Below are 56681 nucleotides of genomic sequence, written 5' to 3' on the forward strand. Positions count from 1 at the left end.
GCCCCCCCCCGCCCCCCCCCCCCCCCCCGCGCCCGCCCGCCCCCCCCCCCCCCCCCGGGGGCGCCCCCCCCCCCCCCCCCCGCCCCCCCCCCCCGCCCCGCCCGGGGGGGGGCCCCCGGCAGCCGGCGTTGCGCCGGCTGCTTGATCAATGCCGATTGCGCTTCTCGCGCTTGCATTCGAGGCTGCTGAGGATGTTCCCGGAAGGATCGACCGTGTCCAGATGGACATCGAAGCCCCACAGGCGCGCCACGTGCTTGAGCACTTCCTGGGCGTGCTGGTTGAGCGGACGGCGCTGGAACTGGGTGTGGCGCAGGGTCAAGGCGCGGTCGTCGCGCGTGTTCACTTGCCAGACCTGGATGTTCGGTTCGCGGTTGCCCAGGTTGTACTGTTCGGCCAGCTGCTGGCGCACGTAGCGGTAGCCGCGCTCGTCGTGGATGGCCGAGATGGTCAGCTTCTCGTTCTTGTCGTCGTCGAGCACGGCGAAGAAGTGGAAGTCGCGGATCAGTTTCGGCGAGAGGTATTGAGCAATGAAACTTTCGTCCTTGAAGTTTCGCATCGCAAAGTCGAGCGCCACCCGCCAGTCGGTGCCGGCGATCGCGGGAAACCAGTCGCGGTCTTCCTGGGTCGGGTTCTCGCAGATGCGGCGGATGTCGCTCATCATGGCGAAGCCCAGCGCGTACGGATTGATGCCGCTGTAATACTGGCTGGTGGCGGGCGGTTGATAGACGACGTTGGTATGGCTTTGCAAAAACTCCATCATGAAGCCATCGCCGACGATGCCCTCTTTATATAGTTCCTGCAAAATCGTGTAGTGCCAGAAGGTAGCCCAGCCTTCGTTCATCACCTGGGTCTGGCGCTGCGGATAAAAGTACTGGGAAATCTTGCGCGTGATCCGCACCATTTCGCGCTGCCATGGTTCGAGCAGGGGCGCATACTTTTCGATGAAATACAGCAGGTTTTCTTCGGGCTCGGGCGGAAAGCGCGGAATGGCCACGTCGGCCGCTTCTTCGTCGCGCCGCGGCACCGTGCGCCACAGGGCGTTGACCTGGGACTGGGCATATTCTTCGCGTTCTTTCTGGCGCGCATTCTCTTGCGCCAGGGACAGCTTGGCCGGGCGCTTGTAGCGGTCCACGCCATAGTTCTGCAGCGCATGGCAGGAATCGAGCAGCAGCTCGACCGCGTCGATGCCGTGCCGCAGTTCGCACTCGGCAATGTAGTTCTTGGCGAACACCATATAGTCGACGATGGCGTCGGCGTCGGTCCAGGTGCGGAACAGGTAATTGCCTTTGAAGAATGAATTGTGCCCGTAGGCAGCGTGGGCGATGACCAGCGCCTGCATGGTCAGGCTGTTCTCTTCCATCAGGTAGGCGATGCAGGGGTTCGAGTTGATGACGATCTCGTACGCCAGGCCCATCTGGCCGCGCTTGTAGCTCTTTTCGGTGGACAGGAAATGCTTGCCGAAGGACCAGTGGTTATACGATACCGGCATGCCGACCGAGGTGTAGGCATCCATCATCTGCTCGGCGGTGATGATTTCGAGCTGGTTGGGGTAAGTGTCGAGGCCGAAGCTTTTGGCGACACGGCGGATTTCTTCATGCGCGTGCTCGATCAGGTCGAAAGTCCATTCCGACTGTTCGGGCAGGGCGCGCGGATGTTTGGGGTCTCTTGGCATGGCTGGGTTCTCCTGGTGCCGACGAGTTGGCTATTTCGCTTGCTTCTTGAACAGTTCACGGAAGACCGGATAGATATCGGCCGGTGTGACAATTTTTTGCATCGCAAAGTTCGGATGGTGGTCCGACACTTCGGCGTACTGCTCCCACAGGTTCTGCGGCGGGCCGTCGGTGATTTCCACATACGTGTAGTACTGGACCGCCGGCATGATGGTGTTGATCAGCAACTGCTTGCACAGCACCGAGTCGTTGTCCCAGTTGTCGCCGTCCGAGGCTTGCGCGACATAGCTGTTCCACTCGCCACTACCGTAGCGCTCGCCGATGACCTTGGTCAGCAGGTGCAGCGCCGACGACACCACGGTGCCGCCCGACTCGCGCGAATGGAAGAATTCTTCCTCGTCCACTTCGGAGGCGGCCGTGTGGTGGCGGATGAACACCACCTCGATCTTGTCGTAGGCGCGCTTGAGGAACAGGTACAGCAGGATGAAAAAGCGCTTGGCGGTATCTTTGCGGCTCTCGTCCATCGAGCCCGACACGTCCATGATGCAGAACATCACGGCCTGGGTCATGGGCTTGGGCACCTTGATGCGGTTGCTGTAGCGCAGGTCGAACGGATCGATAAAGGGAATCGCCAGCAGCTTGGTGTGCAGGTGATGGATCAGGCGCTTGAGCTCGACCACGCGGGGGTGGTCCAGCGGCGCGCCTTCTTCCAGCAGCGCGACCAGCTCGTTCTCGGCTTCCAGCACCGCCTTGCGCGAGCTGCCGCCCACCGCGATCCGGCGTCCCAGCGCCCCGCGCAGCGAGCGCAGCACGTGAATGTTGGACGGCGTGCCCGACATATTGTAGCCGGCGCGCTGGTTCTTGAATTCGGTGGTGGCGGTCAGCTGGGTCTTGACCATGTTCGGCAATTCCAGGTCTTCGAAGAAGTAATTCATGAATTCTTCGCGCGAAAGCTCGAAGATGAAATCGTCTTCCGATTGCTGGTCGCTGTTGCCGGCCTTGCCGCGCCCGGCGCCGCCGCCGCCCTTGGGCCGGCTGAACTGATCGCCTTTCTGGTATTCCTTGTTGCCGGGATTGATGGTTTCCCACACGCCGCCGTGGGCGTGGCCGAAATTCGGCTCGTTCACATCCTTGACGGGAATCGATACCTTCTCGCCATTCTCGATATCGGTGATCGAGCGGCCCTTGATGGCCCGCCCGACAGCGTCCTTGATCTGGCTTTTATATCGCCGGAGGAAGCGCTCTCGGTTGATCGCGGACTTGTTCTTGCCTTGCAAGCGTCGGTCGATGAGGTAAGTCAAAACGGGCCTCCTGCTTCAAATCCTGTTTGCGCCTGGCAAGCGCCGTGGCGCGCGCCGGGCGGACCACGACGGCCCGCTATCCCGGCCGCCTTACGACGACTTGCGCACGCGCAGATACCATTCGCACAGCAGGCGCACCTGCTTGGCGGTGTAACCTTTTTCCACCATGCGCGCCACGAAATCGGCGTGCTTGTTCGCGTCCTCGGCACTGGCCTTGGCGTTGAACGAAATGACCGGTAAAAGTTCCTCGGTATTCGAGAACATTTTCTTCTCGATCACGGTGCGGAACTTTTCATAGCTGGTCCAGGCCGGATTCTTGCCGCCGTTGGTGGCCCGTGCGCGCAAGCCGAAGTTGACGATCTCGTTGCGGAAATCCTTGGGATTGCTGATACCGGCCGGTTTTTCGATCTTTTCCAGTTCGTTGTTGAGCGAATCGCGGTCGAAACTCTCGCCCGTGTCGGGATCGCGGAATTCCTGGTCCTGGATCCAGAAGTCGGCGAACGTCACGTAGCGGTCGAAAATGTTCTGGCCGTATTCGGAATAGCTTTCCAGGTAGGCGGTCTGGATTTCCTTGCCGATGAATTCGACATAGCGCTGCGCCAGGTGCTCTTTAATATACGAGAAGTAGCGCTGCTCGGTTTCGGGCGGGAACTGCTCGCGCTCGATCTGCTGCTCCAGCACATACAGCAGGTGCACCGGATTGGCCGCCACTTCGGTATTATCGAAGTTAAAGACCTTCGACAAAATCTTGAACGCGAAGCGGGTCGACAGCCCGTTCATGCCTTCGTCCACCCCGGCGTAATCGACATACTCGTGCATCGACTTGGCCTTGGGATCGGTATCCTTCAGGTTTTCGCCATCGTAGACCAGCATTTTGGAGAAAACACTCGAATTTTCCGGGTCCTTCAGGCGCGACAGGATCGCAAACTGCGCCATCATCTTCATGGTGCCCGGCGCGCACGGGGCCTGTTCCAGCGAGGAATTGCGGATCAGCTTGTCGTAAATCTTGATCTCGTCGGACACGCGCAGGCAATACGGCACCTTGACGATATAGATCCGGTCCAGGAACGCTTCGTTGTTGCGGTTATTGCGGAAGGTCTTCCACTCCGACTCGTTCGAGTGCGCCAGGATGATGCCGTCGAAGGGAATCGCGCCGAAGCCCTCGGTGCCCTTGTAATTGCCTTCCTGGGTGGCCGTCAGCAGCGGATGGAGCACCTTGATCGGCGCCTTGAACATCTCGACGAATTCCATCAGCCCCTGGTTGGCCAGGCACAGGCCACCCGAGTAGCTGTAGGCGTCCGGATCGTCCTGGGCATAATCTTCGAGCTTGCGGATATCGACCTTGCCGACCAGCGAAGAAATATCCTGGTTATTCTCGTCGCCCGGTTCGGTCTTGGAAATGGCGATCTGCTTGAGCACCGAAGGATAGCGCTTGACCACGCGGAACTGGTTGATATCGCCATTGAATTCGTGCAGGCGCTTGACCGCCCACGGGCTCGGAATGGTGCGCAGGTAGCGCCGTGGAATGCCGTAATCTTCTTCCAGGATGACGCCGTCTTCTTCCTCGTTGAACAGGCCGAGCGGCGATTCGTTCACCGGCGAGCCTTTCAGCGCGTAAAAGGGCACCTGTTCCATCAGGACCTTGAGTTTTTCGGCGATCGACGACTTGCCGCCGCCGACCGGGCCGAGCAGATACAGGATCTGCTTGCGTTCTTCCAGTCCCTGCGCGGCATGGCGGAAGTACGACACCACCTGCTCGATGACTTCTTCGGTGCCGTAGAAATCGCGGAAGGCCGGATAAATCTTGATGACTTTATTGGCGAAGATGCGCGACAGGCGCGTGTCGTTGCGCGTGTCCACCAGGGTCGGCTCGCCGATCGCGGCCAGCATGCGTTCGGGCGCGCTGGCGTAGGTCAGCTTGTCCTTTTTGCACAGTGCCAGATACTCAGAGAGGGAGTACTCCTCTTCGCGGGTACGCTCATAGCGAGCTGCGTAGTTGTCAAAAATGGTCATTTGAATGTCCTTTAATGTGCTGTCACTACTTCACTGTCACTGGCAGTCGTACCGTCAGCGTGCTGTCCAGCCCTGAGGGGCCTCGAAAAACCTGCCGGGCAACGCGATTTTCGTCCTGCGATGCTCACCGTACCTTCGTACGGCTACGCTTCCCTGACGAAACTTGCGCCGCCCGCTACGGTTTTTCGAGGCCCCCTCTGTTCGTTGGGGTACTCCATTTGAACCGTCGCCGGCTTTCCTGTTCCAGCAATTCTGAAACAAAAAACGGCTAACGATATTTATTGTTTTTACCGGTATCGCCCGGTTACTTTGCGTGTATCGACAAGCTCTTCTTACGCCTGTGAAATTTATTATGTGCCTAATGGTTGCGGAAGTCAAAGTAATGTAGAGTAAGCTGATGTAACCGTGTTAAGTAACTGATTTGCAAAGAAAAAATTGATTTTGGCGAGAGATTTTACTGTCTCATTTTTGCCTTGGATGTTCGTTATGCATGTCGTCTTGATCAAGGTTTCCTGCACTAATGAAAGAACGACATCGCGACCATCTTGGTTGATTGGATAGTGCACGAACTCTGCGACCGATGGCGCACGAAAATCACCGTGCGTGTCACACATTTTCCAAGCTGAACTTTGCCGGTGGCCGCTTGCGTCCCGCGCTTGCGCCGCGCGCTTGCGTCCCGCGCTTGCGCTACACTGCTGCCTGACGACACACCTATTACCGACGGAGAAATACTATGCTGAACGACCAGATGAGAAATATTGTGCAACAGATGCCGAAGGCCGAATTGCACATCCACATCGAAGGGTCGCTCGAACCGGAGCTGATCTTTGCGCTGGCGCAAAGAAATGGTGTTTCCCTGGCCTATGCCTCGGTGGAAGAGCTGCGCGCGGCCTATGCCTTCAGCGACCTGCAATCCTTTCTCGACATCTATTACGCCGGCGCCAGTGTCTTGCTCAAGGAGCAGGACTTCTATGATATGACCATGGCTTACCTGGTGCGTTCCCACGCCGACAACGTGCGCCATGCCGAAATCTTTTTTGATCCGCAAACCCACACCGCGCGCGGCGTGCCCTTCGACACCATGATCAACGGCATCTGGCGCGCCTGCCAGGACGGTCCCATCAGCGCGACCCTGATCATGTGCTTCCTGCGTCACCTGAGCGAAGACGACGCCATTGCCACCCTGGAAGAAGCCTTGCCGTTCCGCGACAAGATCATCGGCGTCGGACTCGACTCGTCCGAGCGCGGCCATCCGCCCGAAAAATTCGCGCGCGTGTTCGAGCGCTGCCGCCAGCTCGGCCTGCGCCTGGTGGCCCATGCCGGGGAAGAAGGCCCGCCGGCCTACATCGAAACCGCGCTCGACGTGCTCAATGTCGAGCGCATCGACCACGGCGTGCGCTGCCTGGAAGACTCGGAACTGACCGCGCGCCTGGCACGCGAACAGATCGCGCTGACCGTCTGCCCGCTGTCGAACGTCAAGCTGCGCGTGTTCGGCGAGATGGAAGAACACAACCTCGTGACCTTGCTCGAGGCCGGCCTGGTCGCCACCGTCAACTCGGACGACCCGGCCTACTTCGGCGGCTACATGAACGATAACTTCGTGGCCGTGTTCGACGCCTTGCCCCTGACCGTCGCCCACGCGCGCCAGCTGGCCCGCAACAGCTTCACGGCGGCCTTCCTGGAGCCGGAAGCCAAGCGCGCCTTCCTCGCCGAAGTCGACCAGTTCTTTGCCGGCGCGAGCGCCAGTCCCGGCGTCGCCATTTAAGTCACCATTTAATACATCACCGGCCCCGCCATGCTGATTCAATCGCTTCGAATGACCGCGCGCGACTGGCGCGCCGGTGAACTGCGCTTCTTGCTGATCTCCCTGATCATCGCCGTCTCGGCGCTGTCGGCGGTGGGTTTTTTCATCGACCGCATGCGCAACGGCCTCAATCGCGATGCGCACCAGTTGCTCGGCGCCGACCTGCTGGTCAATGCCGACCAGCCGCTCGATCCGGCCTGGCGCGCCGAAGCCGTCAAGCGCGGCCTGGTGCTGGCCGATACGGTGACGTTTCCGAGCATGGCGCAGGCGGGCGAGGGCGAACAATCGGTGTCGCAACTGGCCGCCATCAAGGCCGTCTCGCCCGGCTACCCGCTGCGCGGCCAGCTGCGCATCAGCACCAGTATCGAGCAGGCCAGCGCCGCGCTGGGCGAGAAGACCGACGCCACGCCTGCGGCGGGCACGGTATGGGTCGACCCCAACATCCTGACCGCCTTGAAAGTAAACGTCGGCAGCCGTATTCGCGTGGGCGACAAGGCATTCACGATCGCCCAGCTGATCGCCTCGGAGCCGGACCGCGGTCCCTCGTTCGCCAATTTTTCGCCGCGCGTGATGCTGCCGCTGGCCGATCTCGCTGCCACGGGCCTGGTCGACAACGGCTCGCGCGTGACGTACCGCCTGCAGGTGAGCGCCGCGTCCAGCAACGACAGCAAAGCCGTCAAGGCCTTCGAAGAATGGATCAGCGCCCGCATCGAGGCTGGCAAGGTGCGCGGCGTGCGCGTCGAATCGCTCGAAAACGGCCGTCCCGAAATGCGTTCCACGCTCGACCGCGCCGACCGCTTCCTGTCGCTGGTCGGGCTGCTCTCGGCCATGCTGGCGGCGGTCGCCGTGGCCATGGCCGCGCGCCGCTTCATGCTGCGCCACCTGGACGCCTGCGCCATGCTGCGCTGCCTCGGCCTGACCCAGAACCAGGTCACCATGCTGTACCTGATCGAGTTTGCGCTCATTGGCCTGGTCGGCAGCGCGCTCGGGGTGCTGGTCGGCTTCGGCGGCCACTATGTATTGATGCAGCTGATCGGCTCCATGCTCAGCACCGACCTGCCGCCGGTCTCGTTCCTGCCGGCCGTGCAGGGCGTCGCCACCGGCATGCTGCTGCTGGTCGGCTTTGCGCTGCCGCCGGTGCTCCAGCTGCGCAACGTGCCGCACAACCGCGTGATCCGGCGCGAACAGGCCGCACCCAAGCCGATGGCGCTGGCCACCTATGGCCTGGGCCTGGTGGTGTTCGTCGGCCTGCTGCTGTGGCAGGCGGGCGACGTCAAGCTGGCGCTGTCGACCGCGGCCGGCTTCCTGGGCGGCTTTGCCTTCTTCGCGCTGGTGGCGTGGGGCGGCCTGGCGGCCCTCAAGACGCTGCGCGGCGCCATCGACAACCAGAGCTGGCGCTTTGCCGTCACCTCGCTGCAGCGCCGTCCGGGCGCCACCATCGTGCAGGTGGTCTCGCTGGCGCTCGGCCTCATGGCCCTGCTGCTGCTGACCGTGGTGCGCGGCGACCTGATGACCGCCTGGCGCAGCGCCACTCCGCCGGACGCGCCGAACCGCTTCATCATCAACATCCTGCCCGAGCAGAAGGATGATGTGGCCAGGCGCATCGCCGCCGCCAACGTCAAGGAAGCGCAGCTGTTCCCGATGATCCGCGGACGCCTGGCCGCCGTCAATGGCCAGCCGGTCAGCGCCGCCACGTACGCCGATGACGACAACGCGCAGCGCCTGGCCGACCGCGAATTCAACCTCTCGACCACCCTCGACATGCCGGCCTCGAACGAGATCGTGGCGGGCCAGTGGTACAAGGATGGGCCGGGCGTGGCCGAAGCCTCGGTCGAGCAGGGCATCGCCAAGACCTTGCGCCTGAAACTGGGCGACACCTTGCGCTTCGATGTCGGCGGCACGCTGGTCGACGCCAAAGTGACCAGCCTGCGCAAGCTGGAATGGGGCTCGATGCGCGCGAACTTTTTCGTGATCATTAACCCGGCCGCGATGGAAAAGACCTCGCAAACCTTCATGACGGCTTTCCACCTGCCGCCGGCGCAGAGCACCTTCACCAACAGCCTGACGCGCGATTTCCCGAACCTGACCGTGATCGATGTCAGCGGCATCATCCGCCAGTTGCAGGAAGTGCTGGACCAGGTGGTGACGGCGGTCGAATTCCTGTTCATGTTCACCCTGGCCTCGGGCGTGCTGGTGCTGTACGCGGCGCTGATGGGTTCCCAGGACGAGCGCACCCGGGAATCGGGCCTGCTGCGGGCCCTTGGCGCGACGCGCAAGCAGCTCGCGCGCGCGCAGTGGATCGAATTTTCGCTGGTGGGCGGCCTGGCCGGCCTGCTGGCCGCGTCGGGCGCGGCGGCGCTGGGCTGGGCGCTGGCGACCTACCAGTTCAAGTTCCCATGGACCTTCAGCCCGATGGTATGGCTGGCCGGCCTGGTGGTGGGCGCGCTGTGCGCCATCATCGGCGGCTGGCTCGGACTGCGCAACGTGCTGCGCCAGCCGCCGTTGCAGACCTTGCGCGGTACGTAAAACCGCCAACTTCACAGCGTGCTCTCGCGCTCGCTCAAGAAGCTCGAGAACGGGTGGGCCGGTTGCTCCAGCTCACCGGGCGCCAGCGGGAACAGCGCCCAGTAGTAGTTCTGGGCGCCGCGGCAGCGCTGGGCCGGCGCGGTCCAGCGATGCCAGTTTTTGGCAAAATCGCGCGCATACATGCCGTCGCCCTCGCGAAAATACGGCACGATGCAGCGCTCGTGCACCGCCTGCAAAAACGACTGCGGCGCATCGTTGTCGCAGCCGACTTCATAGTGCGCATTCATCCCCGCCTCGGTCTCGACCACCATCAGCTGCGCGCGGCCGCGCGCGTCGTAGAGCAAAATGCCGGCCGGATTCGGATACAGGTAGTGCTCCACGATCCCGTGCTGCTCGACCACCATGCGCACCACCGCACTGAACGCCGGGTCGCTCAAAAAACTGTGGTTGTGCAGCTTGAGCAGGTCGCGCAAGGGGTCGGAGCGGGCCGCGAAATACTCGGCCTGCAGCGCCACGATTTCGGCTTCGAGCTTGTCGAGCGCACCGTCGTCGCTCTTTTTGATGTAACGGTCGATCAGGCCGCGGTTAAAGGCGTCGACCGCCACCTTCTCGTCGGCCACGCCGGTAAACAGGATTTTCTTGCAGGGCAGGTGGCGCAGCGCCTCGCATAATTCGAGGCCATCCATCTGCGGCATCGAGTAATCGACCACCACCACCGACGGCGTCATGAAGCGCTGCGGCTCGAAGCTGATGCGATGGATCTGGTCGATATCGAAGGCCACGTTGCAGCGCTCTTTTGAATCGGGATAGGTATCGTGGCTGGCCGCCAGCCGGCCCGGCTCGCGCTCGCCGTGGGCGCCGATCCAGGCCAGCGCGCTGCTGGTATCGGCAAAGCATTTGCTGGCCAGCGCGGGGTCGAGCTGGAAGGCGACGCTTTTCAGGAAGCTGTCGCTGTCGTCGATCAGGACGGTCAGGCTTGGATGGCTGTAGATCGGCAGGGGCATGCTGGGTCTTTCATAAGAGGTCAATGCGGCTCCGGCGCCACGGCCACGCGCGGGAACTCGAGCACGAACATGGTGTAGCCAAGTTCGCGCGAGACGCAGCGGATGCTGGCCTGCCAGGCATCGATGATGTCCTTGCACAAGGCCAGGCCGATGCCGGCGCCGGAACTGGGAGGGTAGGAATAGAAGCGCTGGAAGATCATCGGCAACTGGCGCGCGGCGATGCCGCAGCCGGTGTCGATCACCAGCAGGCGCGGTTGTTCGGGACGGCCGTCGACGACGATGCGGATGCGGCCCTTGCCGGCCCGGTGCAGCGCCTTGAGCGCGTTGCGCAGCAGGTTGAGCAAAATGACCACCGACAGCTCGTACTTGCCGGCGAAGCGGAAGTCGGTGCGGATATCGACGCTGACCGCGTCGCGCTGCGACTGCGCCGCGAACGGATAGCGCCGGATCACCGAGTCGACCACCTGGCGCATCGACACCACCTCGGTCGCTTCGAGGCGCTGCTCGACCGCGCTGGCCGACAGCAGGAACAGGTCGATCATGTGGTTCATGTGGCGCACCTCGTACTGGATGCGCGTCATCGCCTCGCTCATCGCCTGCCAGTCGGCCTCGCTGGCCCTGGCCGGCGGCGTGATGCGGCGGCAGATGCCGCGCACATTGGCCTCCACGCTGACCAGCGGCGTGCGCAGTTCGTGCGACACGCTGGCCAGGGCGTGCGCCATGCCGGCCAGCTTTTCGCCCGCCAGCGCCCCGCGCCCGGCCTTGGCCACCGACACGGCGATCATCGTAAACGCATAGATCGGCAGCTGTTCCAGCACCGTGGGACTGAGCATGAAGGCGGCTTCGCCGACCAGCGCAAACAGGGCGCAGGCCAGGGCGCTGCCGATAGCGCAGGCGGCTAGCGCCCAGCGCGTGCGAAAGTGGAACAGCACCGTCAGCGCAATGAGCATCGACTGGCTCCACACGGCCGAGCCGTGGTTCATCAGGTACATGAAGGTGAACTGGAACGGCAGCACGTAGGTGAGCGCGACGAACAGGTAGGCGTTGACGAAGCGCCCGCGCAGCAGGCGGCCGGGCGCCAGCGCGGGCAGGCACAGGGCGGCGCCGAGCAGGCGCAAGGCGAGGCTTTCGAACTCCTGCGGGAACCAGTAGGTCCAGATCGTATAGTAGGCCGGCATGCCCAGGAAACCGATCCACGCCAGCAGGATGAAGCGGCTGGTCGCATGCGCGTGGTGGCGCTCGTGCTTGACGAACCACTGCAGCAAGGAGCGGCGCAGGCGGTCGGCGGAAAACGGAGCGGTGGCGCTGGCAAAGGTCATGGAAAGGTTTCCTGGCTCGCAAGGGTAGGCGAGAAAGGACAATCTTGACCTATGTTGATATTTTGCAATTTGATATATGTCAAGGTCTATCGATGTTGCAGGATTGTCAAGGAAGGGCGGCACAAAATAGATGCTTTTTCCAAGGAGAATTCATGTCTTTTGCTGTCGATCAAGTTTCGCCTGCCTTGCGCGCGCACCCGGACATGCCATCGTTTGTTACCGGCCGCATGGACGAGCACTACGTCACGCGGGTGGCGCAGTTGCTGGGCGGCGAACACCTGCATGTGTGGACAGCACCCCAGCCCGGCGCGATCATGTTGGCCAGCAACGATTACCTGTGCATTTCCGGCGAAGTGGCCTTGCGGGGCGCGCAGGCACGCTGCCTGGTGCGCAACCAGGGCGGCATGCTGATGTCGTCGGTGTTCCTGCAGCAGGGCAGCGCCCAGCACCGCCTGGAAGCGAAGCTGGCCGCCTTCATGGGGGCGCAGGACGGGGTGCTGACCCAGTCCGGCTGGGCCGCCAACGTCGGCCTGCTGCAAACCATCGCCGGGCCTGGTGTGCCGGTCTATCTCGACATGATGGCGCACGCCTCGCTGTGGGAAGGGGTGCAGTCGGCGCAGGCCACGGCGCTGCCGTTCCTGCACAACGATGCGGCGCATCTGGAGCGCCAGGTGCGCAAGCACGGTCCCGGCGTGATCGTGGTCGACGCGCTGTACAGCACTAACGGCAGCGTCGCGCCGTTGATCGACATTGCGCGCATCGCCACCGACAGCGGCAGCATTTTGGTGGTCGACGAGTCGCATTCGCTCGGCACGCACGGCCCGCGCGGGGCCGGGCTGGTGGCGCAACTGGGCCTGGCTGGCCAGGTGCATTTTCGCACCGCTTCGCTGGCCAAGAGCTTTGCCGGGCGCGCCGGCTTCATTACCTGTTCCAGCCACTTCAAGGGCTACTTCCTGTCGGCCTCGCGTCCGGCGATTTTCAGCTCCTGCCTGCTCGAACACGAGCTGGCGTGGTTCGACGCCGCGCTCGACTTCATCGCCGGGGCCGATGGGCGGCGCGCCGCGCTGGCGCGCGTCACGCGCACGGTGCGCGACGGCCTGCGCGCCTTGGGCTACAACGTCGACGACGGCAGCGAACAAATCATCGCGCTCGAAGCCGGACCGGAACCGCGCACGCTGGCGCTGCGCAAGGCGTTGGAAAAGCGCGGGATCTACGGCGCCGTGTTCTGCGCCCCGGCCACCGCCAAGAACCGCTCGCTGGTGCGCCTCACGCTCAATAGCGCTTTGACCGATGCGCAGTGCGCGCGCCTGCTCGCGGCCTGCGCCGACATGCGCCTGGAGGTCGGGATGGACAGCTGGCCGTCGACACGGCGCCCGCGCCGCCTCACACTGGTCTGACAGCGTCGCGCATGCTGCGCTATCATGGCGGCATGAGTGAACCACAAACCCTGTATGACGTCATCGGTGGCGAAGCGCGCGTGCGCGAGATGGTCGACCGCTTCTACGACCTGATGGAACTCGAACCCGAGTTCGCCGGCATCCGCGCGCTGCATCCGCCGTCCATGGAAGGCTCGCGCGACAAGCTGTTCATGTTCCTGAGCGGCTGGCTGGGCGGGCCCGACCTGTTTGTCGAACAGTACGGCCACCCGCGCCTGCGTGCGCGCCACCTGCCGTTTGCCATCGGCAGCAGCGAACGCGATCAATGGCTGCGAGCGATGGCGTGGGCGATGGAAGATATCGGCATCGACGAAGCATTGCGCCTGCGCCTGATGGAGTCGTTCTACCAGACCGCCGACTGGATGCGCAACCAGCCAGGTTGATGTCCGATTGATCCCATGAACCAGACCGAATTCCTGATCCTGGCCGCGCTGGCGGTCGTCATCATCATTTTGCAGGCGCTCATGCTGCTGCGCGCGCGCGGCAATGGTGACGCCGGCGCGCAATCGGACAAGCTGCAGTTAGAGCGGCTGGAACGCGAGCTGCGCCTGGAACTGCAGGCCGGGGCGCAAGGCACGCGCCAGGACATCGGCGCCAGCCTCGCGCAATATCACGGTGCCACCGTGCAGCAGCTCGACAGCATGCGCCAGCAGATTCACCTGGCCAGCATCAGCGGGCGCGAAGAGCAGTCGGCCACGCTCAAGCGTTTTGCCGACACCATGCACCAGACCTTGTCGGCGCTGACCGAGTCGAACGCGCAGCGCATGCTGGAAGTGCGCTCGACCCTGGAAGCGAAGATCCGCGACCTGCAGAACGATAACGGCGCGCGCCTGGAAGAAATGCGCAAGACGGTCGACGAGAAGCTGCATGCGACGCTCGAGACGCGCCTGTCCGAATCGTTCCGCCAGGTCTCCGAGCGCCTGGAGCGGGTGCACCAGGGGCTGGGCGAGATGCAGCAGCTGGCCATTGGCGTGGGCGACCTGAAACGGGTGCTCACCAATGTCAAGACGCGCGGTACCTGGGGCGAAGTGCAGCTTGAAATGCTGCTCGAACAGGTGCTGACGGTGGACCAGTATGCGAAGAACGTCGAGACCATTCCCGGCACCGGGGCGCGGGTCGAGTTTGCGATCAAGCTGCCCGGTCATGTCGATGGCGGCGTGCCGGTGTGGATGCCGATCGACGCCAAGTTCCCCAAGGAGCAGTACGAACGGCTGCTCGATGCGGCCGACCGGGCCGACGCCGATGGCGTGGCGCTGGCCGGGCGCGAGCTCGAACGGGCGGTGCGGCTGGAAGCGAAGACCATCTGCGACAAATACGTGTCGCCGCCGTTGACGACCGATTTTGCGATTTTGTTCCTGCCGACCGAGGGGCTGTATGCGGAGGTGATGCGCCGGCCGGGCTTGGCCGACGATTTGCAACGCACCTTGCGCGTGTCGATCGCGGGGCCGTCGACCTTGTCGGCGATCCTGAACAGTTTGCAGATGGGATTCCGTACGCTGGCGCTGGAAAAGCGCTCGTCGGAAGTGTGGCAGGTGCTGGGGGCGGTGAAGACCGAATTTACCAAGTTCGGCGATGTGCTCACGCAGACCAAGCTGACCTTGGAAAAGGCGGCCAAGAATATCGAGAGCGCCGAAGTGCGCAGTCGCCAGATGGCGCGCAAGCTGAAATCGGTGGAGGCGCTGCCGAGCGAGGCGGCGCAGTTGATGCTGGGGCCGGATCTGGATAGCGAGGCGTAGAACGTAGCGCGTATCCCTCAGCGCTAACCTCCAAACCGTCTTTCCCGCCTGCGCGGGAAAGACGGCTTGGAGGTTAGCGGGTGCGCAAACGGCGCCTGGCGGCACTCATCACCGCCACCAACCCCAGTCCCATCATCATCGACTGTCCCGGTTCGGGCACCGGCACCGCCGGCACGTTGGTCTCGGGAACCGGCGTGAGGTCGATGCCAGTCGTCGGCCCGTCCCTGAACGGCGGCCCGAACCCACCGGTGCCGATCGGCGTCACGGGAATTTCGCCCTGATAGGCGATCGAGCCCGGCGGCGTGGCTGGCGCCCGCTCCGGCACCACCGGCTTGGTCGTGGCGCTGCCGCCGCGCGGCGCGATGTCCAGTTCGCTTTCGGGCGGCGCCGGCTCGTCGGCCAAGGAGGTCGACGAGCCCGGCCCACCGGTTCCAGGGCGACCCCGGGACGGCCCGCTGGTGCCCAGGCGGTGAATGCGGCTCACGTTGCGGCACACGGTCGGCACCAGGATGCAGTGATCGCCTTCGCAGTACACCAATCCGGCCTGCCTGGTGCGCGCGCTCCAGCCGGCGCGCGAGACGTTGCCGCACACCGTGCCGGCGCCGAAATGCATGTCGCGGATCTTGGGGTCGTAGTAGTTCTGGCCCTTGATCGAATCGCGTCCGATGGTGACGAATTCGTCGAAATTACGGTCGGCCATGCGCTCCTTGAGGCGCGCGCGCACCAGCGGCGGAATGTCGCGGTAACGGTCCACCGCCGCTACCACGTCGCCCATGAACGGGTTCACGCCGGGACGGTCCCAGTCGCACTTGGCGACGCGGCTCGCGGCGGCCGCCTGGGATGGTGCGGCCGTCAGCATCAGCGCCGCTCCCAGCATCAACACGCAGGCCGACATAGGCCCCGCGACCTTGTAACTTGCGACGGTAATGCTGCTTGCGCGCTTCATGATCTCTGACCCGATGGGTTTGCCTGAAGATCAATACTAACAAGCGTTTTTCAAAAAAACGGTGCAATTTCAATAACAATAAAACGCCATTAATGATGTTGGTAAGTCATTTCCCTATGAAAACGCCCCAGATGACACGGCAATATAAATACAAGCTATGACAAAATAGGGTGACTCGAAAACAACATAATTATCAGAAATGCCACTAAATTACACGTAAAATAATGCTTTCTGCCAATCAATTTCCGCTAAGATAAATTTAAGTTGCAAATATTGCATCGATATAGTCATCGACTATGTGGCATTCGTTAAATCAAACCCTCGAACAGCATGACATCGACCAGATCGCCTGGCTCGACGTTTCCTTGTTCATCATGCAAGATCACCATGCAGTTGGCCTCGCTCATGGAACGCAGGATGCCGGAGCCTTGCGAGCCGGTGATGCGCACCGTTTGCGCGCCATCCTCGGCGCGCGCGAGGATGGCGCGCTGGTACTCGGTGCGCCCCGGTTTTTTGCGGATGGCGCAGGCCGAACGCACCTTCAACAGCGGCAGCGGCGCGTCGGCGCCCATCATGCGCAGCAGTGCGTCGCGGGCGAAAAAGTAGAACGACACCATCACCGCCACCGGATTGCCGGGCAGGCCAAAGAGGAAGGCGGTATGGCCGTGCGAGGCGATGCGTCCGAACGCGAGCGGACGGCCCGGGCGCATGCCGATCTTCCAGAAGCTCACGTCGCCCAGTTTGGCCATGATCTCGCGCGTGTAGTCGGCCGCGCCGACCGACACGCCGCCCGAGGTGACGATGGCGTCCACGTTCTCGCAGGCGTGGCGCAACGCGTCTTCCAGCGCTTGCGGATCGTCGCGCACGATGCCCATGTCGACGATCTCGCAGCCCAGGCGCGTGAGCATGCCGTGCAGCGTATAGCGGTTGCTGTCGTAGACGCAGCCGGGGTCGAGCGGCTGGCCGATCGAACGCAGTTCGTCGCCGGTGGAAAAGAACGCCACGCGCAGGCGCCGCGCCACCGGCACCGTGGCAATGCCCAGGGAGGCCAGCAGCCCCAGGTCGGCCGGGCGGATGACTTTACCCTTGCGCAGGGCGGCGCTGCCGGCCATCAGGTCTTCGCCGGCGAAACGGCGGTTGTCGCCGCTGCGGATCACATTCGGGGCGATGGTGATGCTGTCGGTGCCGATGGTGGCGACCAGCTCCTGCGGAATGACGCTGTCGCAGCCGGCCGGCATGACGCCGCCGGTCATGATGCGCACGCATTGCCCGCTGGCCGGAAGCGCGGCCGACGGACGGCCCGCGAACACGGTGCCCACCACCGCCAGCGTGAGCGGCCCGGTCGCGCACAGGTCGGCCCCGCGCAGCGCATAGCCGTCCATGGCCGAATTGTCGTGCGCCGGCACGCTGATCGGCGAGATGATGTCGGCCGCCAGGACCCGGTCCAGCGCCGCCAGCAGCGGCACTTGCTCGATTGCGCCGACCGGTTCGATGAAGTCGCGGATGATGCGCTCGGCGTCGCGCACGGGCAGGGCGTCGGGATCGTAGGCGGACAGGCAGCTGGTAACGTCGTTCAAGGTGGGCAGGGTCATGGTGTGCGCAGGTAGGGGGATTATTCTGGTTCGCACTGGCGCAGTTCGTCCAGCGTGTTGATGTTGCGGAAGGCGCCGGCATCGTCGAAGCGCACGCGCGCCACCGTGATGCCGGCGTACCAGCCATCCATGCGCCGGCCGCCGCCGGCAAGGTAGGCTTCGAGCCGGGACAGGGCGGCCGTGCGCACCAGGGCGAACACGGGTTGCGGCTGGATGCGCGGCGCGCCATCGGGGCCGGGTTCCACGGTTTCGGCCAGCGCCAGGTCGGCGCCCTCGGCCGTCAACGCCTGGTACAGGCGCGCCACCAGGTCGGGCGGCAGGAACGGCGAGTCGCACGGCGCGGTGACCAGTAGCGGCGTGGCGCAGCGGGCCATGCCGGTGGCCAGCCCGGCCAGCGGGCCTTCGAAACCGGTCAGGCGGTCGGGCCACACCGGTACGCCGAATCCGGCGTAGGTCGTCAGGTTTTGATTGGCGTTGATCGCCAGCGCACCCACCTGCGGCGCCAGGCGGCGCATCACATGCTGCGCCATGCTGGCGCCACGGAAGGCTTGCAGGCCTTTGTCGACGTGGCCCATGCGGGTGCCGCGTCCGCCGGCCAGCACCAAGCCGGTGATATCGTCAAGTGGTGTCATTTAGCCGCCGATGTACGACATTTCGACGCGTTTTTCTCGATGTTCATCAATGCCGCTCGTGTTGATGGTACGGGTTTCGGAATAGCGGTCGGCGCGCACGTTCCACAGGGCGCCGACGGCGGCCGAGATTTCGGCGTCGCCGCGGCCGTCGCGCAGAAGGGCGCGCAGGTCGTGACCACGGCTGGCGAACAGGCAGGTGTACAGCTTGCCCTCGGTCGACAGGCGCGCGCGCGAGCAATCCTTGCAGAACGCTTGCGTTACGCTCGAGATGAGGCCGATCTCGCCGCCGCCGTCGGCATAGCGCCAGCGCGCGGCGGTTTCGCCGTTGTAGTTCGCCTGCAGCGGCGCCAAAGGCATCTCGGCCGAGATGCGGCGCGCCACTTCGGCCGACGGGATCACTTCGGCCAGGTTCCAGCCGTTCGACGCGCCCACGTCCATGTATTCGATGAAGCGCAGGATGTACGGGCCGCCCTTGAAGTGGCGCGCCATGGGCACGATTTCCTGGTCGTTCATGCCGGCCTTGACCACCATGTTGATCTTGATCGGCCCCAGGCCCACGGCGTGGGCGCAATCGATCCCGGCCAGCACGTCGGCCACCGCGAAGTCGACATCGTTCATGCGCTTGAAGGTTGTATCGTCGAGCGAGTCGAGCGACACGGTGACCCGGTTCAGGCCCGCGTCTTTCAGCGACTGGGCTTTTTTCGCCAGCAGCGAGCCGTTGGTGGTGAGGGTGATGTCGAGCGCGCGCCCGCTCGGCGTGCGCAAGCTGCTTAGCATGCCGACCAGGCGTTCGAGGTTCTTGCGCAGCAGCGGTTCGCCTCCGGTCAGGCGCAGCTTTTCGACGCCGTGGGCGACGAACACGGTGGCGAGGCGGGTGATTTCCTCGAACGAGAGCAGCGAGGAATGCGGCAGGTAGGCGTAGTCCTTGTCGAACACTTCTTTCGGCATGCAGTAGACGCAGCGGAAATTGCAGCGGTCGGTGACCGAAATACGCAGGTCGTGCAGGGGCCGCCCGAGCGCATCGGCCAACAGGCCGGTGGGCGCGTCGAGCCGCGCGGGGATTGCCGGCGGCGGCGCGCGGCCGTCGCTGAGCATGATAATTTTTTCAGCCATGCCGATACGATAGCACGAGGCCCGCGACGGCACAGGCGGCGAGCAGTTTGATGGTGCCGGCCTTGAAGCGGAACAGGGCCACGCAGGCGCCCGCGCTGATGACGATGGCGGCAATGTCGATCTGCCCGGCGCGCACGAACACGTGCTGCCCGAAGAACAGCGCCAGGCTGACGATCACGCCCACCACCGCCGCCGAAATGGCGGTCAGCGGCGCCGTCATGCGCACATTGTCGCGCGTCGCTTCGATCAGCGGGGCGCCGGCCAGGATGAACATGAACGAGGGCAGGAAGGTGAAAAAGGTGGCCACGCAGGCGCCGGCCACGCCGGCCAGCAGCACGCTGCCGGCGCCGAAAATGGCGTGGCTCCAGGCGCCCACGAAGCCCACGAACGCGACGATCATGATCAAGGGGCCGGGCGTGGTTTCGCCGAGCGCCAGGCCGTCGATCATCTGGGGCGCGCTGAGCCACTGGTAGTGCTCCACACCACCCTGGTACACGTAGGGCAGCACGGCGTAGGCGCCGCCGAACGTCATCAAGGCGGCCTTGGTGAAGAACCAGCCCATCTGCGCCAGTGCGCCGGCGGCGCCGTAGCGCCATGCCAGCAGCAGCCACACGCCGCCGCCCAGCGCCAGCCCGCCCAGAACCACCCTGGCCAGGCGCGGCCAGGTAAAGCGCGCGTGGGCCGGCGTGGGGGTGTCGTCGTCGATCAGGGCCACGCCGTACGACGCGCGGCTGTCCGGGTGCTTGCCGCCGACCTGGAAGTGGGCTGGGAGCAGCCGTCCACCGAGCATGCCGATGGCCCCCGCCGCCAGCACGATCAGCGGGAACGGCACCTCGGCCACGGCGATGGCGAGGAAAGCGGCGACGGCGATCGCCAGCAGGGTGCGGTTTTTCAGGGTGCGCGAGCCGATGCGCCAGGCCGCCGCCAGCACCACGGCCACCACCGCCGGCTTGATGCCGTACAGGATGCCGGCCACCACCGGCAGGGAGCCGTAGGCCATATAGATCCACGACAGCACGATCAGGATCAGCAGCGAGGGCAGGAAGAACAGCAGCCCGGCCAGCATGCCGCCGCGCGTTTTGTGCATCAGCCAGCCGATGTAGATGGCGAGCTGGGTCGCTTCGGGGCCGGGCAGCAGCATGCAGTAGTTGAGCGCGTGCAGGAAGCGCTGTTCGGAGATCCAGCGGCGCCGCTCGACCAGTTCGGTGTGCATCAGCGCGATCTGGCCGGCCGGGCCGCCAAAGCTGATGAAGCCGAGTTTGAGCCAGTACCAGAAGGCGACGCGCAAGGTGACGGAATCGGGACGGGTGTCGGCGGGCAGGGTCATTATTTGTCTCGCTACGTGACGTTACGGCATAAAAAAGGGAAGCCGAAGCTTCCCTTTTTTATGTGACCGCGTGATTACTGGCGGCTGGTGTCCACCTGGACCAGCGGCTCATCGACTTGCGGCGGCAGCGGCTTGCGCTCGCGTGGCACGCGCACCGGTGGCGCTGCGCTGGCGGCCGCTTCCCGGGCTGCGCGCAGCTTTTCAGGATCGGTCGCTGCCAGGGTGAGGCCGGCCGAACCGAGGATCTCGGTCAGGTCGGCAACCGGTGTTGCGGCCACTGGCGCTGGCGCTACTGGCGCCGGTGCAGGTTCCGCCACTGCCACAGGCTCGGGTGCCGGAGCGGCCACTGGTGCCGGAGCCGCCACAGGCGCAGGTGCTGGCTCGGCAGCGGCTTCCTCGGCGACCGGCTCGGCCGGGGTGAACATCGTTGCAGGCACGATTTCTTCACGTACCGGGGCAACTTCGGCAACTTCGGCAACCGGTTCGGCTGGCGTGAACATGGTTGCAGGTACGATTTCTTCACGTACTGGGGCAACTTCCGGCGCAGCTTCTGGCGCTTCGGCGACCACCTCGGCCACTGGAGCCGGCTCGGCAGGCGCAGGCGCAGGCGCCGCTTCCACTACCACGGCTGGAGCCGCTGCGGCTTCGACTGGTGCTGCGGCTTCCACCGGCGCTGGCGCGACGACGTATTCCGACACAGGCTCAGGCGCGGCTTCGGCTTCCGAGGCTGCTACTGGCGCGGCAGCTTCGACAACGACCGGCTGGGCTGCGGCAAGCTGCACGACAGGCTCAGCCGCTTCGAACACCGGCGCTGCAACCTTGTCGAAAGACACGTCTGCGTCCGCTGGCGCTGGTTCGACGGTGAAACTCGCTTCGTTGACAACGTCGCCGTCTTCGCCGTCCATGCCCTCGGCCTGGTCGCGGTCGCGGCGATTGCGGTTGCGGCCGCCACGACGACGACGACGGCGCGGCTCATCGCCACCGGCTTCGACTTCGATTTCTTCACCGTTCGGGCCGATCGTGGTGATCATTTTCGGCACGGCGGCTTCTTCATCGCCTTGCGGTACGGTTACATTGACTGCGGCTGCGGCGGCCACGACTGGCGCGCTGGCCAGTTCATCGGTTTTCGCTTCGGCTACCGGGGTGCGGTAGTCGGCGCGCTCGCGCGGTGGACGCGGGGCGCGCTCGGCGCGTTCCGGCCGTTCGCCACGCTCAGGGCGCTCGGCACGTTCGCCGCGCGGCGCCACTGGAACGCCGGCGGAGTCGACTTGCGGTTCACGCGGCTCGCGCGGTGGCCGTGGAGGACGCGGCGGACGGGCGGCCTTGTCGGCCTCGCCCGGCTTGCCGGCTTCTTCCAGTGCGGCAGACTTACCCGGCTCGCGCTCGGGACGGCCGTCCGGCTTGCCGCCACGGGTGCGGGCGCGCGGACCACGGCCATTGCGGTCTTCGCGACCGGCAGGGGCCGCGGCCGGCTTGGCCGGGGCCACAGGTGCCGGGGCGACGATGGCGGGTGCTTCCTTCTTGAAGAAGAAATTCATGATCTTGGCCATGAAACCTTCTTCCTCGGGCGCGGTCAGCACCGGCGCCTGGACTGGCGGGGCGACCGGCTTGAGCACTTCGGAGCGGTCCACCACCGGGGCAGGCTGGTCCGGGGTGATGGTCTTGACCACGGCTTCCTGGCGCGGCTTGACTTCTTCCTTCTGGCGCTTGCTGTAAGCCATGTCGGTTTCAGCTTCTTCGGCCAGGTTGTAGCTGGCCTGGCTGTCTTCGAGGCGCGGATCGTCGTGCTTGATGCGTTCGAGCTTGTAGTGCGGCGTGTCGAGGTGCTTGTTCGGGATCAGGATCACGCTGATGCGGTGGCGGTTCTCGATCTTGAGCACTTCGCCACGCTTTTCATTGAGCAAAAAAGCGGCAACGTCGACCGGCACCTGCACGTGGATGGTGGCCGAATTTTCCTTCATCGCCTCTTCCTGGATGATGCGCAGCACCTGCAGGGCGGACGATTCGGTATCGCGGATGTGGCCGGTGCCGGAGCAGCGCGGGCATGTCACGTGCGAGCCTTCGGACAGCGAAGGGCGCAGGCGCTGGCGCGACAGTTCCATCAGGCCGAAACGGGAAATCTTGCCCATCTGAACGCGTGCGCGGTCATGGTGCAGGGCATCCTTGAGGCGGGTTTCGACTTCGCGCTGGTTCTTCGCCACTTCCATGTCGATGAAGTCGATGACGATCAGGCCGCCAAGGTCGCGCAGGCGCAGCTGGCGTGCTACTTCTTCGGCCGCTTCGCAGTTGGTATTGAATGCCGTCGTTTCGATGTCGGCGCCGCGGGTGGCGCGGGCTGAGTTGACGTCGACGGAAACGAGCGCTTCGGTGTGGTCGATGACGATCGCGCCGCCGGAAGGCAGGGGCACGGTGCGCGAATACGCCGTTTCGATCTGGTGTTCGATCTGGAAGCGCGAAAACAGCGGTACATCGTCGCTGTAACGCTTGACCCGGTGGATCATGTCGGGCATCACGTGGCGCATGAACTGGTGCGCTTGTTCGTAGATATCGTCGGTATCGATCAGGATCTCGCCGATATCGGGCTGGAAGTAGTCGCGGATCGCGCGGATCACGAGCGACGATTCCTGGTAGATCAGGAAGGCGCCGCTGGCCGACTTGCCGGCGCCTTCGATCGCGCGCCACAGTTGCATCAGGTAATTCAAGTCCCACTGCAGTTCTTCGACATTGCGGCCGATGCCGGCGGTACGGGCAATCACCGACATGCCCTGCGGCAGATCCAGCTTATCCATCGTTTCGCGCAGTTCCTGGCGTTCTTCGCCTTCGACCCGGCGCGAGACGCCGCCGCCACGCGGGTTATTCGGCATCAGGACCAGATAACGGCCGGCCAGGGAGACGAAGGAGGTCAGGGCCGCGCCCTTGTTGCCGCGTTCTTCTTTCTCGACCTGGACCATGATTTCCTGGCCTTCGCGCAGCGCTTCCTTGACCGAGGCGGTACGGACATCGACGCCTTCGCGGAAATAGGTGCGGGCGACTTCCTTGAATGGCAGGAAACCGTGGCGGTCTTCGCCGTAGCTGACGAAGCAGGCTTCGAGCGACGGTTCGATCCGGGTAATCACGCCCTTGTAGATATTCGACTTGCGCTGTTCGCGACCGGCGGTCTCGATATCGATGTCGATCAGTTTCTGACCGTCGACAATCGCTACGCGCAGTTCTTCCTGCTGCGTAGCGTTAAACAACATGCGTTTCATTTTTATTGACTCCGCGACCCGGGGGCCGTTCCAGTGCCACCTTGCGCTGTGCGCAGGGCGGCGAAAAGTACAGGGGATGTACGCGGGAAGGGAAGTGGAGGGTGGGTATGCCTTTTCGCACGGCGCAGCGACGCAAAGCGTCACGGCCGCAACAGGGCGCGGTGGGGTCGATCGACATGCCGAGTGACGCATCGCCTGCAACTTCAGCTGCAGCAGCCCCGGATTATGCGGGGTACAGACAAAGCCAGGCCGAGCGAAATCAGTGAGCCAGACCGTCGCCAGCGAACATACTAAGACTTCGATACGGGGCTTAAACACCAGCCCTAATTCTCAAGCCTTCAGGATGAGGCTTACTTCGGGTCGGGCGAAAACGACAAGCGTTATCGACGCCATCATCCGGCGAGCTGGCCCCGGGGGACAGCTTGCCAGTACTTATCCTTACAATTCCAAACAATCCATTCCGCAGCCTTGCGCGTTATCCGATTACAACAACGGTGCAACCTTGATTCGCGCCGGGATGTGCGTACACATTTTTTCCATCGAATTTGCAATTTGGCGGGGCCGATGGAGACGCCCCTGTGTAAAATATCGTTTTAATTCTTACACCAGCAGAGGTTTGACCGCCGCCTGTCGATTATATATTCAAAATGAAGGACTTAGAGAGAATTTCTGGGAAGACAGAGCAAATGAAGATGCAAAACGATGTTGTTCCCCCTTCATCACAGGCCCCCGTTCAAGCCCAATTTGTCACAATCACTGAAGAAGAAGCCGGACAGCGGATCGACAACTACTTGTTGCGGGTCTGCAAGGGCGTACCAAAAAGCCATATTTACCGCATCCTGCGCTCGGGCGAGGTGCGCGTCAACAAGGGCCGCATCGACCAGTTGTACCGGCTCGAAAGCGGCGACGTGGTGCGCATTCCGCCGGTGCGCGTGGCCGAGAAATCGACCGCCGTGGTGCCGGGCGCCGAGTTCCCCATCCTGTTCGAAGATGCGCACCTGCTTATTATCGACAAGCCTTGCGGCGTGGCGGTGCATGGCGGCTCGGGCGTGTCGTATGGCGTGATCGAACAGTTGCGCGCGGCCCGGCCGGACGCCAAGTTCCTGGAACTGGTGCACCGGCTCGACCGCGAAACCTCGGGTTTGTTGTTGCTGGCCAAAAAGCGTTCGGCCCTCACCAACCTGCACGAGCAGATGCGCGACGGCCTGACCGACAAGCGCTACCTGACCATGGTCTACGGCGACTGGAAAAACGCGCGCCAGCATATCAAGCTGCCCTTGCACAAGTACACCACCGCCGACGGTGAACGGCGCGTGTGCGTGCAGGCCGGCGGCATGGAATCGCATACCGTGTTCAGCCTGCTGCGCAAGTTCGACAAGTTCGCCCTGCTCGAAGCCGAGCTGAAAACCGGGCGCACCCACCAGATTCGCGTTCATCTGGCTTCGTCGGGCTTTCCCATCCTTGGCGACGACAAATACGGCGATTTTGCCTTGAACCGTGTGTTGCTCAAGGCCGATGCCAGCCGTGGCGCGCTCAAGCGGATGTTCCTGCACGCGCATCAAATCACGTTTACCCATCCGGAAACCGGCAAGGATGTGACGATAAATGCGCCCTTGCCCGCAGAATGCGAACGTTTCTTGGTAAGCTTGGGGAAACCGCTGAATACAGCACCGCGTTAACTGCGCGTTGATCAATCCTGGAAGGAGCCGGCCGCCACAAGCGGCCGCAATACATGGCACGCAAGCAATTTGATCTGATCGTTTTCGACTGGGACGGAACCTTGATGGACAGCACGTCCACCATCGTCAAGTGCATCCAGGCCGCCGCCAAGGACCTCGGCTTGCCGATCCCGCGCGACGACGCCGCCTCGCACGTCATCGGCCTGGGCTTGCACGAAGCGATGCAGGCCGTGATGCCGAATATCGATCCCGCTTTTTACCCGCGCATGGTCGAGCGTTACCGTTTTCATTTTTTATCGAAAGACCACGAACTGGTGCTGTTCGACGGCGTTCGCGAGATGTTGACCGAACTTTCGCAGGAAGCTTACTTTTTGGCAGTGGCCACCGGCAAAAGCCGGGTGGGCCTGAATCGTTCCCTGAATGCGGTCGGGCTGCTGTCGCTGTTCGACGCCACCCGTTGCGCCGATGAGACATTCTCCAAGCCGCACCCGGCCATGCTGCAGGAACTGACGCGTGAACTGGGGCAGGACCTCAAGCGCACGGTGATGATTGGCGACACCACGCACGACTTACTCATGGCAAATAACGCCGGCGCGGCCGCGATCGCCGTGCAGTACGGCGCCCATCCGCACGAGCAGCTAAGCGCCTGCAACCCGGTCTACTCGGCTGAAACGGTGGCCCAGCTGCGCACCTGGCTGAGCGAGAACGCATGATGGGCGAGCCAGGCGAGGTACTGGTCTGTACGTCCGACCAGGTGCTCGAAGGCGGGCGCGGGGTGCGCTTTGGCGTCGTCGCCTTTGGCGACAAGGCCACCGGCTTCGTGGTGCGGCACAAGGGAACGGTGTATGCCTACCTGAACCGCTGCGCCCACGTGCCGATCGAGCTGGACTGGGCCGAAGGCGAGTTCTTCGAGTCCAGCGGCGTGTACCTGATGTGCTCGACCCACGGCGCCATCTACGTTCCCGAGAGCGGCTTTTGCGCCGGCGGACCGTGCAAGGGTGGACGCCTGCGCCCGATCGGCGTGCGCGAGCAAGACGGACAGATTTACTGGCATCCCGACGAGTTCATCAAGCCGCCCGCGCCCTGAGCAGGCGGCAACACACACCGGAAACCACTTACGTAAAGCGATTTATGACCGACAACACTTTCGGCGATGCCAAGGACAACATGCCGGCAGCGGCGCCGACCACCGGCAATTGGGAGCGCGAGACCCTGGAAAAGCTGGTTTTTGCCACGGTGCGCGAACAGCGCGCCACGCGCCGCTGGGGGATTTTCTTCAAGCTGACATTCCTGGGGCTGGCATTTTTCGCGCTGTGGGCGTTTTTCGATTTCGATTTCAGCGGTTCCGACATGGAAACGCTGGGACGTCATACCGCCCTGATCGAAATCGACGGCAGCATCGAATCGGAAGGCAGCGGATCGGCCGATGTGGTGATCCCCTCCTTGAACAAGGCATTTGCCGACGCCGGCTCGGTGGCGGTGGTCCTGCGCATTAACAGTCCGGGCGGCAGCCCGGTCCAGGCGGGCAATATCGTCGATGAGATCCTGCGCCTGAAACAGGCGTATCCGGCCAAGCCGGTGTACGTGGTGGTCGATGAAATCTGCGCCTCGGGCGGTTATTACATCGCGGCGGCGGCCGATAAGATCTTTGTTAACAAGGCCAGTATTGTCGGTTCGGTCGGCGTGCTGATGGACGGTTTCGGCTTTACCGGCACCATGGATAAACTCGGGGTCGAGCGGCGTTTGCTCACCGCCGGCGAGAACAAGGGCTTCCTCGATCCTTTCAGCCCGCAATCGGACAAGCACAAGGCGCATGCCCAGGCCATGCTCAACGAAATCCACCAGCAATTCATCTCCGTGGTGCGCACCGGTCGCGGCAAGCGCCTGAAAGAGACGCCCGAGACTTTTTCGGGCCTGTTCTGGAGCGGCGCCAGGGCCGTCGACATGGGCCTGGCCGATGGTTTTGGCACGGTCGAGACGACCGCGCGCGACGTGGTCAAGGCGGAAGACATTGTCGACTACACGGCGCATGAAGGTTTGCCGGAGCGGGTGCTGAAAAAATTCGGCGCTTCGGTGGGCGCTGGCATGGTCAAAACGCTGGGGCCATCGGCCCGGCCGGTGTTGCGTTGAGATTGATTTTGAATATTTTCCTTGAAAGTTCGGACAGGTGTTCTATATTAGACCTGTAGTTCTTTCCATGGGAGGCCGATATAAAAAGTAAAGCGTGTGTTGGCAGAATATTGTTTGAAATGAACTACTAACCGCATCATGATGCGGTACAGAGAGAATTACAATTCCTCGCATGACGTCCTCGCATGGGGACATGGGAACGGCGGCGTAACAGCCGTCGTTTTCCATCCAGCCGCTGTATTGAGCCGATGTATTCCCACCGATGTTTATTCAGCCAGGTTTCGATGCGCGTTTCGATGCGCGTTTCGATGCGCGTTTCGATGCGCGTTTCGATGCGCGTTTCGCTAGCGCGAACGGCCGTGTGAAGCCGCTCGCGTCATCGTCCGCCATTGCAGGACGATGAGATCGCATTAATCCAGGAAAAAATCGCTGTTTTCAGCATCCACCGTGCGCAGCCGGTCGCCCATCTGCTCCGACGACGCAACATCAAGCGCAAGGTGGCCAGCGCAATCGGCGCGCAGGCCCGCATCGGCCAGCCCGGCGCCAGCCGCATCGCCCTCGACACCTTGAAAACCACCCTGGCTGAGCCAGTCCTGGAAGCCCTGGTTGGCCTGGGCGTACCAGCGCGCCTGCGGCGACACGCGCACCATGCCCGGCACCAGCATGCGCGGCAGGTGGATGCCGCCGGTCCAGCGCGCAATCGCGTCACGCGTCGTTTCCAGCGCCGACTGCGCCAGCGGATTGTCGGGGAGATTGTCGGCAGCCGATTCCAGGAAGTCGGTGTTGTCCAATTGCGTCGCGGCGTTAGTAATGGTGCGCATCCTGGTCCTCATCATGTTTGTACTGTTCAGTTATCCTAATGGTGCCCTAAGCATTGGCAGGTGGCGTTAGGCCGATTCCTACTGAAGTTTCAGTGTAACAATCGGACTCTCGTCACTCTTGATCTGTGTCAAAGATGCGTAATGGCTCTTCCGTAATTCGCGCCGTTCGGCATTTTCTCCTACAACCGAGTAGGCCGATTCCTATCCCCAGGGGAGCGCATCTGGTAAAGTCTCGCCCATGAGTAAATTATCCTTGGACCGCATCCTGCAATCGCAGGGATTCGGCACACGCAAATATTGCCGCACCCTGATCGACGATGGCGAAATCGTCATCAACGGCGCCCCGCACACCGACTACAAGACCGCGATCGAGACCGATGGCCTAGTCATGACGATCTTCGACGACGAGTGGGTTTACCGCGAACATGTGTACATCGCGCTGCATAAACCCGTCAACGTCGAGTGTTCGCGCAAGCCGAGCCACCATCCGGGCGTACTGATCTTGCTGCCTGAACAATTCACCTGGCGCGACGTGCAACCGGTCGGACGGCTCGACCACGACACCACCGGCATGTTGCTGATGTCCGACGATGGCCCGTTCATCCACACCCAGTCCTCGCCCAAACGGCACGTGCCCAAGATATATCAGGCCACTACGCAGGACAGCGTCACGCCTGAACTGATTGCACAACTTCTGTCCGGCGTCAAACTGCATGACGAGCCGGCGCCCCTGGCGGCGCTCAGTTGTGTGCAGCGCGGCGAGCACCAGCTCGAAATCGTGCTGGAACAAGGCAAGTATCACCAGGTCAAACGCATGCTGGCCGCAGCCGGCAACCATTGCAGTGCGCTGCACCGGTCCGCCATCGGCCAGCTGACCCTGGAATCGCTCGGCCTGGCCGAGGGTGAATGGTGCTACCTGGACCAGGCCCAGCGGGACTTGCTGGTGCCGGCTTGATGTCGCCCTATGTAACCGTATGAAATTAGCCACGCTCAAGGACGGTAGCCGCGATGGCCAGCTGGTGGTGGTCGCGCGCGACCTGAAAACGGCGCACGTGGCCGATGGCATCGCGCCCACGCTGCAGGCGGCGCTGGACGACTGGGCCTTCATCGCGCCCCAGCTCAATGAGCTGTACCTTCTGCTCAATGGCGGGCGCACCTCGCGCGGCTTCGATTTCGATCCCGCCAAGTGCATGGCGCCGCTGCCGCGCGCGTTCCAGTGGGTCGATGGCTCGGCGTATGTCAATCACGTCGAGCTGGTGAGAAAGGCGCGCAATGCCGAGATGCCTGCCTCGTTCTGGGAAGATCCCCTGATGTACCAGGGCGGCAGCGACGATTTTCTCGGGCCGACCGACCCGATCGTGCTGGCGCATGAAGAGTGGGGCATCGATTTCGAGGCCGAGGTGGCCGTGATCACGGGCGATGTACCGATGGGCAGCACGCCGCACCAGGCGTTCGACCAGATTCGCCTGCTACTGCTGGTCAATGATGTTTCGCTGCGTAACTTGATTCCGGCCGAACTGGGCAAGGGTTTCGGGTTTTTGCAGTCCAAGCCGGCATCGGCGTTTTCGCCAGTGGCGGTCACGCCCGATGAACTGGGTGAGGCTTGGCAGGACGCCAAGGTGCATTTGCCGCTGCGCTCGACCTGGAACGGCAAGCTGGTCGGCCAGCCGCACGCCGGTGTCGATATGGTATTCAACTTCGCTCAACTGCTGGCACATTTGTGTAAAACACGCAATGCGCGTGCCGGAACGATTCTCGGGTCCGGAACGGTGTCGAACAAGGATGCCAAGCGCGGCTACTCCTGCATTGCCGAGAAGCGCGCGCTGGAGATGATCGCCGATGGCGTTTCAAGCACGCCGTTCATGCTGTTTGGCGACACGATCAGGATCGAGATGTTTGACGCGGCAGGCAAGTCGATCTTCGGAGCGATCGATCAGGAGCTCAAGCAGGCCGAGGCCCGGAAAGCACGCTAATACTCGCTAATACCCTTCAATACCCGTGCATCCGCTTCAAATAGGCTGGCAACAGCCACCATAAGCACAGGATGAAGGTGGCGATCCCGCCCGCCATGACCAGCCCGACCATGTGCCCGAACACTTCCGACATCACCAGGTTGGTGGCCAGGATTAGCGCGATCGCCAGCGAAAACGCGCCGGCCACGATCTGCCGTGTCGCCACCTGCTTGAAGCGGGCCCGGTCATTGAGCGGGCGCATCAGCCTGTGCTGGATCGCCGGCGCACTCAACAACACTAAACTGGTCAGCGCCAGCACGAAGGTCGCCAGGAACACGATTTTCTCTGCCTGCACGATCTGCTTGAAGCCGCCGTTGAACGGCAGGATGATCAGGAACGCGGTCAGCATCTGCGCCCCCGGCAGCAGGATGCGCTGCTCGCTGAGCATGTCGGAAAAGTCGCCATCCTCCTTGAGGTCGGCGTCGACCAGTGCTTCCTGGGGATCGGGTGGGACCATCGAATTCATGATTTTCGTGTAGAAGTTGATATTTTTTGATTATACGAGAGCCTGTTCCATAGCCCTGTTCGCCTGACACCGTCCGAATTGAGCCCTGTTTGCCGTCCTAATCGCTAGATAGCTTCAGAGCAATATCGCGAATAATGGCATCTGTTAACGGGAGCCTGGCATGTCAGACAGTAGCGACGCAGAAAAGACAGAAGCAGCGTCACCCAAGCGATTGGAGCAGGCGCGTGAAGAAGGCGACGTGCCCCGATCGCGTGAAGTGGCAACGTTTACTGTCCTGATGACGGCTGGCTGCACCCTGTGGTTCTTCGGCGCCGGCATCGTGCGCCAGCTCAATGCGACCATGGTCTCTGGCATGTCCATGGACCGCGAGCAAATCCTCAACCCGAACGTGATGATCATGCGCGTGGCCAGCGATATCGCCCAGGTCTTGCTGGCCTGCCTGCCGCTGGCGTTCGCCGTGATGGTCGTGGCGCTCGCGTCGCCCCTGCTGATCGGCGGCTGGCTGTTCAGCAGCAAGTCGTTCATGCCTAATTTCAACAAGCTGAACCCGGTCCGGGGCTTGAGCAATATGGTTTCCACCAACGCCCTGGTCGAGCTGCTCAAGGCCATTGTCAAGACCATCGTGGTGGGCACGGTGGCCTGGATGGTCGTGATGAGCCAGAAAGACGCCGTCATCGGCCTGGCCGTCGAGCCCCTGAAAAGCGGCAGCGCGCACATGGTCGACCTGATCGGCTCGGCGTTCCTGTTCATCGTCGGCGGCCTGGGCATCGTGGCCGCGATCGACGGTCCATACCAGATCTGGCATTACGCGAACAAGCTCAAGATGACGCGCCAGGAAATGATCCAGGAAGCGAAAGAGTCGGACGGCAATCCCCAGATGAAAGGCAAGATCCGCCAGATGCAGCGCGAAATGTCGCAGCGCCGCATGATGGCCGACGTGCCGACCGCCGATGTGGTCGTGACCAACCCGACCCACTACGCGGTGGCGCTCAAGTACGCCGACGGCCAGCGCGGCGCGCCGCGCGTGGTGGCCAAGGGTGCCGATGAAGTGGCGGCCAAGATTCGCGAACTGGCCAAGGAAAACAAGGTGGCCATGCTGGAAGCGCCGGCGCTGGCGCGTGCGCTGCACAAGCATACCGAGATCGGCGACGAGATCCCGGAAGCGCTGTACTCGGCGGTGGCGGAAGTGCTGGCGTATGTATTCCAGTTGCGCGCCTACAAGAAGGATGGCGGAACCTACCCCGACCGGCCGACCAGGCTGCGCGTACCACCCGAGCTCGACCCGCACGACCCGGCATCGCAAACCACACCTGAACCGAAGAACGGAGCCACACCATGAACCGCCTGAATATGCCCCCCTGGTTGCGTGGAATGAAAGGCGGCGGCAACGCCCTGGCGGCTCCGGCCATCATCATCATGCTCTTGATGATGATGATCCTGCCCTTGCCGGCGTTCGTGCTGGACGTGTTCTTCAGCTTCAACATCGCCCTGTCGGTGATCGTGCTGCTGACCAGCCTGTACACGGTCAAGCCGCTCGACTTCATGGCCTTCCCGACCATCCTGCTGGTGTCGACCATGCTGCGCCTGTCGCTCAACGTGGCCTCGACCCGTATCGTGCTGACCGAAGGCCACACCGGTGGCGCGGCGGCCGGTAAAGTGATTGAAGCCTTCGGTCACTTCCTGATCGGTGGCAACTACACGGTCGGTATCGTCGTGTTTATCATTCTGACCATCATTAACTTTACCGTCGTCACCAAGGGTGCCGGCCGGATCGCCGAAGTGGGTGCGCGTTTCGCCCTGGACGCGATGCCTGGTAAACAGATGGCGATCGACGCCGACCTCAACGCCGGCCTGATCGCCGAAGACGAAGCGCGCCGCCGCCGTACCGAAGTCGCCCAGGAAGCCGAGTTCTACGGCGCCATGGACGGCGCCTCGAAATACGTGCGCGGCGACGCAGTGGCCGGCATCATGGTGACCGTGATCAACGTGATCGGCGGCTTGCTGGTCGGTATCTTGCAGCACGACATGCCCTTTGGCGAAGCGGCCAAGACCTACACCCTGCTGGCCATCGGTGACGGCCTGGTGGCGCAGATTCCCTCGCTGATCATCTCGACCGCAGCCGGTATCGTGGTCTCGCGCGTGGCCAGCGACCAGGACATCGGCACCCAGCTGGTGCGCCAGTTGTTCGCCAAGCCGGAAGTGCTGTACATCACCGCTGCGATCATCGGCGGCATGGGCTTGATTCCTGGCATGCCGAACATGGTGTTCCTGCTGCTGGCCGGTGCGCTGGGCGGCACTGCCTATCTGATCAACAAGAAGGCCAAGGCGCCGCCGCCGGAAGAAATCGAAGCACCGGCGCCGCCGGCCCCAACCGAGCAGGAAGAGGCCAGCTGGCAAGACATCATGCCGGTCGATACCCTGGGGCTGGAAGTGGGGTATCGTTTGATTCCGCTGGTCGACAAGACCCAGGGCGGCGAGCTGCTCAAGCGCATCAAAGGGATTCGCAAGAAATTCGCGCAGGAAGTCGGTTTCCTGGCGCCGCCGGTGCACATCCGCGACAATCTGGAACTGAAACCGTCGGCTTACCGCATCACCCTCAAGGGCGTGGAAGTGGGTAGCGGCGAGTCGATGAACGGCCAGTTCCTGGCGATCAATCCGGGCATGGCCAGCGGCAGCCTGGCGGGCCTGGTGACCACCGATCCGGCCTTCGGCCTGCCGGCGGTGTGGATCGATGCCGGGCTGCGCGACGAAGCGCAGAGCATGGGCTACACGGTGGTCGATGCCGGTACCGTGGTGGCGACGCACCTGAACCATTTGATCACCACGCACGCGTCGGAGTTGCTCGGCCGTGCGGAAGTGCAGGCCCTGCTCGACCACCTGGCCAAGGAAACGCCGAAGCTGGTGGAAGACCTGGTGCCGAAGCTGGTGTCGCTGTCGACCCTGCAGAAAGTGTTGCAGAATCTGTTGGTCGAAGGCGTGCACATCCGTGATATGCGGACCGTGATCGAGACCCTGGCCGAGTATGCGACGCAAACCCAGGATCCGGCCGAGCTGACCGCCGTGGTGCGCATTGCGCTGGGCCGGGCGATTGTGCAGCAGTTGTTCCCTGGCACGAATGAGTTGTCGGTGATGACCCTGGATAACCGGCTTGAGCGCTTGTTGATGCAGGCGCTGGGCGCCGGTGGCGATGGCGCCGGGATCGAGCCGGGTTTGGCCGATACGATTGCGCAGCAGGCCGGTGCGGCGGCGGCGCAGCAGGAGCAGATGGGTTTGACGCCGGTGTTGCTGGTGCCGGGTCCGTTACGGGCCTTGTTGTCGAAATTCCTGCGCCGCGCGTTGCCGCAATTGAAGGTGCTGTCGCACAATGAGATTCCGGAGACCAAGACGATTCATGTGACGAATTTGGTGGGTGCGCAGTAACGAAGAAAGTTATTGCGGCCCTTACCCCGTCGTTCCCGCGAAGGCGGGAACCCAAGTTTTTCGCTCAGCCGCTGGCGACGGAACGAACTTGGGTTCCCGCCTGCGCGGGAACGACGGAGCTAAGTGTAGAGGTGTTAACCTCTGACCGTCTCTTCAGTCCGCAGTGAAGTCCAGGTACAAATCCCGCCATGTCGGATTTTCGGCCTGCACCAGATTGACTTTCCAGTTGCGCCGCCACTTCTTGATCTGCTTCTCGCGCTTGATCGCTTCCATGATATCAAAGTGCATTTCATACCAGACCAGCTTGTCCACCCGATAGCGCTTTGTGAAACCCTCGGCAAGGGCGCTACGATGTTGCCAGATACGCTTCACCAGGTCCGATGTCACGCCCGTGTACAAGGTGCCGTACGGATCGCTGGCAAGGATATAGACATAGCTGTGCTTTTCCATGGCATTCATGGTGGGCTGTTACAAGTGCTGGTTTCTGCCCTGGCTCAATGGTGTGGGAGATTACGCGTACTTGGGTTCCCGCCTGCGCGGGAAGTCGGTTCCGGCAATGCCGGGAACGACGGCGGGGAGCGGCGGTTTGCTCAGCGCGGGAACGACGCGACCGAAATGAACCCCTTTTCCCATCCTCCTCCCCAGATCGTTTCCATCCTGCATCGTCAATAATGGACCCTGTCAGTGCTCATGTGAGCACCCGGCAGGAACCCCAGGAGTTGGCGATGAATGTCAAAAAATTTACGGCTGCAACATCACGCGACGCACTGCGTAAAGTACGCGAAGCGCTCGGACCCGACGCCGTCATCCTGTCCAACCGTCCCGTCGATGGCGTGGTCGAAATCCTCGCCCTCGCCAGCGATGACGTCGCTTCGATTTCCTCGCCGGCCCCGGAGTCCGAAATGGCCCAGCCGCGCCCATCCCTGTCGATCCCGCCGGAAACCTACGCCAACCGCCGCGTCGCGCCGACCCCGGCCCCGGCCTACGCCGTCCAGCCCGAATCGTTCGACATGTCGATGATGGCCTCGCAAATGTCGTCCATGATGATGCAAGCCATGAATCAGGCCAAGGACAGCGCTGCGGCCGAAATGTCGGGCATGATGAATGAAATCCGCGCCATGCGTGGCTTGATGGAAAGCCAACTGGCCGAGATCGCCTGGGGCACCACCCAGCAGCGCGAACCGCAAAAAGCCGGGGTGCTGCGCGAGATGCTGGCCGCCGGTTTCTCGGCCAGCCTGTCGCGCTATCTGATCGAAAAACTGCCGGCCGGGAAAGACGCCGCCGAGAGCCTGCGCTGGATCAAAACCGTCCTCTCGCGCAACCTGACCACCATCTCGAACGAAGATGAAATCCTGGAAAAGGGCGGCGTGTTCGCCCTGGTCGGCCCGACCGGCGTCGGCAAGACCACCAGCACCGCCAAGCTGGCCGCGCGCTGCGTGATGCGCCACGGCCCGGAAAAACTGGCCCTGATCACTACCGACGCCTATCGTATCGGCGGTCACGAACAATTGCGCATCTACGGCAAGATCCTCGGCGTGATGGTGCACTCGGTCAAGGATGAATCGGACCTGCGCATCGCCCTCAAGGAATTGCGCAACAAGCACACCGTGCTGATCGACACCGTCGGCGTCTCCCAGCGCGACCAGAACGTGGCCGAACAGGTGGCGATGCTGTCCGAGACCGGCGCTGACGTCAAGCGCCTGCTGTGCCTGAACTCGACCTCGACCAACGAAACCCTCAATGAAGTGGTGCGCGCCTACCAGGGCAGCGGCCTGGCCGGGGCCATCATGACCAAACTCGACGAAGCCGCTTCGATCGGCAACGTGCTCGATGTCGTGATCCGCCAGAAACTGAACCTGTTCTATGTCTCGAACGGCCAGCGCGTGCCGGAAGACCTGCACCTGGCCGACCGCAACATGCTGGTCGACCGCGCCTTCCGCCTCAAGCGCGACGCCGCCGCCACCCAGTTTTCGGATGCCGAACTGCCGCTGCTGATGGCTAACACCAGCAACGCCCGCAACGACCGCAGCCTGCGCGAGGTGTCCCTTGGCTAATCATTTCGATTTCGACCAGGCCGAAGGCCTGCGCCGGATGCTGGCCGGCCCCAAGCCACGCATCGTCACCTTTCTTTCCGCCACGCCGCAAGACGACAAGGGCGCCATGCTGGTCAACCTGGGCGCGTCCCTGGCGCGCGCCGGCAACGACGTGCTCATCGTCGACGCCTGCGACCGCGAATACGGCGTGGCCCAGCGCCTCGGCGTGGCCGACCGCGCCAGCCTGTTGCAGGTGGCGCGCCAGCAGTGCGCGCTGAACCAGATCATCCACCAGGTGCCGCAAGGCTTCGGCGTGGTCAGCATGGCGCGCGCGCGCGGCGGCCCGGACGAAGCGCGCCGCCTGGCCAAGACCTTCGACGTGCTGGTCAAGCAGACCGGCATCGTCATCGTCGACGGCGAATTCGGCGACGACGACACTTTTCCGGTGCCCATCATGGACAGCGCCGAGATCGTGGTCCAGGTCTCCACCAGCGCCGCCTCGATCACCGCCGCCTACTCCCTCATCAAGCGACTTTCGCAACAGTTGGGACGCCGTCCGTTCGGAATTCTGGTCACGGGCGCATCCGAAGCGGAAGCGAAGGTGGTATACGATAATATGTCATCTGCGGCAAGTCGTTACCTTGCCGTACAGCTCACGTCGATGGGCTCGGTCCCGGCGGACGAATACCTGCACCGGGCCGCGCGCTTGGGCCGGGCCGTGGTCGATGCGTTCCCGCTGGCGGGAGCCTCGGTTGCATTTCGCCAGCTGGCGGGGCGCTTTGCCCTGTCGGCCATGCCGCAGCTCGGGCACACAGGGGGGACTTCCCATTTTGGTTCTTAAAACATACTGAGATCTATGTATACCGTCAAAGGGAAAGCGGACAAGAACCATTTACTGACCGAGCATATGCCCTTGGTGAAGCGGCTCGCCCACCACATGAAGGCCAAGCTGCCGCCCAGCGTGGAAGTCGACGACCTGGTCCAGGCCGGCATGATCGGCCTGCTCGACGCCATCAGCCGCTATGAGGAAACCCACGGCGCCCAATTCGAAACCTACGCCGTGCTGCGCATCCGCGGCGCCATGCTCGATGAACTGCGCAGCAGCGACTGGCTGCCGCGCTCGATGCGCCAGAACATGCGCAAGATCGAAACGGCGATGAGCACCTTGCAGCAAAAGCTAGGCCACCCGCCCACCGAGTCGGAAGTGGCCAAGAGCTTGAAACTCTCGCTGGCAGACTACCAGGACATGCTCACCGACGGCGGCGGCCACCAGCTGGTGTACTACGAAGATTTCCACGATAACGAGGGCGGCAACGACAGCTTCCTCGACCGCTATGCGGTGGACGACGCCGATCCGCTGCGCAGCCTGCTCGACGGCGATTTCCGCCAGGCCGTCATCGACGCCATCGACGGCTTGCCGCCGCGCGAAAAAATCCTCATGGGCCTGTACTACGAAGAAGAACTGAACCTCAAAGAGATCGGGGCCGTCATGGGTGTATCGGAATCGCGCGTGTCGCAGCTGCACACCCAGGCGGTCGCGCGCCTGCGCTCGTCCTTGAAGGAGCAGGCGTGGACCGGGCCAGCGTAGCGGGAATTTTCCTGGCCCTGGCCGGCCTGCTGGTCGGCCAGGCGCTGGAAGGCGGCAAGCTGTCGTCGCTGGTGCAGCCGGCGGCGTTTGCCATCGTCGTCATCGGCACCGTCGGCGCCGTGCTGCTGCAAAGCGAAGCGCCGACCTTCATGCGCGGCGTGCGCATGCTGCGCTGGGTGTTCTCGCCGCCGCCGAGCCAGCGCGCAGCCCTGGCGCGCGAGATCGCCGTGTGGGGCTTGCATGCGCGCCGCGACGGCCTGCTGTCGCTGGAAAAATACATGGCGGTCAACAAAGATAAATTCGTGCAGAAGGGCTTGCGCCTGGTGGTCGACGGCATCGCCCCCGACAAGCTGCGCAGCCTGATGGAGATGGAAGTGACGGCCTACGAATTCGGCGAACGCCAGGCCGTCAAGATCTGGGAGGCGGCGGCCGGCTACTCGCCCACCATCGGCATCCTGGGCGCGGTGCTGGGGCTGATCCACGTGATGGAAAACCTGAGCGATCCGGGTAAGCTCGGCAGCGGGATTGCGGTCGCTTTCGTCTCGACCGTGTACGGGGTCGGGCTGGCCAATATGTTTTTCTACCCGATCGCCAACAAACTCAAGACCATCGTCGCCGAACGGGTGACCCAGTACGAAATCCTCACCGATGTCTTTCACGATATCGCCAGCGGCGACCATTCGCGCGTGATCGAAGAACGGGTCACCTGCCTGCTCTCGCGGCCCTGACCATGGCGCGCAAAAAGTACGAAGCCGAGCACGAAAATCACGAACGCTGGCTCATTTCGTACGCCGATTTCATCACCTTGCTGTTCGCGTTTTTTGTGGTCATGTATGCCATTTCGGTCGTCAACGAGGGAAAATACAAGGTGTTTTCGGTCTCGCTGGGCGACGCCTTCGGCGGCAAGGACCAGAAGACGGCCAGTGTCGCCAGCAGCAACGTGCCGCAGCTGATCGTGCTGCCCGACCCGCTGATCAAACGGCGCGAGGAAGCCATGCGGCGCGAAAAGGAACGCCTGACCAAGCTCGCGCAAAAGCTGACCTCGACCCTGGCGCCGCTGGTGCGCGAAGGCAAGGTGCGCGTGACGCAGAACAGCCGCGGGGTGAGCGTGGAGATCAATGCCAGTGTGCTGTTCGATCCGGGCGACGCCACCCTCACGCCCGAATCGGACCAGGCCCTGCGCGCGCTGGCGGTGCTGCTCAAGGACGACCCGCACGCGGTGCAGGTGGAAGGCCACACCGATCCGACGCCGATCAGGAATGCGCTGTTCCCCTCGAACTGGGAACTGTCGGCGGTGCGCGCGAGCAGCGTGGTGCGCCTGTTCATCGACAGCGGCGTGGCGCCCGAACGCCTGACGGCCGTGGGGCATGGCGCCAACATCGCGGTCGCGTCCAACGACACGCCCGAAGGGCGCGCGCGCAACCGGCGCGTCGCGGTGACGATCTTGTCGGCGCTGCCCGATACCACCACCGAAATCCCCACCCGTTGATTCAACCGGGCTGGCGTGAAGCCTGAAACGGTGCACAATGGTCGAGAACGGCGCAGGCGGGCGACCCGGCCCCGCTTCAGGCAAGCGCCGCCGGCCGGGACCGACAAGACAAGCACAAGACAAGGAGCAAGCCGATGAAACGATCCGTGGCGGGCATGTTGATGCTCATGGCGCTGGGACTGGCCTATGCGAGGGATAAGCCGATCAGTGGCGTGAGCGAGAAGGTGTCGGTCGCTTCGCGCGGCGGCAAGGTGCTGGTGACCTTGACGGTGAGCAACAAGACCAGTCAGCCGATCTATCTGTGGAAGGTGACGTACCAGAGCCGGCAGCTGTTCGGGCCGGATTTCGACATCAGCGTGGCGGGCAGTGCGGCGCCGGTCAATTACATCGGCCCGGTGGTCAAGCGGGCGCCGCCGCAGCCCGACGATTATTTGAAGGTCGAGCCGAACGGCGTGCACCGCAATACCATCGATGTCACGCGCGCGTATGATTTTCAGCCGGGCAAGCAGCGCTACCGGCTCAGTCATACGGGAAGTTACGTGCTTGATCTGCAGCAGCTGGATAATCCCGAGACGATGAAACCGGCCTCGACGGTGTTCACGCATACGCAGGTGGCCCAGCCGGCGGAGCAATAGCCCACTCGCGTAGCGATAAAAAACAGCCTGGCCGCGCGCGCGCGGCCAGGCTGTTTTTCATTGCCCGCTCGCTTACGGCAGCGAAGGGGTGTTCTCGCCGAAATACTCGTGCGAGTCGGCGTTGTCGACGGCCTTGGTCGGATTGCTGGTCGCCAGGCTGGCCGCGGCCGACTGGCCATACGCCCAGTCATCGGTCGCCGCCACCACGTTGAAGTGGCTCAGTTCGTGCACCAGGGTGCCGCCCTTTGAATCCGTGCCCGAGGTCGGCGCCGACCAGAAGGCGTTGCAGACGTAGATCTTGTACGGCTGGGTCGGGTACACATACGCGTAGTAGGATTCCTTGCAGCTGCAATCGACCACGATCGGCTTGCTGTCGAGCGCGTTCTTGATTTTGTTAAAGTGCGTCTTGACCGTCGCGTAGCGCGTCGACGTGTAGGCGCCGAACCATTTCTTGTAGCGCGTGCCTTGCAGGTTGCTGTTCAAGTAAGTCAGGCCGCCGTTGGTCATCGTTTTCGCGGCCGCCAGCCCCGCGTTGATCGAGCTCTGTTGCGACGAGCTGCAGCTGGCGAACGAGATGCCGGCCGGTCCCGCAGCCTGCTGGCGCGCCGCCAGTTCGAGCGGATCGGCCACGATGGTGCCGCGCTCGAGACGCCCGTCGATCCAGAGCGACACCGGCGCCGATGCGATCTCGCCGATCTCGCGCTGGCCCTGCTGCGCGGTCAGGCTGTTCTCGTCGTCGCCCGTCGAGTTGAACAGGTTGAGCGAGGCCGCGTGGTAACGGATCGCGTAGTCGCCGGTCACGCTCATGTCGTACATGGACGACAGTTCCACCTTGGCGGTGTGCGAGGCGCCTGGCTTGAGCAGGTAGTAATCCTTGGCGGTCGGGGCGGGGCGCTTGTAATGGCGGCCCTGGTACGGTACGTCCATGCCGTCGCGGGTGACGTCGAACAGATGGTCTTCCACACCGGCAAACGGCGTATGCCATTTCAGCACGTATTGCGGCTTGGACGAGGTGTTGGTGATGGTCACGCGCACGACCACGTCATCCTCCTTGCCGAGCGAGGATTTTTCGGGACTCAGGCTGACAGTCACCCCGTTCGACCCCGCCTGGGCTGCCAGGCAGGCTGCTGCTGCAACGATACCGACGCTTGCTTTTACCAAGTGATTCCAGTTCATACAGTTCTCCGTGAGTGATGTGCTTGTTCTGAGTGCCGGGCCAAAGGCGGCCTCAACAACCCATCCTTACATGCCCAATCGACACAGGACAGTCATAATCATCGGTAATTGTGTCATTCGGGCGAATTCTGAACGTATCACTGTTGTGCTTAAAAGAATGTGCTTTCACGCAATTTCTTCAATGAAATCAGGTTTGTCGGGAGAAAAAATTTCTATTGATAATTAACAAAAACGTTAAATGTTGACCTTGGCGTGCCGCGCCCGAAGCAAGCGTGTATTCTGGCGCCGGGGGCTCGACGGGGCCGTTGCGCTAATTGAACGAAGGGGAATCGATGAGCAACAAGAATGTCCGCCCGCACGGCGGCGACATCATCACGCCGCGCATCTCGCTTGCCTTGGGTAAGCGTACTGTCGCCGCGTTGGCGCTGGCATGCGCGTGGCCGGCGGCCCAGGCCGGGGCGCCGCGCGGCGCCATCGACTCGGCCCAGGCCCAGGCCGAGACCATCTACCGCAACGGCTACATCTATACCGTCGACGCCGCCGACAGCGTGCACCAGGCGCTGGCCGTGCGCGGCGGGCGCATCGTCTATGTGGGCGACAACGCCGGCGCGGTCGCGCTCAAGGGCAAGCAGACCCGCGTCATCGACCTGCAAGGGCGCATGCTGATGCCCGGCCTGATCGACGCCCACATGCACCCGCTGTCGGGCGGCAAGCGCCTCCTGCATTGCAACCTGAACTACGAAGCGCTGACCGTGCCGCAATTCCAGGCGCGCATCCAGGCCTGCGCCGACAAGGACCGCAGCGCCAAAGGCGGCAAGAGCGGCAAGAAATGGCTGCAAGTGGTTAACTGGTTCCAGCAAAGCATGCTGCCGGCCGGCGTGGAAACCACCCGCGCCACGCTCGACGCCATCAAGACCGAGCGCCCGATCGCGGTGCGCTCCTCGTTCGGTCACTCCTACCTGGTCAGTACGCGCGGGCTGCAAGCGGCCGGCATTGCGCGCGCCACACCGGACCCGGACACCGGCAAGATCGTGCGCGACGCCGCCGGCGAGCCGACCGGCTTACTGGAAGACGCCGCGATGGAGCTGGTCAGCAAAGTGCTGCCCAAACCCACCCCGGCCGAGACCGTCACCGCCGCCAGCTTCGCCATGCAGGCGCTGGGCCGCCAGGGCGTGACCAGTTTTCTCGACGCCAGCAGCGACGAAGAAATTTTCACGGCGTTTGCCGCCATCGCGCGCCAGGGCAAGCTGAGCGCGCGCGCCCATTTCGCCGCCGAGGTAGCGACCGAAGACGGCCTTGACCCGGCCCGCGCGGTGGCGTCCGTGCTGAAGATGGCCAAGCGCTACCATCAGGAGAGCGACGGCGTCACCCCGGTCATGCGCGTGCGCCACGCCAAGATCTACATGGATGGCGTGATCGCCGCGCCGGCCTTTACCGGCACCATGGTGGCGCCGTACTTTGTGGACCGCGGCACGCCGGGGCATCCGCACTGGGTGCCGGGCGACAGCAAGGGGCCGCCGACCTACTTCAAGCCGGAGGCGCTCAAGGCCATCCTGATCGGACTGGCCAAGGCCGGCATTGATGCCCATGTGCACGTCGATGGCGACGGCGCGGTGCGCGAAACGCTCGACGCCGTCGAAGCCCTGCGCGCCGCGCCCGGCGGCAAGGAGGCGCGCCCGGCGCTGGCGCATGCCGAAATCGTCGACCCGGCCGACTTTGGCCGCTTTGCCGCGCTCGATGCCAGCGCGGTGCTCTCTTTCCAGTGGGGCAAACCGGCGCCGGACACGGTGGCGGGCCTGAAGGATTACCTGGGACCGCAGCGCTACGCGATCCTGGAACCGCAGTCGCTGCTGCTCGACGCCGGCGCGCGCGTGGTGTTCGGCAGCGACTGGCCGGTCGATGCGCTCGACGAATGGTTTGCGCTCAAGGTCGGCGTGACCCGCACCAACGCGCCATCGGCCGGCCCCGAGTTCGCGGGCAGGCTGGGACCGGCGCCGGGCATGCCGCGCGCCGCCGTGTTGCGGGCGGTGACGATGAATGCCGCGTATACCTTGCGCCAGGAAGGGCAGGTCGGTTCGCTGGAAGTGGGCAAGCTGGCCGATCTGATCGTGCTGGACCGCAATTTCTTCCAGATACCGGATGAGGAAATCGCCGACATCAAGGTGCTGCAGACGGTCGTCGGCGGCAAGGTTGTCCATCAGGCTCCCGCTTTTCCGTAGGGCGGCTGTCGATGGCGAGCCAAGTGAGCACGATCCATGTCAACACCCCGGTGGTCTTTCCCGATGAGGACAGCGGTGTCCCGGCCGGATGGCGCTATCTCGACAAAGCCAAATTGTTAAACGATCATCAAACGAGGGATTTCTACGCGTCATCGCCGCAATTTTTGGACGGCGCGTGGAAAAGGCTGGAGGCGCGCCTTTGCGCCGGTCTGAATTCAAGCGGCTGATCGTTGCGCTGATGGCGGGTGACGAATTTTTTGGGGTCTGGAAAATGAAGACCAGGCGACCGTTCAGTCAACAACAGCAACGTGCCCCGGGCGCCTCTTCCCGATCTGCGAGAACAGCTCCAGCTACCTTTTTACCGTGCTAAGATGGCTTGGCCTCTTAATGGGAGATCCCATGAACCCCCTGAAACACATTCAAGCTGTCAGTTTTCTTGCGACTAACACCAGCGATGTGATCAAGCAGGTGCAAGCCACGCGGGAACCGTTCATGATCACGGTTGACGGAAAAATCCAGGTCGTTGTTCAGGATATTTTGAGCTACCAACGAACGCGCGACCAGATAGCGCTCCTGAAGATGCTCGCGCTCGGCCAGAAGGCGATTGAAGACGGTAATGTGACTGACCACGAAGACTTCTTTGCTGAGTTGGAAGCAGAAGATGAAGAAGTCGGCAGCGAAGATTAAGTGGACCGAGCCTGCAAAAGACGATATGGTCAGAATTCGTCTTTACCTGAAACAAAACGTGTCCGCTGAGTTTGCCAGGAAGGTCACTCAAGAAATTAAGATCGCGGTCGATTCGCTGAGAAACTTGCCGGGTAAAGGCACGTTCGTGCCCGAGTTGGACGACCTGAACATGCCCGACTTTCGCCAGATGTTTGCGGGGCAGAACAGGATCATTTTTGAGCGGACTAAGGATATTTTCTATATCCATCTTGTCTGTCACACAAGTATGAATCTTGAGTCGCTATTAATGCAACGCCATTTGAAGTAAACGGAAGAGTTTGCTTCGCCGGTGTCAGCCGGGCGACTATGCAAAACGGCCGCACCAAGCGGCCGTCCAGTCAATAACATATCAGGCAGCTTGCCTGTCCGGCACTGCAGGCGTCGTTCAGCCCACCACGTAACGCTTCGATGGCCCGCCCGGCGCGGCTTGGCCGCTCTTGCCGTACACCCCTGCTTCGCCACCGCTGGTCGGGGTGCGCATGGCGTTGATCAGCCCCTTGGTGTGCGACAGTTGCTTGGTGATCAGCATGCCGTTGATTCGGTTCAATTCCTTGGCTTCGCGCGTCTTGTCCAGCAATGCTTGCCAGCCGGATAATGCATCGGCCGCGCCGTTGCCGTCCACCCATGCCTGCATGCCGCTTTCGTCCGCCGCAAAGCCGGCCGCCGCCAGTTGCGCGTGGCGTTGTTGCGCCAGCGTCGTCATCGCGAGCACCGCCTGCGCCTTGCGCGGCGTGAGCTGGTCGAGGCCGGCCGTGTCCGCACTGACCAGCAGTTGCTGTTCCTGCGTCATCAATTCCAGCACGGAAGTGATCAAGGCAAGTTCTTGCGGCAGGGTGGTGCTCGGGGTCGCGGTTGACATGGTCTGGTATCGCCGGAAAACCGGCGCGGTTAGCGTTTTCGGGAATGCAGCAAGTCGCGCACGGTGTCGAGCAAGCCATCCGCGACCTTCTCGGAATTGACCTGGAACTGGCCATCGGCGATCGCCAGCTTGATACGCTCGACTTTTTTGGTGTCGAACACGCCATTGCTGCTGCTGACCGCACTGGCCATGGCCTGGCCCTGCGAGGACAGCTTGACGCTGTCGGTGCTGGCCGGGGCCGCGCTGGCCGCTTTTTCGGTGCTTTTGGCGTTCGCTGCGGGCGTACTCGGCGCCGGCAGGCCGGGGTTACTTTTGAGGTTGTCGTTAATTTTCACAGCATCATCCTTCATTGGGCGGAGCGGTAAAAACTCCAGGGTCTGCGTAAGTAACGGCGCATGCGGCGTAAACTTTAGCGCATTCCCGCGCGAGTTTGAACAGTTGGCTAAAAGACCACCTCCACCAATCCGCCAACCCTGGCCACCCCGCTGAGGATGGCGCCGGCCGGCGTTCTCACCTGGACCACCTGGCCATCGCTGGCGTTGCCGATCGCACGCGCTTCGGCCGATACCCGGAACCCGTTGCCGCTCGAGACCACCCGGACCAGTTGTCCCTGCTGCACCACCGGTTTGCCGCGCAGCGCATCGAGGCGCAGCGGCGTGCCGGAAGCGAGCGACACCGTGCTGGTGCGACCGACCGCTTGCGCCAGGTCGGTCACGATCCCGTTCGGCATCGTCCCAATGTCACCCTTAAGCAACACTAATTGCGATTGTTCAATTGTCTGGCCCTGGACCAGGGGCACGGCGGTGGCCACGTAATCGGTCACCACGCTCACCTGTGCCTGAATATACACCGTCCACGCGACCGGCGCGGTACAGCGCACGCCGACCGTGGTTTTTCCCGAGGTGCGCGCGCCGGGCTGCTGGAAGGCTTGCGGGGCCGGGCAGGAGGCCAGGCTCATGCGCTGGTTGACGGGGCCGGCGGTGACGGTCACTTCGCCCGCCAGGGCCGCGTTCTGGGCGCGCAGATAGTCTTCCGCCACGCGCTTGAGCACGGCCGGGTCTTGCAAGGCGGGCGCCGGCGCGGCGGCCGGCTGCGCGAAGCAACATTGCGAGGCAAGCAAGAGGGCAGTGAAGAAAATGATTTTCATAGTGATTGCTTTCAGGAATGAGAGCATCATAGACTTCACGCGACCTTGCCGAACTTCCGAATAGCCGTGTTTTGGCGCTCCTTATCGTTCGATTGGGCAAGCAACAGGGTCCGTATGATTCATCCTGTCATCACCAGTACATTGCCGCCAACCCGGAGGCAGTCGACAGATGCGGAGCACGACATGATTGGCAAACTCGACGATTACATGCGCTTTAACGAGACGGCCCTGAGCCTGCGCTCGCAACGCCAGGAATTGCTGGCGTCGAACATCGCGAATGCGGATACGCCTAACTACAAGGCGCGCGATATTGATTTCGCCAGCGCCCTGCAAGGCGTGCTGGCCAAGGGCACGCCGCCGGCCGGCGTGCTCAAGCAAACCGCCCCGGCCCATATGGCGACCGGCGCCGCCAAGGGCGACGTGCTGGCCAACGGCACCCCGGTGCAGTACCGTACCCCGGCCCAGGGCGCGGTCGACGGCAACACGGTCGACATGGATGTCGAGCGCAATCAGTTTGCCGACAACGCCCTGCGCTACGAAGCGGCGGTCACCTTCATCAATATGCAAATCCGCGGGATGACCTCGGCCATCCAGGGAGGCCAGTAATCATGTCGCTCTTTAATATCTTTAACGTGTCCGGCTCGGCCATGAGCGCCCAGGCCCAGCGCCTCAACGCCACCGCCAGCAACCTGGCCAATGCCGACAGCGCCACCAGCGCCAGCGGCGAGGCCTACCGCGCCAAGCAGGTAGTGTTCGAGGCGATCCCGACCAACGGCGCCGGCACCGCCGTCAGGGTGCGCGAAGTGATCGAAGATCCTTCCCCGCTCAAGCAGGTGTACGACCCGAAACATCCGATGGCCGACGAGAAGGGCTATGTGGCCATGCCGAACGTAAACGTGGTCGACGAGATGGTCAACATGCTGTCGGCCTCGCGTTCCTACCAGACCAATGTCGAAACCATGAACGCGGCCAAGTCGCTGTTGATGAAAACCTTGACCATCGGTCAATAACCTGAGTAATAGACTGAGAAACCGCCATGGCAACCGTCAATTCCAATGCACCCGTGATGTCGCAAGACTTGCTCAACGCCGTCAATCCGAAGAAGCCGAAAGCGGTTGAAGGCAGCGTCGAGGCGGACACCGACAAGTTCATGACCCTGCTGGTCACCCAGCTCAAGAACCAGGACCCGATGAATCCGCTGGACAATGCGCAGATCACCAGCCAGCTGGCGCAGCTGTCGACGGTGACCGGCGTCAACAAGCTGAACACGACCATGGAATCGCTCAAGTCGAGCTACCAGAATTCGGAAGGCTTGCAGGCCGCTAACCTGATCGGGCATGGCGTGCTGGTGAACGGCAACGGCGTGACCCTGGCCGGCGGCAAGGGCATCATGGGCGTGAACCTGGAAACCCCGGCCGACAAGGTGCAGCTGATCATCACCGATCCGACAACCGGCAAGGATGTCCAGACCATCGACCTCGGCCAGCGAGCGGCCGGCACCGTGCCGGTGGCCTGGGATGGCGTGGTCGACCCGACCAAACTCGACGCGGCCGGCAAGCCGATCGCGCTCAAGGATGGCAATTACCTGATTCGTGTCGTCGCCGAGCGCGGCGGCGAAGCCATCAAGGACGCCAAGGCCCTGTCGTTCGACACGGTCGCCAGCGTCACCACCAGCGCCAAGGATGGCGTCAAGCTCAATCTGCCCTCGCGGGGCGTCGTGACCATGAGCGACGTCAAGCAAATTTTGTAAACAAGCCGCTACTACTTATACTTTTTCAGGAGAAACACCATGTCGTTTCAACAAGGACTTAGCGGCTTGAATGGCGCAGCCAAATCGCTCGACGTTATCGGCAACAACATCGCCAACGCCAGCACCGTCGGTTTCAAGGGTTCGCAGGCGCAGTTCGCGGACATGTACGCCAATTCGCTCAACGGCGCCGGCGGCAACCAGGCCGGGATCGGGGTGAAAGTCTCGCAGATCGCCCAGCAGTTCACCCAAGGCAATATCGAAAGCTCGAACAACCCGCTCGACATCGCCATCAACGGCGCCGGCTTCTTCCGCACCGATGTCAACGGCGACGTGCAATATTCACGGAATGGCCAGTTCTCGCTCGACAAGAACGGTTTCGTGATCAACGCCCAAGGCGCCAAGCTGACCGGCTACGGCGTCAGCGAGACCGGCAACATCCTCACTGGCTCGGCGGTACCGCTGAAGATCGACAACAAGGACATGGATCCGCTCGAAACGAGCCGTGTCGATCTCAAGCTCAACCTCGATTCGCGCAGCCCGCTGCCGACCAAGGTGCCGTTCAGCGCGACCGATCCGGAAACCTACAACAAGCAGACCTCGATCGACGTGTTCGACAGCCTCGGCAATTCGCACGTGATGTCCACCTACTACGTCAAGACCGGTCCCGGCGCGTGGGACGTGTACGTCGGTTCGGACGGGGTGGAAATGACCAACCAGGCGGTGGCCGCCGCAGCCCAGACCGATACCGCCGCGACCACCGCGCGCACGGCCTTCCAGACCGCCTCCACCGCCGTGCCGCCGGGTGACCTGGTCGCCGCCGCCGCCGCCTACGCCACCGCCGCCGGCGCCGCCGTCGCCGCCGCCGCCGGCACCGCTGGCGCCACCGCCGCCCAGCAGACCGCTATTACCACCGCCGCCGCCAGCGCCGGCGGCACGCCCGGCATCACGCCGGGCGAGATCGACAAGCTGATCGCCGCCGCCGTCAAGGTGCCGGCGGTGCGCGCCGGCCACCTCAATTTCGACACCAACGGCATACTGAACGCCGCCGCGATGGCGCCGCAGACCTTGCCGCTGCAAATCGAATTGCCGGTGTTTCCGCTGACCGGCGCCAAGCCGACCATCGAATTCGACCTGCATTTCGCCGGCACGACCCAGTATGGCGACGCCACGGAAGAAAAGAAATCGAGCCAGGACGGCTATACGGCGGGCAATTTGCAGCGTTTTTCGGCCGGTCCCGACGGCACCATCCTGGGACAGTACAGCAATGGTGAATCGCGTCCGCTGGGGCAGGTGGTGCTGGCCAATTTTGCCAATCCGAACGGGCTGCAACCGCTGGGGAACAATGCGTGGGCGCAGACGCCGACCTCGGGCAACCCGCTGATCGGTACGCCCAATTCTGGCAGTTTCGGCAATTTGCAGGCCTCGGCGGTGGAGAGTTCGAACGTCGACCTGACGGCGGAACTGGTCAATATGATCACGGCGCAGCGGGTCTACCAAGCCAATGCGCAAACCATCAAGACGCAGGATTCGGTGTTGCAGACCCTGGTCAACCTGCGTTAATCCGCGTCGTTGCAAAAAAGCCGTTTCTGCCCGATGCAGAAACGGCGGCGGGGGTGGACGCACTAAAGGAAAATCATGGATAGACTCATCTACACAGCCGGCAGCGGCGCCAAGCACATCCTGGAGCAGCAGGCGACCACCTCGCACAACCTGGCCAATGTCACCACCACCGGTTTCCGGGCCCAGATCGACGCCTTCCGCGCGGTGCCGATCGTCGGCGAGAACCTGCCGCTGGCCACCCGCGCTTTCGTGGTCAACACCACGACCAGCACCGATTTTACGTCCGGCCCCCTGCAATTGACCGGACGCGACCTCGACGTGGCCCTCAAGGGCAAGGGCTTCCTCGCCGTGCAGATGCCCGACGGCAGCGAAGCCTACACCCGCAACGGCGCCCTGCAAATGAATGAAAACGGTTTGCTCACCAACACCGCCGGCTTCGCCATCCAGGGCGACGGCGGCTCCATCACCGTGCCACCGGAAGTGTCGGTGTCGATCGGCGGCGACGGCACCATCTCGACCATCGCCACCACCACCAAGCCGGGCGCGCCGACCATTCTCGGGCGCCTGAAACTGGTCAACCCGCCCGAGCAGGACCTGGTGCGCGGCGACGATGGCCTGTTCCGCCTGAAAAGCGGCGTGGCGGCCGAACCCGACCCGCAAGTGGCAGTCGCCGGCGGGGCGCTGGAAGGCTCCAACGTGAGCCCGGTCGACGCCATGGTGACCATGATTTCGCTGGCCCGTTCCTTCGAACTGCAAATGAGCCTGCTGAAGAATGCCGAGAACAACGCGGCGAAAGCCACCCAGATCCTCGCTTTGGGTTAACACCGCGGAGCGCATAATCTCTTCATTGATCGGTGCGTGGCGATGTTCGCCGGCCGCCGTTACTGGAGAAGACCATGATTCGTTCCCTTTTTATCGCCAAGACCGGCCTCGAAGCGCAGCAGACCAACCTGGACGTCATCACCAATAACCTGGCCAACGTCAGCACCAATGGCTTCAAGCGCAGCCGCGCTGTGTTCGAAGACTTGCTGTACCAAAATGTCCGCCAGCCGGGCGGCCAATCCTCGCAACAAACCCAACTGCCTTCGGGCCAGCAGATCGGCACCGGCACGCGCGTGGTCTCGACCGAACGCATCCACACCCAAGGCAATCCCCAGCAGACCGGCAACTCGAAAGACGTGATGGTCAACGGCGCCGGTTTCTTCTCGGTGCTCATGCCCGACGGTACCGCCGCCTACACCCGCGACGGCTCGTTCCAGTCCGATTCGAATGGCCAGCTGGTCACCTCGTCCGGCTTCGTGGTCCAGCCGGCCATCACCGTGCCGGCGAATGCCTTGTCGCTGACCGTGGGCCGCGACGGCACCGTCTCGGTGACCCTGCCCGGCAGCGGGGCGCCATCCCAGATCGGCAGCCTGCAACTGACCACGTTCGTGAACCCGGCCGGGCTGGAGTCGAAAGGCGAAAACCTGTACGTGGAAACCGGCGCCTCGGGCGCGGCCAACACCAACACGCCGGGCACCAACGGTTCCGGCGTGCTGCTGCAAGGCTACGTGGAAACCTCGAACGTGAACGTGGTCGAGGAAATGGTGAACATGATCCAGACCCAGCGCGCCTACGAGATCAACAGCAAGGCGATCACCACGTCCGACCAGATGCTGCAAAAGCTGTCGCAGCTGTAAGCCCAGGAGCTAGCCCATGAAAACCTTTCTCATCGTTTCCCTGCTGGCGCTGGGCGGCTGCGCCGCCACCCCGAGCTCGATCGTGCAGCGTCCGACCAGCGCCCGTCCGCTCATGGCCGAGCAGAGCGCGCCCGCCAACGGCGCCATCTACCAGAGTTCGCAGTACCGTCCGCTGTTCGAAGACCGGCGCGCGCGCCACATCGGCGACATGCTGACCATTAACATCACCGAGCGCACCTCGGCCGTGAAAGCCGGCGCCAGTTCGGGCAACAAGTCCGGCTCGGCCAGCTTCGCCGCACCGGGCGTGATCAAGGGCGTGTTCGGGGCCGCCGTCGGGGTCGAGGGCGCCAACAAGTTTTCCGATTCGGATAACCAGAGCGCGAGCAATACCTTTACCGGCACCATCGGCGTGACCGTCACCGAAGTGCTGCCGAACGGTAACCTGATCGTGGCCGGCGAGAAGCAGGTGGCGATGAACAAGGGCGTCGAGTTCATCCGCTTCTCGGGCATGGTCAGTCCGGACAATATTGGCGCCGGCAATACGGTGTCGTCGACCCAGGTGGCCGATGCGCGGGTCGAGTACCGCACCAACAGCCAGATCGACCGCGCCGAAATGACGGCGATGGTGTCCCGTTTCTTCCAGTCCCTGCTGCCATTCTGATCGGAATCTTCATGCGTGCATTCCTGAAAACCGCCGCCTTTGCCTTGTCGCTGACCCTGCTGCCGCAGGCGGTCCAGGCCGAGCGCCTGAAGGACCTGACGACGATTGCCGGCGTGCGCCAGAATCAGCTGAGCGGCTACGGCATCGTGGTCGGCCTCGATGGCAGCGGCGACCAGACCACCCAGACCCCGTTCACGGTGCAGTCGATCGTCTCGATGCTGCAGGCAAAAGGGGTGAACATGCCGCCCGGTACCAGCCTGCAGCTCAAGAACGTGGCCGCAGTGATGGTTACGGCCTCGCTGCCGGCCTTCGCCCAGCCGGGCCAGACCATCGATATCACGGTCTCGTCCATCGGTAACGCCAAGAGCTTGCGCGGCGGCACCCTGATCATGACGCCGCTGCAGGGCGCCGATAACCAGGTGTACGCCATGGCCCAGGGTAATGTGCTGGTCGGCGGGGTCGGCGCGCAAGCGGGCGGCGCGCAGGTGCAGGTCAATCACCTGGCGGTGGGCAAGATTTCGGCCGGCGCCACGGTGGAGCGCGCCGTCGCCTCGAACCTGGGCGAGAATAACCAGATCCGCCTGGAACTGAACACCACCGACTTTTCCACCGTGGCGCGGGTGGTCGAGGCGATCAACAACCATTTTGGTCCGGACATCGCCACCGCGCTGGACGGGCGCGTGATCCGCGTGCGTTCGCCGTCTTCGAGTGACCAGCGGGTGGCCTTCATCGGCGTGCTGGAAGGGCTGGAAGTCAATCCGTCCAAGCTGGCCGCCAAGGTCATCATGAATGCGCGCACCGGCTCGGTGGTGATGAACCAGACCGTCACCCTGGACACTTGCGCCATTTCGCACGGCAACCTGTCGGTGACGATCAGTTCCGATCCGCAGGTCAGCCAGCCGGGGCCGTTCTCGGGCGGCCAGACCGTGGTGACCCAGAACACCCAGGTCGAAGTGAAAAAAGATCCGGGCAAGGTGGTCCTGGTCAAGGGCGGCGCGTCGCTGGCCGAAGTGGTCAAGGCGATGAATGCGATTGGCGCCTCGCCGCAAGACTTGCTCTCGATCCTGCAGGCGCTGAAAGCGGCCGGATCGCTGCGCGCCGAACTCGAAATCATTTGAGGATGCCATCATGATTGGCCCATCGAACGACCTGAGCAGCAAATTCGCCCTCGACACCAATGCCTTGGGCGGGCTCAAGCAGTCGGCCAAGGCCGGCTCTCCGGAAGCGCTGAAAACCGCGTCGACCCAGTTCGAGGCCATGTTCATCAACATGATGATGAAAAGCATGCGCGACGCCACGCCGCAGGGCGAAGGCATGCTCGACAGCCAGCAAACCAAGACCTTCACCACCATGCTGGACCAGCAGATGAGCCAGAACCTGGCCAAGCGCGGAGTCGGCCTGGCCGACGTGCTGATCCGCCAGTTGAGCACCACGGCCGCCAATGCGCAGGCGCTGGCGATCAATGGCGACCCGATCGCCCAGCCGGCCCAGCCGTTTACCATTGCCAACGACCAGCCCGCCAAGCGGATCGCCATGCCGCCCGGGCGCGATGCCGGCGAAATGATCAAGTCGCCGGGCGCGCTGCTCACGCCGACCACGACCACGACCACGACAGGCACCAGCGGCGCCCCGGCCACCCCCGGCGTGAGCGCGAGCGGGCGGCCGCAGTCGCCGCATGTGCGCGCGTTCCAGGAAAAGCTGGGCGCGCACGCCGACGAAGCGGCGCGCGCGACCGGGATTCCGGCCAAGTTCATGCTCGGCCAGGCCGCGCTCGAGTCGGGCTGGGGCCGGCGCGAGATCCGCAATGCCGACGGCGCCACCAGCCACAACCTGTTCGGCATCAAGGCCGGCCCTGGCTGGACTGGCAAGGTTGCCACGGCGGTCACAACCGAATACGTCAACGGCAAGCCGCAGACCCGGGTCGAGAAATTCCGCGCCTATGATTCGTATGCCGACAGCTTCAAGGATTACGCGAAACTGATCACCAACAACCCGCGCTACGAAAAAGTGCTGGCCAACGCCCAGGATGCGGCCGGTTTCGCCCAGGGCTTGCAGAAAGCCGGCTATGCCACCGATCCGCTGTACGCGGCCAAGCTGACCAAGATTATCCAGCGCAACCTGGCCTAAGACTTGGCGCGGCGCTCAAGTTTTTTGATAACTTGCCGTAGACAGAGATATTCAAGGAAAGAAACCACATCATGTCTGGAAATCTCCTCAACATCGGCAAGACCGGCCTGTTCGCCGCGCAAGTGGGCTTGTCCACGACCGGCCACAACATCGCCAACGCCAACGTGGCCGGTTACAGCCGCCAGACGATCATCCAGTCGAGCGGTATTGCGCAGAATTACGGCTACGGTTTTGTGGGCAGCGGCACCGAAGTCGAGCAGATCAAGCGCTATTCGGACAGCTTCCTGAACGGCCAGGTGCGTTCCGCCCAGACCCAGGTCAGCTCGCTCGACGCCTTTTACTCCCAGATCAGCCAGGTCGACAACTTGCTGTCGGACAGCACGTCCGGGCTGTCGCCCGCCTTGCAGGATTTTTTCAAGGGCGTGCAGGACATGGCCTCGAACCCGTCCTCGGCCGCCTCGCGCCAGGCGGTGCTGTCGAATGGCGAGTCGCTGGTGGCGCGTTTCCAGGGCATCAATGACCGCCTGAGCGAGATCCGCCAGGGCGTGAACAGCGAAATCACGGCCAAGGTGGGGGTGATTAATTCCTACGCCCAGCAAATCGGCCAGCTCAACGACAAGATTTCCCAGTTGACCACCGGCTCCGGCGCCGAGCCGAACGACCTGATGGATGCGCGCGACCAGCTCATCGCCGACCTGAACAAGGAAGTCAAAACCACGGTTACGCGCGGCAACAATAACAGCCTGACAGTGGCGATCGGCAGCGGCCAGCCGCTGGTGGTGGGCAACAAGGCCTTCGAACTGGCGGCCACCACCTCGCCGACCGACCTGAGCCGGGTGCAGGTCGGCCTGGTGACTGCCGGCAAGGTTACCGTGCTGCCCGACAGCACCTTTACCGGCGGCGAGCTGGGCGGCCTGATGGACTTTCGTTCCGGCACCCTCGACCGTACCCAGAATTCGCTGGGCCGCGTGGCGATCAGCCTGGCCCAGACCTTCAACGAGCAGCACCGCCTCGGCATCGATGCGGCCGGCAATCCGGGTGGCGATTTCTTCACGGTCGGCGCGCCCGTGGTCGGCCGCAACATCAATAATGCGGTCGGCAGCACCACCGACGTCAAGGCGGCCATTGTCGACCCGGCCGCGCTGACCCAGAGCGACTACAGCGTCAGCTACGACGGCAGCAATTACACGGTCACGCGCCTGTCGGACAAGAAACCGTTCCAGATCACCCCGTTTCCGCAGACCGGCCCGCAGACCATCGATGGCGTGGCGTTTACCGTCACCGGCAGCGCGAGCGCCGGCGACAGTTTTTTGGTGCGCCCGACCATCAACGGCGCCTCCGATTTTTCGATGAAGGTCAACGAGCGCAACTCGATTGCGGCGGCGGCGCCGATCAGCACCAGTTTGCCGCTCAGTAACAAGGGCACGGTGACCATCAGCGAAGGTAATGTCGACGCCTCGTACCTGACGCCGGGCAATGCCTTGACGGCGCCGGTCAACCTGACCGTGGGCGGGACGCCGGCCGGCCTGTCCGGTTTCCCGGCGGGCCAGGCGGTGACCGTCACCACCAACGGCGTGCCGACCACGTATCCAGCCGGCACCCCCTCGATTCCCTTTACCGCCGGCGCCAACTACAACTTCGGCGGCGTGAACCTGAAATTTGCCGGCACGCCAGTCGCGGGCGACACCTTCACGGTCGCGCCCAACAGCAACGGCACGGCCGACAACCGCAATGCGCGTCTCCTGGGCAACCTGCAGACCAAGCCGATCCTCGATGGCGGGAAGGCGACCTACCAGTCGGCCTACGCCGAGCTGGTCAGCTTTGTCGGCAACAAGACGCGCGAAGTGCAGGTAAACAGCCAGGCCGGCGACACCCTGCTCAAGCAGGTGACGGCGGCGCAGCAGGATGTCTCTGGCGTGAACCTGGATGAAGAAGCGACCAACCTGCTCAAGTACCAGCAAGCCTACCAGGCGGCCGGTAAAGTGATGCAGATGGCCAGTACGCTGTTCGACACGATCCTGTCGATCGGTCGTTAATTTACATTAGTCGGTTCGATAAGTCGGGGAAACCAGCATGCGTATCAGCACCAACACCATCTACGCCAACGGCACCGGCCAGCTCGGCAGCTTGCAGAGCCAGTTGGCCAAGACCCAGATGCAGCTGTCGACCAACCGCCGCCTCGTGACGGCCGCCGACGACCCGGTGGCGGCCGCGCGCGCGCTTGAACTGGCGCAATCGCAATCGGTCAACGAGCAGTTCAAGGTCAACCGCATGAACGCCAACAGCTCGCTGGGGCAGGTCGAAGGCGCGCTGACCAGTGCCACCACCCTGATGCAGGAAATCCAGCGCTTGTCGGTGTACGCCGGCAATGGCTCGCTGACCCCGCCCGACCGCGAAGCGATCGCGATCGACCTCGAATCGCGCATGCAGGACTTGCTGGCGGTGGCCAATACCGAGGATGGCGTGGGCGGCTATCTGTTCGCCGGGCATCGCGCCAATACCCAGCCGTTCACCCAGACCGCCGGCGGCGCCCAGTACAACGGTGACCAGGGCCAGCGCATGTTGCAGGTCGGCTCCTCGCGCACGATGCCGGTCAGCGAGACCGGCAACGCCATCTTTGAACGGAATATGACCGGTAACGGCGACTTCCAGACCCGCGCCGCGCCTGGCAACACCGGATCGGGCCTGATTTCGCCGGGCACGGTGACCGACAAGTCGGCGCTGACCGGCCATAATTACAGCGTGACGTTCGCGGTGAGCGCGACCACGCCGCCGGTGACGACCTACATGGTGACGGACACCACCACCAGCGAATCGATTCCGCGCCCACCGGCCGT

52 protein-coding genes (1 of these 52 running past the window's edge) are annotated in these 56681 nt (G+C 63.1%); 34 read left to right on the top strand and 18 right to left on the bottom strand.

Annotated elements, in window-relative coordinates; all coding sequences use genetic code 11:
- Positions 1–145: 145 nt before the first annotated feature.
- The 3 genes from F2P46_RS28940 to F2P46_RS28950 all read right to left on the bottom strand — a co-directional run bounded on the left by F2P46_RS28940 (position 146) and on the right by F2P46_RS28950 (position 4984).
- Positions 146–1672 carry a SpoVR family protein gene (locus tag F2P46_RS28940; protein ID WP_166896782.1) on the bottom strand — a complete coding sequence of 509 codons (1527 nt, stop codon included), beginning with the start codon at positions 1670–1672 and terminating at the stop codon, positions 146–148.
- Positions 1673–1702: 30 nt separating this feature from the next.
- Complete coding sequence (locus tag F2P46_RS28945; RefSeq protein ID WP_166896784.1) at positions 1703–2971, bottom strand: YeaH/YhbH family protein; 1269 nt, start codon at positions 2969–2971, stop codon at positions 1703–1705.
- Positions 2972–3061: 90 nt separating this feature from the next.
- Positions 3062–4984: a PrkA family serine protein kinase gene (locus F2P46_RS28950; protein ID WP_099875539.1), complete on the bottom strand. Its 1923-nt coding sequence runs from the start codon at positions 4982–4984 to the stop codon at positions 3062–3064.
- Between the two features lie 733 nt (positions 4985–5717).
- Here F2P46_RS28950 and F2P46_RS28955 point away from each other — a divergent pair.
- Together F2P46_RS28955 and F2P46_RS28960 are read left to right on the top strand one after the other, a co-directional pair.
- Positions 5718–6749 carry an adenosine deaminase gene (locus F2P46_RS28955; RefSeq protein WP_166896786.1) on the top strand — a complete coding sequence of 344 codons (1032 nt, stop codon included), beginning with the start codon at positions 5718–5720 and terminating at the stop codon, positions 6747–6749.
- Between the two features lie 30 nt (positions 6750–6779).
- Positions 6780–9314: an FtsX-like permease family protein gene (locus tag F2P46_RS28960; protein ID WP_166896788.1), complete on the top strand. Its 2535-nt coding sequence runs from the start codon at positions 6780–6782 to the stop codon at positions 9312–9314.
- An 11-nt stretch (positions 9315–9325) separates the two neighbouring features.
- On the opposite strand, the gene F2P46_RS28965 is transcribed toward F2P46_RS28960, so the two are convergent.
- Complete coding sequence (locus F2P46_RS28965; protein WP_166896790.1) at positions 9326–10318, bottom strand: two-component system response regulator; 993 nt, start codon at positions 10316–10318, stop codon at positions 9326–9328.
- A gap of 20 nt (positions 10319–10338) precedes the next feature.
- On the bottom strand, positions 10339–11637 hold the full coding sequence (locus F2P46_RS28970) for a HAMP domain-containing sensor histidine kinase (protein WP_166896792.1): 1299 nt from the start codon (positions 11635–11637) through the stop codon (positions 10339–10341).
- 152 nt (positions 11638–11789) lie between these two features.
- Here F2P46_RS28970 and cqsA point away from each other — a divergent pair, with 152 nt between their 5' ends.
- The 3 genes from cqsA to F2P46_RS28985 are packed head-to-tail and all read left to right on the top strand — an operon-like array spanning position 11790 to position 14809.
- Positions 11790–13034 carry an alpha-hydroxyketone-type quorum-sensing autoinducer synthase gene (gene cqsA / locus F2P46_RS28975; RefSeq protein WP_166896794.1) on the top strand — a complete coding sequence of 415 codons (1245 nt, stop codon included), beginning with the start codon at positions 11790–11792 and terminating at the stop codon, positions 13032–13034.
- Positions 13035–13066: 32 nt separating this feature from the next.
- Positions 13067–13456 carry a group II truncated hemoglobin gene (locus F2P46_RS28980; RefSeq protein ID WP_166896796.1) on the top strand — a complete coding sequence of 130 codons (390 nt, stop codon included), beginning with the start codon at positions 13067–13069 and terminating at the stop codon, positions 13454–13456.
- A gap of 15 nt (positions 13457–13471) precedes the next feature.
- The gene (locus F2P46_RS28985) at positions 13472–14809 is read left to right on the top strand and encodes a DNA recombination protein RmuC (RefSeq protein ID WP_166896798.1); all 1338 of its coding nucleotides are present in this window, start codon (positions 13472–13474) and stop codon (positions 14807–14809) included.
- A gap of 73 nt (positions 14810–14882) precedes the next feature.
- Here the strand turns inward: F2P46_RS28985 and F2P46_RS28990 are convergent, their stop codons facing one another.
- From F2P46_RS28990 to F2P46_RS29015, 6 genes are all read right to left on the bottom strand, one after another.
- Positions 14883–15755: an MHFG family PEP-CTERM protein gene (locus tag F2P46_RS28990; protein WP_166896800.1), complete on the bottom strand. Its 873-nt coding sequence runs from the start codon at positions 15753–15755 to the stop codon at positions 14883–14885.
- Positions 15756–16063: 308 nt separating this feature from the next.
- Positions 16064–17347, bottom strand: a complete 1284-nt coding sequence (glp, locus tag F2P46_RS28995; protein WP_166896802.1) for a gephyrin-like molybdotransferase Glp — start codon at positions 17345–17347, stop codon at positions 16064–16066.
- Between the two features lie 20 nt (positions 17348–17367).
- Positions 17368–17979: a molybdenum cofactor guanylyltransferase MobA gene (gene mobA, locus F2P46_RS29000; protein ID WP_166896804.1), complete on the bottom strand. Its 612-nt coding sequence runs from the start codon at positions 17977–17979 to the stop codon at positions 17368–17370.
- Positions 17980–19092 (bottom strand): GTP 3',8-cyclase MoaA, encoded by a 1113-nt coding sequence (gene moaA / locus F2P46_RS29005; protein ID WP_166896806.1) that lies wholly within the window; start codon positions 19090–19092, stop codon positions 17980–17982.
- Positions 19085–20419, bottom strand: coding sequence for a chromate efflux transporter (chrA, locus tag F2P46_RS29010; RefSeq protein WP_166896808.1), 1335 nt, complete (start codon positions 20417–20419; stop codon positions 19085–19087). Before chrA ends, moaA begins: the two co-directional genes overlap by 8 nt.
- Before the next feature lie 74 nt (positions 20420–20493).
- Complete coding sequence (locus F2P46_RS29015) at positions 20494–23667, bottom strand: Rne/Rng family ribonuclease (protein WP_166896810.1); 3174 nt, start codon at positions 23665–23667, stop codon at positions 20494–20496.
- A 686-nt stretch (positions 23668–24353) separates the two neighbouring features.
- On the opposite strand from F2P46_RS29015, the gene F2P46_RS29020 reads away from it, so the two are divergent.
- Genes F2P46_RS29020 through F2P46_RS29035 form a run of 4 tightly spaced genes read left to right on the top strand, consistent with a single transcriptional unit; the run spans position 24354 to position 27476 of the window.
- Positions 24354–25346 (top strand): RluA family pseudouridine synthase, encoded by a 993-nt coding sequence (locus F2P46_RS29020; RefSeq protein WP_187362416.1) that lies wholly within the window; start codon positions 24354–24356, stop codon positions 25344–25346.
- 53 nt (positions 25347–25399) lie between these two features.
- Positions 25400–26059: an HAD-IA family hydrolase gene (locus tag F2P46_RS29025; RefSeq protein WP_166896814.1), complete on the top strand. Its 660-nt coding sequence runs from the start codon at positions 25400–25402 to the stop codon at positions 26057–26059.
- On the top strand, positions 26056–26433 hold the full coding sequence (locus F2P46_RS29030) for a Rieske (2Fe-2S) protein (RefSeq protein WP_166896816.1): 378 nt from the start codon (positions 26056–26058) through the stop codon (positions 26431–26433). The genes F2P46_RS29025 and F2P46_RS29030 overlap by 4 nt, the downstream gene beginning before the upstream one ends.
- A gap of 44 nt (positions 26434–26477) precedes the next feature.
- Positions 26478–27476 (top strand): S49 family peptidase, encoded by a 999-nt coding sequence (locus tag F2P46_RS29035; protein WP_166896818.1) that lies wholly within the window; start codon positions 26478–26480, stop codon positions 27474–27476.
- Positions 27477–27886: 410 nt separating this feature from the next.
- Here the strand turns inward: F2P46_RS29035 and F2P46_RS29040 are convergent, their stop codons facing one another.
- Positions 27887–28297 carry a hypothetical protein gene (locus F2P46_RS29040; RefSeq protein ID WP_166896821.1) on the bottom strand — a complete coding sequence of 137 codons (411 nt, stop codon included), beginning with the start codon at positions 28295–28297 and terminating at the stop codon, positions 27887–27889.
- 238 nt (positions 28298–28535) lie between these two features.
- Here F2P46_RS29040 and F2P46_RS29045 point away from each other — a divergent pair, with 238 nt between their 5' ends.
- Together F2P46_RS29045 and F2P46_RS29050 are read left to right on the top strand one after the other, a co-directional pair.
- Entirely contained in the window at positions 28536–29252 is a 717-nt protein-coding gene (locus F2P46_RS29045) for a 16S rRNA pseudouridine(516) synthase (RefSeq protein ID WP_166896823.1), read from the top strand.
- A gap of 19 nt (positions 29253–29271) precedes the next feature.
- Positions 29272–30270, top strand: a complete 999-nt coding sequence (locus F2P46_RS29050; protein WP_166896825.1) for a fumarylacetoacetate hydrolase family protein — start codon at positions 29272–29274, stop codon at positions 30268–30270.
- 16 nt (positions 30271–30286) lie between these two features.
- On the opposite strand, the gene F2P46_RS29055 is transcribed toward F2P46_RS29050, so the two are convergent.
- Complete coding sequence (locus F2P46_RS29055; RefSeq protein WP_229509506.1) at positions 30287–30775, bottom strand: DUF6328 family protein; 489 nt, start codon at positions 30773–30775, stop codon at positions 30287–30289.
- 160 nt (positions 30776–30935) lie between these two features.
- Between F2P46_RS29055 and flhB the strand changes: the two genes are divergently transcribed.
- Together flhB and flhA are read left to right on the top strand one after the other, a co-directional pair.
- Complete coding sequence (gene flhB / locus F2P46_RS29060; RefSeq protein WP_166896827.1) at positions 30936–32114, top strand: flagellar biosynthesis protein FlhB; 1179 nt, start codon at positions 30936–30938, stop codon at positions 32112–32114.
- Entirely contained in the window at positions 32111–34195 is a 2085-nt protein-coding gene (gene flhA, locus F2P46_RS29065; RefSeq protein ID WP_166896829.1) for a flagellar biosynthesis protein FlhA, read from the top strand. The genes flhB and flhA overlap by 4 nt, the downstream gene beginning before the upstream one ends.
- Before the next feature lie 153 nt (positions 34196–34348).
- On the opposite strand, the gene F2P46_RS29070 is transcribed toward flhA, so the two are convergent.
- Positions 34349–34654 carry a GIY-YIG nuclease family protein gene (locus F2P46_RS29070; RefSeq protein ID WP_229476666.1) on the bottom strand — a complete coding sequence of 102 codons (306 nt, stop codon included), beginning with the start codon at positions 34652–34654 and terminating at the stop codon, positions 34349–34351.
- 266 nt (positions 34655–34920) lie between these two features.
- Here F2P46_RS29070 and flhF point away from each other — a divergent pair, with 266 nt between their 5' ends.
- The 6 genes from flhF to F2P46_RS29100 all read left to right on the top strand — a co-directional run bounded on the left by flhF (position 34921) and on the right by F2P46_RS29100 (position 39940).
- A complete protein-coding gene (flhF, locus tag F2P46_RS29075) occupies positions 34921–36249 on the top strand; it encodes a flagellar biosynthesis protein FlhF (RefSeq protein ID WP_166896831.1) in 1329 nt (442 codons plus the stop codon).
- Complete coding sequence (locus F2P46_RS29080; RefSeq protein ID WP_166896832.1) at positions 36242–37069, top strand: MinD/ParA family protein; 828 nt, start codon at positions 36242–36244, stop codon at positions 37067–37069. Before flhF ends, F2P46_RS29080 begins: the two co-directional genes overlap by 8 nt.
- Before the next feature lie 15 nt (positions 37070–37084).
- Entirely contained in the window at positions 37085–37816 is a 732-nt protein-coding gene (locus F2P46_RS29085; protein WP_166896833.1) for an RNA polymerase sigma factor FliA, read from the top strand.
- Positions 37798–38544: a flagellar motor protein gene (locus tag F2P46_RS29090; protein ID WP_166896834.1), complete on the top strand. Its 747-nt coding sequence runs from the start codon at positions 37798–37800 to the stop codon at positions 38542–38544. Before F2P46_RS29085 ends, F2P46_RS29090 begins: the two co-directional genes overlap by 19 nt.
- Positions 38545–38546: 2 nt before the next feature.
- Positions 38547–39305 carry a flagellar motor protein MotD gene (motD, locus tag F2P46_RS29095; protein ID WP_166896835.1) on the top strand — a complete coding sequence of 253 codons (759 nt, stop codon included), beginning with the start codon at positions 38547–38549 and terminating at the stop codon, positions 39303–39305.
- Positions 39306–39439: 134 nt separating this feature from the next.
- Positions 39440–39940: a hypothetical protein gene (locus tag F2P46_RS29100; protein ID WP_166896836.1), complete on the top strand. Its 501-nt coding sequence runs from the start codon at positions 39440–39442 to the stop codon at positions 39938–39940.
- Between the two features lie 72 nt (positions 39941–40012).
- On the opposite strand, the gene F2P46_RS29105 is transcribed toward F2P46_RS29100, so the two are convergent.
- Positions 40013–41116, bottom strand: coding sequence for a M35 family metallo-endopeptidase (locus F2P46_RS29105; RefSeq protein ID WP_166896837.1), 1104 nt, complete (start codon positions 41114–41116; stop codon positions 40013–40015).
- Between the two features lie 332 nt (positions 41117–41448).
- On the opposite strand from F2P46_RS29105, the gene F2P46_RS29110 reads away from it, so the two are divergent.
- The 4 genes from F2P46_RS29110 (at position 41449) to F2P46_RS29125 (ending at position 44329) form a co-directional block, all read left to right on the top strand.
- Positions 41449–43335: an amidohydrolase gene (locus tag F2P46_RS29110; protein WP_166896838.1), complete on the top strand. Its 1887-nt coding sequence runs from the start codon at positions 41449–41451 to the stop codon at positions 43333–43335.
- Between the two features lie 23 nt (positions 43336–43358).
- Entirely contained in the window at positions 43359–43562 is a 204-nt protein-coding gene (locus F2P46_RS29115) for a hypothetical protein (protein WP_166896839.1), read from the top strand.
- A 172-nt stretch (positions 43563–43734) separates the two neighbouring features.
- Positions 43735–44022, top strand: coding sequence for a type II toxin-antitoxin system Phd/YefM family antitoxin (locus tag F2P46_RS29120; RefSeq protein WP_166896840.1), 288 nt, complete (start codon positions 43735–43737; stop codon positions 44020–44022).
- Complete coding sequence (locus F2P46_RS29125; RefSeq protein WP_166896841.1) at positions 43997–44329, top strand: type II toxin-antitoxin system RelE/ParE family toxin; 333 nt, start codon at positions 43997–43999, stop codon at positions 44327–44329. Before F2P46_RS29120 ends, F2P46_RS29125 begins: the two co-directional genes overlap by 26 nt.
- 117 nt (positions 44330–44446) lie before the next feature.
- On the opposite strand, the gene F2P46_RS29130 is transcribed toward F2P46_RS29125, so the two are convergent.
- From F2P46_RS29130 to flgA, 3 genes are all read right to left on the bottom strand, one after another.
- On the bottom strand, positions 44447–44920 hold the full coding sequence (locus F2P46_RS29130) for a flagellar protein FlgN (protein ID WP_166896843.1): 474 nt from the start codon (positions 44918–44920) through the stop codon (positions 44447–44449).
- A gap of 29 nt (positions 44921–44949) precedes the next feature.
- Positions 44950–45255, bottom strand: a complete 306-nt coding sequence (gene flgM, locus F2P46_RS29135; protein ID WP_166896845.1) for a flagellar biosynthesis anti-sigma factor FlgM — start codon at positions 45253–45255, stop codon at positions 44950–44952.
- A 107-nt stretch (positions 45256–45362) separates the two neighbouring features.
- Positions 45363–46067, bottom strand: a complete 705-nt coding sequence (gene flgA, locus F2P46_RS29140; protein WP_166896847.1) for a flagellar basal body P-ring formation chaperone FlgA — start codon at positions 46065–46067, stop codon at positions 45363–45365.
- Between the two features lie 183 nt (positions 46068–46250).
- Between flgA and flgB the strand changes: the two genes are divergently transcribed.
- From flgB to flgL, 11 genes are all read left to right on the top strand, one after another.
- Complete coding sequence (gene flgB, locus F2P46_RS29145) at positions 46251–46673, top strand: flagellar basal body rod protein FlgB (RefSeq protein ID WP_166896849.1); 423 nt, start codon at positions 46251–46253, stop codon at positions 46671–46673.
- 2 nt (positions 46674–46675) lie between these two features.
- Positions 46676–47077 (top strand): flagellar basal body rod protein FlgC, encoded by a 402-nt coding sequence (gene flgC, locus F2P46_RS29150; protein ID WP_166896851.1) that lies wholly within the window; start codon positions 46676–46678, stop codon positions 47075–47077.
- 26 nt (positions 47078–47103) lie between these two features.
- Positions 47104–47817: a flagellar hook assembly protein FlgD gene (locus tag F2P46_RS29155; RefSeq protein ID WP_166896853.1), complete on the top strand. Its 714-nt coding sequence runs from the start codon at positions 47104–47106 to the stop codon at positions 47815–47817.
- A gap of 39 nt (positions 47818–47856) precedes the next feature.
- Complete coding sequence (locus F2P46_RS29160) at positions 47857–49377, top strand: flagellar hook protein FlgE (RefSeq protein WP_166896855.1); 1521 nt, start codon at positions 47857–47859, stop codon at positions 49375–49377.
- A 75-nt stretch (positions 49378–49452) separates the two neighbouring features.
- Complete coding sequence (locus tag F2P46_RS29165) at positions 49453–50199, top strand: flagellar basal body rod protein FlgF (RefSeq protein WP_166896857.1); 747 nt, start codon at positions 49453–49455, stop codon at positions 50197–50199.
- Positions 50200–50273: 74 nt separating this feature from the next.
- On the top strand, positions 50274–51056 hold the full coding sequence (gene flgG / locus F2P46_RS29170; protein ID WP_166896859.1) for a flagellar basal-body rod protein FlgG: 783 nt from the start codon (positions 50274–50276) through the stop codon (positions 51054–51056).
- A gap of 16 nt (positions 51057–51072) precedes the next feature.
- Positions 51073–51717, top strand: a complete 645-nt coding sequence (locus F2P46_RS29175) for a flagellar basal body L-ring protein FlgH (RefSeq protein WP_166896861.1) — start codon at positions 51073–51075, stop codon at positions 51715–51717.
- Between the two features lie 11 nt (positions 51718–51728).
- Positions 51729–52835, top strand: coding sequence for a flagellar basal body P-ring protein FlgI (locus F2P46_RS29180; protein ID WP_166896863.1), 1107 nt, complete (start codon positions 51729–51731; stop codon positions 52833–52835).
- Positions 52836–52845: 10 nt separating this feature from the next.
- Positions 52846–53844: a flagellar assembly peptidoglycan hydrolase FlgJ gene (flgJ, locus tag F2P46_RS29185; RefSeq protein WP_166896865.1), complete on the top strand. Its 999-nt coding sequence runs from the start codon at positions 52846–52848 to the stop codon at positions 53842–53844.
- A 71-nt stretch (positions 53845–53915) separates the two neighbouring features.
- On the top strand, positions 53916–55880 hold the full coding sequence (gene flgK, locus F2P46_RS29190; protein WP_166896867.1) for a flagellar hook-associated protein FlgK: 1965 nt from the start codon (positions 53916–53918) through the stop codon (positions 55878–55880).
- Between the two features lie 37 nt (positions 55881–55917).
- Positions 55918–56681 carry the 5' portion of a flagellar hook-associated protein FlgL gene (flgL, locus tag F2P46_RS29195; RefSeq protein WP_166896869.1) on the top strand. 475 nt of this gene lie beyond the right edge of the window, so the window shows 764 of its 1239 coding nt (coding positions 1–764); its start codon is at positions 55918–55920; the stop codon falls past the right edge of the window.

Source organism: Massilia sp. CCM 8734 (genome assembly GCF_011682155.1).
In the GTDB taxonomy this organism is placed as follows: Bacteria; Pseudomonadota; Gammaproteobacteria; order Burkholderiales; family Burkholderiaceae_D; genus Telluria_A; species Telluria_A rubra.

Excerpts from the sequence above, each read along its gene's own strand:
- mobA (WP_166896804.1), bottom strand. The coding sequence starts at position 17,979 with ATGACACCACTTGACGATATCACCGGCTTGGTGCTGGCCGGCGGACGC.
- F2P46_RS28990 (WP_166896800.1), bottom strand. The coding sequence starts at position 15,755 with ATGAAGCGCGCAAGCAGCATTACCGTCGCAAGTTACAAGGTCGCGGGG.
- F2P46_RS29175 (WP_166896861.1), top strand. The coding sequence starts at position 51,073 with ATGAAAACCTTTCTCATCGTTTCCCTGCTGGCGCTGGGCGGCTGCGCC.
- F2P46_RS28970 (WP_166896792.1), bottom strand. The coding sequence starts at position 11,637 with ATGACCTTTGCCAGCGCCACCGCTCCGTTTTCCGCCGACCGCCTGCGC.
- F2P46_RS29050 (WP_166896825.1), top strand. The coding sequence starts at position 29,272 with ATGAAATTAGCCACGCTCAAGGACGGTAGCCGCGATGGCCAGCTGGTG.
- F2P46_RS28965 (WP_166896790.1), bottom strand. The coding sequence starts at position 10,318 with ATGCCCCTGCCGATCTACAGCCATCCAAGCCTGACCGTCCTGATCGAC.
- chrA (WP_166896808.1), bottom strand. The coding sequence starts at position 20,419 with ATGACCCTGCCCGCCGACACCCGTCCCGATTCCGTCACCTTGCGCGTC.
- F2P46_RS29125 (WP_166896841.1), top strand. The coding sequence starts at position 43,997 with ATGAAGAAGTCGGCAGCGAAGATTAAGTGGACCGAGCCTGCAAAAGAC.
- F2P46_RS29055 (WP_229509506.1), bottom strand. The coding sequence starts at position 30,775 with ATGAATTCGATGGTCCCACCCGATCCCCAGGAAGCACTGGTCGACGCC.
- F2P46_RS29120 (WP_166896840.1), top strand. The coding sequence starts at position 43,735 with ATGAACCCCCTGAAACACATTCAAGCTGTCAGTTTTCTTGCGACTAAC.
- flgG (WP_166896859.1), top strand. The coding sequence starts at position 50,274 with ATGATTCGTTCCCTTTTTATCGCCAAGACCGGCCTCGAAGCGCAGCAG.
- F2P46_RS29015 (WP_166896810.1), bottom strand. The coding sequence starts at position 23,667 with ATGAAACGCATGTTGTTTAACGCTACGCAGCAGGAAGAACTGCGCGTA.
- flgC (WP_166896851.1), top strand. The coding sequence starts at position 46,676 with ATGTCGCTCTTTAATATCTTTAACGTGTCCGGCTCGGCCATGAGCGCC.
- F2P46_RS28950 (WP_099875539.1), bottom strand. The coding sequence starts at position 4,984 with ATGACCATTTTTGACAACTACGCAGCTCGCTATGAGCGTACCCGCGAA.
- glp (WP_166896802.1), bottom strand. The coding sequence starts at position 17,347 with ATGACCCTGCCCACCTTGAACGACGTTACCAGCTGCCTGTCCGCCTAC.
- cqsA (WP_166896794.1), top strand. The coding sequence starts at position 11,790 with ATGTCTTTTGCTGTCGATCAAGTTTCGCCTGCCTTGCGCGCGCACCCG.
- F2P46_RS29070 (WP_229476666.1), bottom strand. The coding sequence starts at position 34,654 with ATGAATGCCATGGAAAAGCACAGCTATGTCTATATCCTTGCCAGCGAT.
- F2P46_RS29100 (WP_166896836.1), top strand. The coding sequence starts at position 39,440 with ATGAAACGATCCGTGGCGGGCATGTTGATGCTCATGGCGCTGGGACTG.
- flgJ (WP_166896865.1), top strand. The coding sequence starts at position 52,846 with ATGATTGGCCCATCGAACGACCTGAGCAGCAAATTCGCCCTCGACACC.
- F2P46_RS28985 (WP_166896798.1), top strand. The coding sequence starts at position 13,472 with ATGAACCAGACCGAATTCCTGATCCTGGCCGCGCTGGCGGTCGTCATC.
- flgB (WP_166896849.1), top strand. The coding sequence starts at position 46,251 with ATGATTGGCAAACTCGACGATTACATGCGCTTTAACGAGACGGCCCTG.
- F2P46_RS28980 (WP_166896796.1), top strand. The coding sequence starts at position 13,067 with ATGAGTGAACCACAAACCCTGTATGACGTCATCGGTGGCGAAGCGCGC.
- F2P46_RS29040 (WP_166896821.1), bottom strand. The coding sequence starts at position 28,297 with ATGCGCACCATTACTAACGCCGCGACGCAATTGGACAACACCGACTTC.
- flhF (WP_166896831.1), top strand. The coding sequence starts at position 34,921 with ATGAATGTCAAAAAATTTACGGCTGCAACATCACGCGACGCACTGCGT.
- flgK (WP_166896867.1), top strand. The coding sequence starts at position 53,916 with ATGTCTGGAAATCTCCTCAACATCGGCAAGACCGGCCTGTTCGCCGCG.
- F2P46_RS29130 (WP_166896843.1), bottom strand. The coding sequence starts at position 44,920 with ATGTCAACCGCGACCCCGAGCACCACCCTGCCGCAAGAACTTGCCTTG.
- F2P46_RS29105 (WP_166896837.1), bottom strand. The coding sequence starts at position 41,116 with ATGAACTGGAATCACTTGGTAAAAGCAAGCGTCGGTATCGTTGCAGCA.
- F2P46_RS29020 (WP_187362416.1), top strand. The coding sequence starts at position 24,354 with ATGAAGATGCAAAACGATGTTGTTCCCCCTTCATCACAGGCCCCCGTT.
- F2P46_RS29160 (WP_166896855.1), top strand. The coding sequence starts at position 47,857 with ATGTCGTTTCAACAAGGACTTAGCGGCTTGAATGGCGCAGCCAAATCG.
- F2P46_RS29180 (WP_166896863.1), top strand. The coding sequence starts at position 51,729 with ATGCGTGCATTCCTGAAAACCGCCGCCTTTGCCTTGTCGCTGACCCTG.
- F2P46_RS29110 (WP_166896838.1), top strand. The coding sequence starts at position 41,449 with ATGAGCAACAAGAATGTCCGCCCGCACGGCGGCGACATCATCACGCCG.
- F2P46_RS29085 (WP_166896833.1), top strand. The coding sequence starts at position 37,085 with ATGTATACCGTCAAAGGGAAAGCGGACAAGAACCATTTACTGACCGAG.
- F2P46_RS29025 (WP_166896814.1), top strand. The coding sequence starts at position 25,400 with ATGGCACGCAAGCAATTTGATCTGATCGTTTTCGACTGGGACGGAACC.
- F2P46_RS28955 (WP_166896786.1), top strand. The coding sequence starts at position 5,718 with ATGCTGAACGACCAGATGAGAAATATTGTGCAACAGATGCCGAAGGCC.
- moaA (WP_166896806.1), bottom strand. The coding sequence starts at position 19,092 with ATGGCTGAAAAAATTATCATGCTCAGCGACGGCCGCGCGCCGCCGCCG.
- flgA (WP_166896847.1), bottom strand. The coding sequence starts at position 46,067 with ATGAAAATCATTTTCTTCACTGCCCTCTTGCTTGCCTCGCAATGTTGC.
- F2P46_RS29045 (WP_166896823.1), top strand. The coding sequence starts at position 28,536 with ATGAGTAAATTATCCTTGGACCGCATCCTGCAATCGCAGGGATTCGGC.
- F2P46_RS29030 (WP_166896816.1), top strand. The coding sequence starts at position 26,056 with ATGATGGGCGAGCCAGGCGAGGTACTGGTCTGTACGTCCGACCAGGTG.
- F2P46_RS29155 (WP_166896853.1), top strand. The coding sequence starts at position 47,104 with ATGGCAACCGTCAATTCCAATGCACCCGTGATGTCGCAAGACTTGCTC.
- flhA (WP_166896829.1), top strand. The coding sequence starts at position 32,111 with ATGAACCGCCTGAATATGCCCCCCTGGTTGCGTGGAATGAAAGGCGGC.
- F2P46_RS29035 (WP_166896818.1), top strand. The coding sequence starts at position 26,478 with ATGACCGACAACACTTTCGGCGATGCCAAGGACAACATGCCGGCAGCG.
- flhB (WP_166896827.1), top strand. The coding sequence starts at position 30,936 with ATGTCAGACAGTAGCGACGCAGAAAAGACAGAAGCAGCGTCACCCAAG.
- F2P46_RS28940 (WP_166896782.1), bottom strand. The coding sequence starts at position 1,672 with ATGCCAAGAGACCCCAAACATCCGCGCGCCCTGCCCGAACAGTCGGAA.
- motD (WP_166896835.1), top strand. The coding sequence starts at position 38,547 with ATGGCGCGCAAAAAGTACGAAGCCGAGCACGAAAATCACGAACGCTGG.
- F2P46_RS28960 (WP_166896788.1), top strand. The coding sequence starts at position 6,780 with ATGCTGATTCAATCGCTTCGAATGACCGCGCGCGACTGGCGCGCCGGT.
- F2P46_RS29165 (WP_166896857.1), top strand. The coding sequence starts at position 49,453 with ATGGATAGACTCATCTACACAGCCGGCAGCGGCGCCAAGCACATCCTG.